The sequence below is a fragment of the Pseudoalteromonas sp. MM1 genome, from assembly GCF_030296835.1.
GTDB lineage: Bacteria > Pseudomonadota > Gammaproteobacteria > Enterobacterales > Alteromonadaceae > Pseudoalteromonas.
Genome location: NZ_AP027923.1, coordinates 173,014 through 230,684 on the forward strand (window position 1 = coordinate 173,014; position 57,671 = coordinate 230,684).

General features: G+C 40.8%; 54 protein-coding genes and 1 pseudogene (1 of these 55 running past the window's edge). 31 read left to right on the forward strand and 24 right to left on the reverse strand.

The window, feature by feature from the left end:
- The first annotated feature begins 46 nt into the window (after positions 1 to 46).
- The 3 genes from QUE46_RS17425 (at position 47) to QUE46_RS17435 (ending at position 2,830) form a co-directional block, all read left to right on the forward strand.
- A complete protein-coding gene (locus QUE46_RS17425; RefSeq protein ID WP_286248896.1) occupies positions 47 to 1,471 on the forward strand; it encodes a uracil-xanthine permease family protein in 1,425 nt (474 codons plus the stop codon).
- A 29-nt stretch (positions 1,472 to 1,500) separates the two neighbouring features.
- Positions 1,501 to 2,235, forward strand: coding sequence for a DUF5020 family protein (locus tag QUE46_RS17430; protein WP_286248899.1), 735 nt, complete (start codon positions 1,501 to 1,503; stop codon positions 2,233 to 2,235).
- Positions 2,236 to 2,434: 199 nt separating this feature from the next.
- Positions 2,435 to 2,830, forward strand: a complete 396-nt coding sequence (locus QUE46_RS17435; protein ID WP_286248901.1) for a DUF4019 domain-containing protein — start codon at positions 2,435 to 2,437, stop codon at positions 2,828 to 2,830.
- Here QUE46_RS17435 and QUE46_RS17440 read toward each other — a convergent pair whose 3' ends face one another.
- Positions 2,831 to 3,730, reverse strand: coding sequence for a LysR family transcriptional regulator (locus tag QUE46_RS17440; protein ID WP_286248903.1), 900 nt, complete (start codon positions 3,728 to 3,730; stop codon positions 2,831 to 2,833). It abuts the gene before it with no gap.
- 217 nt (positions 3,731 to 3,947) lie between these two features.
- On the opposite strand from QUE46_RS17440, the gene QUE46_RS17445 reads away from it, so the two are divergent.
- From QUE46_RS17445 to QUE46_RS17520, 17 genes are all read left to right on the forward strand, one after another.
- On the forward strand, positions 3,948 to 5,102 hold the full coding sequence (locus tag QUE46_RS17445; protein WP_286248905.1) for an iron-containing alcohol dehydrogenase: 1,155 nt from the start codon (positions 3,948 to 3,950) through the stop codon (positions 5,100 to 5,102).
- A 388-nt stretch (positions 5,103 to 5,490) separates the two neighbouring features.
- Complete coding sequence (locus QUE46_RS17450; protein WP_286248908.1) at positions 5,491 to 6,084, forward strand: RDD family protein; 594 nt, start codon at positions 5,491 to 5,493, stop codon at positions 6,082 to 6,084.
- A gap of 202 nt (positions 6,085 to 6,286) precedes the next feature.
- Positions 6,287 to 6,592, forward strand: a complete 306-nt coding sequence (locus QUE46_RS17455) for a hypothetical protein (RefSeq protein ID WP_286248911.1) — start codon at positions 6,287 to 6,289, stop codon at positions 6,590 to 6,592.
- 110 nt (positions 6,593 to 6,702) lie between these two features.
- Positions 6,703 to 7,107, forward strand: coding sequence for a hypothetical protein (locus tag QUE46_RS17460; RefSeq protein ID WP_286248913.1), 405 nt, complete (start codon positions 6,703 to 6,705; stop codon positions 7,105 to 7,107).
- Between the two features lie 46 nt (positions 7,108 to 7,153).
- Positions 7,154 to 7,477, forward strand: a complete 324-nt coding sequence (locus tag QUE46_RS17465; protein WP_055016914.1) for a hypothetical protein — start codon at positions 7,154 to 7,156, stop codon at positions 7,475 to 7,477.
- A 2-nt stretch (positions 7,478 to 7,479) separates the two neighbouring features.
- Entirely contained in the window at positions 7,480 to 7,875 is a 396-nt protein-coding gene (locus QUE46_RS17470) for a hypothetical protein (RefSeq protein ID WP_286248916.1), read from the forward strand.
- Positions 7,876 to 8,071: 196 nt separating this feature from the next.
- Positions 8,072 to 8,704 (forward strand): trimeric intracellular cation channel family protein, encoded by a 633-nt coding sequence (locus QUE46_RS17475; RefSeq protein ID WP_286248917.1) that lies wholly within the window; start codon positions 8,072 to 8,074, stop codon positions 8,702 to 8,704.
- A 123-nt stretch (positions 8,705 to 8,827) separates the two neighbouring features.
- The gene (locus QUE46_RS17480; protein WP_286248920.1) at positions 8,828 to 9,667 is read left to right on the forward strand and encodes a DUF417 family protein; all 840 of its coding nucleotides are present in this window, start codon (positions 8,828 to 8,830) and stop codon (positions 9,665 to 9,667) included.
- Positions 9,668 to 9,682: 15 nt separating this feature from the next.
- Complete coding sequence (locus tag QUE46_RS17485; protein ID WP_286248921.1) at positions 9,683 to 9,934, forward strand: Rho-binding antiterminator; 252 nt, start codon at positions 9,683 to 9,685, stop codon at positions 9,932 to 9,934.
- Between the two features lie 243 nt (positions 9,935 to 10,177).
- Entirely contained in the window at positions 10,178 to 10,495 is a 318-nt protein-coding gene (locus tag QUE46_RS17490; RefSeq protein WP_286248923.1) for a pesticin C-terminus-like muramidase, read from the forward strand.
- A gap of 65 nt (positions 10,496 to 10,560) precedes the next feature.
- Positions 10,561 to 10,731 (forward strand): hypothetical protein, encoded by a 171-nt coding sequence (locus tag QUE46_RS20305; protein WP_374761411.1) that lies wholly within the window; start codon positions 10,561 to 10,563, stop codon positions 10,729 to 10,731.
- Positions 10,731 to 11,387 (forward strand): hypothetical protein, encoded by a 657-nt coding sequence (locus QUE46_RS17495; RefSeq protein WP_286248925.1) that lies wholly within the window; start codon positions 10,731 to 10,733, stop codon positions 11,385 to 11,387. Before QUE46_RS20305 ends, QUE46_RS17495 begins: the two co-directional genes overlap by 1 nt.
- Before the next feature lie 91 nt (positions 11,388 to 11,478).
- Positions 11,479 to 11,778 (forward strand): hypothetical protein, encoded by a 300-nt coding sequence (locus QUE46_RS17500; RefSeq protein WP_286248926.1) that lies wholly within the window; start codon positions 11,479 to 11,481, stop codon positions 11,776 to 11,778.
- A gap of 105 nt (positions 11,779 to 11,883) precedes the next feature.
- Positions 11,884 to 12,252 carry a hypothetical protein gene (locus QUE46_RS17505; RefSeq protein WP_286248928.1) on the forward strand — a complete coding sequence of 123 codons (369 nt, stop codon included), beginning with the start codon at positions 11,884 to 11,886 and terminating at the stop codon, positions 12,250 to 12,252.
- A gap of 333 nt (positions 12,253 to 12,585) precedes the next feature.
- The gene (locus QUE46_RS17510; RefSeq protein ID WP_286248929.1) at positions 12,586 to 14,124 is read left to right on the forward strand and encodes a glucan biosynthesis protein; all 1,539 of its coding nucleotides are present in this window, start codon (positions 12,586 to 12,588) and stop codon (positions 14,122 to 14,124) included.
- A gap of 266 nt (positions 14,125 to 14,390) precedes the next feature.
- Positions 14,391 to 14,702: a hypothetical protein gene (locus tag QUE46_RS17515; RefSeq protein ID WP_286248931.1), complete on the forward strand. Its 312-nt coding sequence runs from the start codon at positions 14,391 to 14,393 to the stop codon at positions 14,700 to 14,702.
- Positions 14,703 to 15,116: 414 nt separating this feature from the next.
- Entirely contained in the window at positions 15,117 to 15,677 is a 561-nt protein-coding gene (locus QUE46_RS17520; RefSeq protein ID WP_286248933.1) for a YrbL family protein, read from the forward strand.
- A gap of 66 nt (positions 15,678 to 15,743) precedes the next feature.
- Here the strand turns inward: QUE46_RS17520 and QUE46_RS17525 are convergent, their stop codons facing one another.
- From QUE46_RS17525 to QUE46_RS17555, 7 genes are all read right to left on the reverse strand, one after another.
- On the reverse strand, positions 15,744 to 17,030 hold the full coding sequence (locus tag QUE46_RS17525) for an allantoate amidohydrolase (protein ID WP_286248935.1): 1,287 nt from the start codon (positions 17,028 to 17,030) through the stop codon (positions 15,744 to 15,746).
- A gap of 13 nt (positions 17,031 to 17,043) precedes the next feature.
- Entirely contained in the window at positions 17,044 to 18,273 is a 1,230-nt protein-coding gene (locus tag QUE46_RS17530; protein WP_286248937.1) for an alanine--glyoxylate aminotransferase family protein, read from the reverse strand.
- Between the two features lie 3 nt (positions 18,274 to 18,276).
- Complete coding sequence (locus QUE46_RS17535; protein ID WP_055014525.1) at positions 18,277 to 19,101, reverse strand: sulfite exporter TauE/SafE family protein; 825 nt, start codon at positions 19,099 to 19,101, stop codon at positions 18,277 to 18,279.
- Entirely contained in the window at positions 19,098 to 20,672 is a 1,575-nt protein-coding gene (locus tag QUE46_RS17540) for a gamma-glutamyltransferase family protein (protein WP_286248945.1), read from the reverse strand. Before QUE46_RS17540 ends, QUE46_RS17535 begins: the two co-directional genes overlap by 4 nt.
- Entirely contained in the window at positions 20,669 to 21,877 is a 1,209-nt protein-coding gene (locus tag QUE46_RS17545) for an amidase family protein (protein WP_286248947.1), read from the reverse strand. The genes QUE46_RS17540 and QUE46_RS17545 overlap by 4 nt, the downstream gene beginning before the upstream one ends.
- A gap of 336 nt (positions 21,878 to 22,213) precedes the next feature.
- Positions 22,214 to 22,696 (reverse strand): putative 4-hydroxy-4-methyl-2-oxoglutarate aldolase, encoded by a 483-nt coding sequence (locus tag QUE46_RS17550; RefSeq protein ID WP_286248949.1) that lies wholly within the window; start codon positions 22,694 to 22,696, stop codon positions 22,214 to 22,216.
- Between the two features lie 3 nt (positions 22,697 to 22,699).
- Positions 22,700 to 23,353 (reverse strand): TetR/AcrR family transcriptional regulator, encoded by a 654-nt coding sequence (locus QUE46_RS17555; protein ID WP_286248951.1) that lies wholly within the window; start codon positions 23,351 to 23,353, stop codon positions 22,700 to 22,702.
- A 175-nt stretch (positions 23,354 to 23,528) separates the two neighbouring features.
- Between QUE46_RS17555 and yddG the strand changes: the two genes are divergently transcribed.
- On the forward strand, positions 23,529 to 24,449 hold the full coding sequence (gene yddG / locus QUE46_RS17560; RefSeq protein ID WP_286248953.1) for an aromatic amino acid DMT transporter YddG: 921 nt from the start codon (positions 23,529 to 23,531) through the stop codon (positions 24,447 to 24,449).
- 20 nt (positions 24,450 to 24,469) lie between these two features.
- Here the strand turns inward: yddG and QUE46_RS17565 are convergent, their stop codons facing one another.
- The 3 genes from QUE46_RS17565 to QUE46_RS17575 all read right to left on the reverse strand — a co-directional run bounded on the left by QUE46_RS17565 (position 24,470) and on the right by QUE46_RS17575 (position 27,635).
- On the reverse strand, positions 24,470 to 25,336 hold the full coding sequence (locus QUE46_RS17565) for an alpha/beta fold hydrolase (RefSeq protein WP_286248954.1): 867 nt from the start codon (positions 25,334 to 25,336) through the stop codon (positions 24,470 to 24,472).
- Positions 25,337 to 25,535: 199 nt separating this feature from the next.
- A complete protein-coding gene (locus QUE46_RS17570) occupies positions 25,536 to 25,997 on the reverse strand; it encodes an ankyrin repeat domain-containing protein (protein WP_374761412.1) in 462 nt (153 codons plus the stop codon).
- Positions 25,998 to 26,096: 99 nt separating this feature from the next.
- Positions 26,097 to 27,635 (reverse strand): catalase, encoded by a 1,539-nt coding sequence (locus QUE46_RS17575; RefSeq protein WP_286248956.1) that lies wholly within the window; start codon positions 27,633 to 27,635, stop codon positions 26,097 to 26,099.
- Positions 27,636 to 28,008: 373 nt separating this feature from the next.
- Between QUE46_RS17575 and QUE46_RS17580 the strand changes: the two genes are divergently transcribed.
- The 7 genes from QUE46_RS17580 (at position 28,009) to QUE46_RS17610 (ending at position 36,180) form a co-directional block, all read left to right on the forward strand.
- Positions 28,009 to 28,680, forward strand: a complete 672-nt coding sequence (locus QUE46_RS17580) for an HAD family phosphatase (RefSeq protein ID WP_286248957.1) — start codon at positions 28,009 to 28,011, stop codon at positions 28,678 to 28,680.
- A 182-nt stretch (positions 28,681 to 28,862) separates the two neighbouring features.
- Positions 28,863 to 30,584 carry a cytosine permease gene (locus tag QUE46_RS17585; protein ID WP_286248958.1) on the forward strand — a complete coding sequence of 574 codons (1,722 nt, stop codon included), beginning with the start codon at positions 28,863 to 28,865 and terminating at the stop codon, positions 30,582 to 30,584.
- Between the two features lie 36 nt (positions 30,585 to 30,620).
- Positions 30,621 to 32,144, forward strand: coding sequence for a mannitol dehydrogenase family protein (locus QUE46_RS17590; protein WP_286248959.1), 1,524 nt, complete (start codon positions 30,621 to 30,623; stop codon positions 32,142 to 32,144).
- A 2-nt stretch (positions 32,145 to 32,146) separates the two neighbouring features.
- Positions 32,147 to 33,064: a carbohydrate kinase gene (locus tag QUE46_RS17595; protein WP_286249257.1), complete on the forward strand. Its 918-nt coding sequence runs from the start codon at positions 32,147 to 32,149 to the stop codon at positions 33,062 to 33,064.
- Positions 33,065 to 33,335: 271 nt separating this feature from the next.
- Positions 33,336 to 34,802, forward strand: coding sequence for a carbon starvation protein A (locus QUE46_RS17600; RefSeq protein WP_286248960.1), 1,467 nt, complete (start codon positions 33,336 to 33,338; stop codon positions 34,800 to 34,802).
- Positions 34,803 to 34,881: 79 nt separating this feature from the next.
- Entirely contained in the window at positions 34,882 to 35,574 is a 693-nt protein-coding gene (locus QUE46_RS17605; RefSeq protein WP_286248961.1) for a cupin domain-containing protein, read from the forward strand.
- A 225-nt stretch (positions 35,575 to 35,799) separates the two neighbouring features.
- Positions 35,800 to 36,180, forward strand: coding sequence for an STAS/SEC14 domain-containing protein (locus tag QUE46_RS17610; RefSeq protein WP_286248962.1), 381 nt, complete (start codon positions 35,800 to 35,802; stop codon positions 36,178 to 36,180).
- Between the two features lie 68 nt (positions 36,181 to 36,248).
- On the opposite strand, the gene QUE46_RS17615 is transcribed toward QUE46_RS17610, so the two are convergent.
- The 3 genes from QUE46_RS17615 to QUE46_RS17625 all read right to left on the reverse strand — a co-directional run bounded on the left by QUE46_RS17615 (position 36,249) and on the right by QUE46_RS17625 (position 41,080).
- Positions 36,249 to 37,196, reverse strand: a complete 948-nt coding sequence (locus QUE46_RS17615; protein WP_286248963.1) for a carbohydrate kinase — start codon at positions 37,194 to 37,196, stop codon at positions 36,249 to 36,251.
- A 111-nt stretch (positions 37,197 to 37,307) separates the two neighbouring features.
- A complete protein-coding gene (locus QUE46_RS17620) occupies positions 37,308 to 39,698 on the reverse strand; it encodes a TonB-dependent receptor (protein ID WP_286248964.1) in 2,391 nt (796 codons plus the stop codon).
- 164 nt (positions 39,699 to 39,862) lie between these two features.
- Positions 39,863 to 41,080: a sugar MFS transporter gene (locus QUE46_RS17625; protein ID WP_286248965.1), complete on the reverse strand. Its 1,218-nt coding sequence runs from the start codon at positions 41,078 to 41,080 to the stop codon at positions 39,863 to 39,865.
- A gap of 173 nt (positions 41,081 to 41,253) precedes the next feature.
- Here QUE46_RS17625 and gtfA point away from each other — a divergent pair, with 173 nt between their 5' ends.
- A complete protein-coding gene (gtfA, locus tag QUE46_RS17630) occupies positions 41,254 to 42,726 on the forward strand; it encodes a sucrose phosphorylase (RefSeq protein ID WP_286248966.1) in 1,473 nt (490 codons plus the stop codon).
- A gap of 73 nt (positions 42,727 to 42,799) precedes the next feature.
- Here the strand turns inward: gtfA and QUE46_RS17635 are convergent, their stop codons facing one another.
- A complete protein-coding gene (locus QUE46_RS17635; protein WP_054981726.1) occupies positions 42,800 to 43,831 on the reverse strand; it encodes a LacI family DNA-binding transcriptional regulator in 1,032 nt (343 codons plus the stop codon).
- Positions 43,832 to 43,910: 79 nt separating this feature from the next.
- Positions 43,911 to 44,051, reverse strand: a pseudogene (locus QUE46_RS17640) (helix-turn-helix domain-containing protein); the annotation flags it as partial.
- 363 nt (positions 44,052 to 44,414) lie between these two features.
- On the opposite strand from QUE46_RS17640, the gene QUE46_RS17645 reads away from it, so the two are divergent.
- Positions 44,415 to 45,521 (forward strand): PIN domain-containing protein, encoded by a 1,107-nt coding sequence (locus QUE46_RS17645; RefSeq protein WP_286248967.1) that lies wholly within the window; start codon positions 44,415 to 44,417, stop codon positions 45,519 to 45,521.
- A 483-nt stretch (positions 45,522 to 46,004) separates the two neighbouring features.
- Positions 46,005 to 46,304, forward strand: a complete 300-nt coding sequence (locus QUE46_RS17650; protein WP_286248968.1) for a hypothetical protein — start codon at positions 46,005 to 46,007, stop codon at positions 46,302 to 46,304.
- Between the two features lie 359 nt (positions 46,305 to 46,663).
- Here the strand turns inward: QUE46_RS17650 and QUE46_RS17655 are convergent, their stop codons facing one another.
- The 8 genes from QUE46_RS17655 to QUE46_RS17690 all read right to left on the reverse strand — a co-directional run.
- Positions 46,664 to 49,597 carry a TonB-dependent receptor gene (locus QUE46_RS17655; RefSeq protein ID WP_286248969.1) on the reverse strand — a complete coding sequence of 978 codons (2,934 nt, stop codon included), beginning with the start codon at positions 49,595 to 49,597 and terminating at the stop codon, positions 46,664 to 46,666.
- 68 nt (positions 49,598 to 49,665) lie between these two features.
- Complete coding sequence (locus QUE46_RS17660) at positions 49,666 to 51,792, reverse strand: glycoside hydrolase family 16 protein (RefSeq protein ID WP_286248971.1); 2,127 nt, start codon at positions 51,790 to 51,792, stop codon at positions 49,666 to 49,668.
- A gap of 404 nt (positions 51,793 to 52,196) precedes the next feature.
- Positions 52,197 to 52,988: a sterol desaturase family protein gene (locus QUE46_RS17665; RefSeq protein ID WP_286248974.1), complete on the reverse strand. Its 792-nt coding sequence runs from the start codon at positions 52,986 to 52,988 to the stop codon at positions 52,197 to 52,199.
- Positions 52,981 to 53,625, reverse strand: a complete 645-nt coding sequence (locus QUE46_RS17670; RefSeq protein WP_286248976.1) for a CDP-alcohol phosphatidyltransferase family protein — start codon at positions 53,623 to 53,625, stop codon at positions 52,981 to 52,983. The genes QUE46_RS17665 and QUE46_RS17670 overlap by 8 nt, the downstream gene beginning before the upstream one ends.
- A gap of 27 nt (positions 53,626 to 53,652) precedes the next feature.
- The gene (locus tag QUE46_RS17675) at positions 53,653 to 54,291 is read right to left on the reverse strand and encodes an ATP-binding cassette domain-containing protein (protein ID WP_286248978.1); all 639 of its coding nucleotides are present in this window, start codon (positions 54,289 to 54,291) and stop codon (positions 53,653 to 53,655) included.
- A gap of 22 nt (positions 54,292 to 54,313) precedes the next feature.
- Positions 54,314 to 56,068: an ABC transporter permease gene (locus tag QUE46_RS17680; RefSeq protein ID WP_286248980.1), complete on the reverse strand. Its 1,755-nt coding sequence runs from the start codon at positions 56,066 to 56,068 to the stop codon at positions 54,314 to 54,316.
- On the reverse strand, positions 56,065 to 57,342 hold the full coding sequence (locus QUE46_RS17685) for an ABC transporter substrate-binding protein (protein WP_286248982.1): 1,278 nt from the start codon (positions 57,340 to 57,342) through the stop codon (positions 56,065 to 56,067). Before QUE46_RS17685 ends, QUE46_RS17680 begins: the two co-directional genes overlap by 4 nt.
- A protein-coding gene (locus QUE46_RS17690) for a DUF547 domain-containing protein (RefSeq protein WP_286248984.1) crosses the window boundary here: on the reverse strand, positions 57,329 to 57,671 show its final stretch. It continues 464 nt past the right edge of the window; 343 of the gene's 807 nt are visible here — the last part of the coding sequence; its start codon lies off the right edge, out of view; it ends in the stop codon at positions 57,329 to 57,331. The genes QUE46_RS17685 and QUE46_RS17690 overlap by 14 nt, the downstream gene beginning before the upstream one ends.

The following is a 57,671-nucleotide window of genomic DNA, read 5'->3' on the forward strand; positions in this document are numbered from 1 at the left end:
TTTTTGGTTGCAGCAATATTAACTATACAAACTAAAGGAGAGCACTATGTTAGAGCCGATAAAGCAATCAAACGATGCAATGTGTGAGGCAAGGACAGAAAAAGCGGTTAATACGTGCGAAGATATTTTATACACAGTAGATGATAAGCCAGGCCTAGTAGAATCATTTTTTGCTGCATTGCAGCATGTACTAGCAAGCTTTGTAAGCATTATTACGCCTACGCTTATTATTGGTGGTGTACTGGGGCTTGCAAGCGAAATACCGTATTTGATTAGTATGGCGTTGTTTGTATCGGGTGTTGGCACGTTTATACAAGCGCGCCGTGTTGGGCCTGTAGGTTGTGGACTTATATGCGTACAAGGCACCAGTTTTGCTTTTTTAGGCACTATTTTAGCCACTGGCTTTTCTGTAAAAGCCAGTGGAGGCAGTAACGATGATGTACTCGCTACTATATTTGCGGTGTGCTTTTTAGCGGCCTTTGTAGAAATATTTATTAGTTTTTTTATAGAAAAACTAGGCAAAGTCATTAAACCTGTTGTTACCGGTGTGGTGATCACCACCATTGGGGTTTACCTCATTAAAGTAGGTATGACCGACATAGGCGGTGGCCAGTGGTTATTGACTAATATGCCTGAAAAGTTTGCATCGCCAAGTAACTTAATTGTTGGATTTTCGGTGGTGGCATTAGTGGTGTTACTTAACGCCAGCAAAAACCAGTGGGTAAGGCTTACCGCTGTGGTTGTAGCCATGATAGTAGGCTGGATACTTGCGGTTATTTTAGGCATTGCCAAGTTTGAGGTGGGTGAGTTTGATTTAATTGCCATGCCAATACCATTCAAATACGGCTTTAATATTGATTTTGGTGCCATGATTGCCTTTGGCTTTTTATACCTTATTACAGCCATAGAATCGACCGGCGATATTACCGCTAATTGTGCGGTGTCTAAATTACCCGTTAAGGGGGCAAACTATTTAGCCCGAATACGCGCAGGTGTATTAGGTGATGGCGTTAACTCAATGATTGCAGCCGCATTTAATACCTTTCCTAATACTACTTTTAGTCAAAATAACGGGGTTATTCAGTTAACAGGTGTGGCAAGTAGGTACATTGGCCTATGGATTGGCGCAATACTGATTGTTTTAGGGTTGTTTCCGGTGGTGGGGGCGGTGCTACAAAACATACCCAAACCCGTACTTGGCGGTGCAACACTTGTAATGTTTGGCACCGTGGCAGCCGCAGGGGTAAAAATTCTTGCAAGTGAAAAAATAAACCGCCGTAGCTTACTTATTATTGCCGTGAGTTTAGGTATGGGGCTAGGCGTTAGTTTTGTGCCAGAGCTATTTATAAATGCACCTAAATTAGTAACCGCTATATTTGGTAGTGCTGTGACTGTGTCGGGTTTAACTGCAATTGTTATGACCCTGATATTACCTGAAAATTATTCAGCAAGTACGGAACATGTTAACTAAACTAATAAAATAATTATCAAGGAATCAACATGAAAATCAAAAAAATCAAAAAGTTAGTTTTAGTAACCGCAATTGCTGTTTGTTCAACTGGGGTGTCGGCAAAAGAGCTTTGGTCAGATTTTAGTATCACTGCTATGACCGGAGATGACTATTTAAATCCGTTCACCGAGGAAAAAGATAACAGAAGTGTAGTAACCATTGAGCATGCATCGGGCCATACCTGGGGAAGCACGTTCTTTTTTATGGATAGATTAAGTAACCCCGATGAAGTGTACGGAGAGCTAAACATAAACCCAACGCTTTACAAACCACAAGACGGCTTTGTTAAAGCGGTGTTTTTAGGGCTGCAAACAGAATACGGCTCAGGTGATACCGATCAAAATAACTATTTATTAGGTGGTGGCGTATCGTTAGATGTACCTGGTTTTCAATACTTTAACGTGGCTTATTACCGCCGTTTTCAGGATGATATTGGTATAGAGCGTGAAGATAACAACCAAATAACCGTAACGTGGGGCTATAACAACGGCAACTTTAGATATGATGGCTTTTTAGACATTACAGACAGCACCAATACGATGTTTGGTAAAAGTGAAAGCGGCTTTAACTTTACCTCGCAGCTAAAATACAACGTTGCCCCAATGCTTGGCTTAGACACAGGGCGCTTAGATGTAGGCATTGAGTACGTATATTGGAAAAATAAGTTTGGTGTAGATGGTCAAACAGAGCACAACCCAAACCTAATGGTTAAATGGCACTTTTAACCTATTAAGTGTTAAGAATACAAAAGCATAAGCTGCAGTTAACCGCAGCTTTTAAGTTACTGACATTAATATAGGGCCTATTAGCGTTTAATTTTGTTTTACAGTACAAATGTTTTTTACTTTAGGGGTTAACCATTTTACTAATGTGTTGTAATTTAAAGTTGCAATATTTACTTTTAATGCCAGATTAAAAGGATAAATGATGAAACCCCTCATTTTAATTTTATGCTTGTTTATAAGCGGCTCTGTGTGGGCCAAAACCACTAAAAATATGCCCGTAGCAATAAACTGGTTACAGTTAATTGATGCGGGTAAATATACAAAAAGTTGGCAACAAGCCGATGCGCTATTTAAATCGCAACTAAGTAAAGCTAACTGGAAAAGTGCATTAAGCACAGTGCGTGCACCGCTAGGTAAAGTGGCTACAAGAGAACAAATAAGCGCTAATGAATACACATCTTTACCTGGTGCCCCGCAAGGAAAATACCTTATTGTGCAATTTAAAACGCAATTTTCAGCAAGGCTTGCGGTCGAAACCCTTACATTAAGTAAAAGCAGTGGCCAATGGCGTGCGGTTGGCTATTTTATTAAATAGCTATTTTGCGTATTTATTTATATTAGAAAAAGCCATAAGCACATCACGTGCATAGTTAAGCCTAGGGTGAGCTAAAGCGCCTTTACGCCACGCCAAATATAAATTGTTTTCAGGGCCTTGAGGGCCAAGCTTAATTAACCTTCCTGATTGAATATCGTCGTGACATAAATAATCTGGCAGCACGGTATAACCAACGCCTGTTCTAACAATACCAGCTAAGGCGCGTATATCGGGGCAGCGTGCAATTATTTTTGACGTACAGCTTTGCTTAAATACGGTATCAAAATACTGGCGTATAAGCGGTAATTGACTGTCGTAACTGACCACTGGCAGCGTATTTAACAGTGCTGGCGTAATGGTTTGCCCCTTTAAGCTTTGTGCTAATAAACGGTGTGCTACTAGTACTAGCTCTTCGCTGTCGAGCACTTCAAAGTCGTAAATTTTGTTATCGGGCAAGGAGGCCGTAATAGCCATATCGGCAACACCGGTGTCGAGCGCTGAATAAATTTGCTCACGATTGCCAGGCAGTACTACTACATCAACATTACCTGCTTGTAATAAGTTAGCCAATTGTGCAGAAGCCACATAGCTTATGTATTCAGCAGGCCCTGCTAGTGTAATTGTACCGCTCACATCGCTTGAACGGGTGCGTACAGAGGCGACCTTTTGCTCTATAGCATCAAGATGATTTGCCACTTGGCCTGCTAAATCGTGGGCGGCATTACTTGGTTCTACGCCTCGGTGACGCCGCTCAAACAAAGACTTACCTACCACCGACTCCATAGTTTGTATATGTGCGGTGGCTGCAGGTTGTGATAACCCTAAGTTTTTAGCTGCTCGAGAAATATTTCTACAACGGTAAACTTCAACAAAGGTGCGTAGTTGAACAAAGTAAGACATAAATGTTTGGTATCAGAAATCCGATAGGTAAAGCAAGATTAACTGAATTCTACTTATTGTAAAGAGCGCGTACACTTGCCGCTCATTCAAAGATTAAACGTTATCGTATTTATTTTATAAATTTGGCAATTAATAACTTGTAAGTTAAAGATTGACTCCCATTTTATAAAGCAATGAGCACAAGGGGCTAAGCCCCGTAACCAAGTAGAGTACAAATATGTTAAATTTTGCATTTAAAAACCGCACCGAGATTTTATTCGGCAAAGATCAAATTAACGAGATCGCAAGCCGCGTACCTAGCGAAGGCAAGGTCATGTTTTTATACGGTGGTGGTTCTATCAAAAAGAACGGCGTATATGACGATGTAGTAAATGCACTTAAAGGTGTAGATTTTGTTGAGTTTTCGGGAGTTGAGCCAAACCCAACATACGAAACACTTTCTAAGGCAGTTGAACTTGTAAAAGAGCAAAACGTTAGCTTTATATTAGCTGTTGGCGGCGGTAGTGTTATCGACGGCGCTAAATACGTAGCGGCAGCAGCAAAATACGAAGGCGATGGCTGGGACATTTTAGTAAATGGCGCAGAAGTAAAAAGCGCACTGCCTATTGGTGCGGTATTAACGCTACCGGCAACAGGCTCGGAAAGTAACGGTAACTCTGTTGTTACCCGTAAAGAAACCCAGCAAAAACGTGCCTTTGGTACACCAATAGTGCAACCTCAGTTTGCAGTGTTAGACCCACAGTACACATTCTCGCTTCCTACTCGCCAAATTTCTAATGGTGTAGTTGATGCGTTTGTACACGTTATTGAGCAATACCTAACGTACCCAGTAAATGCCCCACTGCAAGACCGTTTTGCAGAAGGCATTTTATCAACGCTAATTGAGCAAGGCCCTAAAGCCCTAGAAAACCCAGAAGATTACGATGTTCGTGCAAACGTAATGTGGTCGGCAACGATGGCGTTAAATGGTTTAATTGGCCAAGGTGTTCCACAAGATTGGTCTACGCATATGATAGGCCATGAGCTAACAGCGCTTTATAACCTAGACCACGCTGTAACGCTTGCTATTGTATTACCGCCATTGATGTTTGTTCAGCAAGAGCAAAAACGCGCTAAAATTATTCAGTTAGGTGAGCGTGTATTTGGCCTAAATATGGAAGATAAAAACGAGCTTGTTGATGCAACCATTAAACATACTCAAGACTTTTTTGAGCAAATGGGCATTAAAACAAAACTTGGCGATTACGACCTAGGTGAAGAAGCCGTTGAAGCAGTTGGCAATAACCTTGAGCGTAACGGCATGACAGCCCTTGGCGAACATGGCGATATTGACGTTGCTAAAGCGAAGAAAATTTTAAGCCTAGCGCTTTAATTTAATACTAAAACAAAAAATGGCGCTTTTTAGCGTCATTTTTTTTGCTTAAAAAGTTAAAAGTTAAAAGTTAAAAGTTAAAAGCTAAAAGCTAAAAGTTAAAAGCTAAAAGTTAAAAGCTAAAAGTTAAAAGCTAAAAGTTAAAAGTTAAAAGTTAAAAGCTAAAAGCTAAAAGTTAAAAGCTAAAAGTTAAAAGCTAAAAGCTAAAAGTTAAAAGCTAAAAGCTAAAAGTTAAAAGCTAAAAGCTAAAAGTTAAAAGCTAAAAGCTAAAAGTTAAAAGCTAAAAGCTAAAAGTTAAAAGCTACGCCAGTCTTTAATTTAAGATATTGAATAAATTACTAAAGCTATGCTACTTTGAGATAAATTACGTAAAGGAATCCCCCCAAGCATGGACACCCCAATAGACTTTTCTACCTACACATTAGATGAACTTTATTCTAGCGCAAAAGTCATTGACCGAGAACGTTTTCCTGAGCGCGCAAAAGAAATAGACGAGCTTATAAAAACCCGAGAAGCGCAAGAGCCCGCACAAAATAGTGACCTAAAAATAGCGGGGGAAAAAGCATCACGCGGGGACAGGCTTGTTGCTGCTATTATTGACGGCCTAATAGGTATAGCGGTTTTTATACCTGTAATAATGTATATCGGTTTTGAAAGTTTAAGCCAACCAAATCTGAGTTTAACGGCATTTTTATGGGGCTTCGGTGTGTTTTCTATATTAGTACTTCATGGTTACCTTATGTATCACCGCGGACAAACTATTGGTAAATACTGTATGTCTATTCGTATAGAAAACCTAGACGGCACACAAGCAAGTTTTACAACTATTTACTTTAAACGCATGTTACCTATGCAGCTGCTATCACTAGTCCCTTCGGTAGGTCAGTTTATTGCTGGATTTGTAAACCCTGCATTTATATTAGGAAAAGATAAACGCTGTTTACACGATCATATAGCGGGAACAAAAGTGAGTAATATTTAGTAGTAGCAATATTTATGTAGGGATAACGTTAAAAAAGGGATTTATGAAAAAACTTACAAGGTACAAAAAAACACCCAGCGCAAAACTACTTTGGACGCTTGGTTTCAACACATTTATCGCAGTTATAGTTTTATTTTGGGTAGAGGTATTTATTGAACAGCCTTTGCTGCATTAATTTTTATACCTCTTTGCGTTTGTATTATTGAGGTTTTTTTCACAGTGGTATTGTGCAAACACAGAACAGGCTCATGCAATTGAAATTGTAAATGGCGAGCTTGAACTACTCGGCATAAATATAAAGGTGTCTGAGCTAGAAGAAATGCTTTATTGCCAAACTAAGCGTTTTGAGCATATTTTACGATTTAAGTTTAAAAACGCGACATACCAAGATATTGAAATAACCGCTCCAGATTTAATTGACGACCTGCGTTTTTATTATTTTATGGTTGATAACCGCCTACCTGTAAAAATGACAGATGATAGTGGCCGTTTTTTTGACGAAGATTAACAGCGCAGCAAGGAGCAGTGGTGAGCAAACTGGTTTTAATATTTTTGATGCTAGTAAGTGTCATCTTTAGTGGGTATTTATATGCAAGCTCATTTGAAGGATGTTATTCAATGACGGATAAAATAACGAGCGCGACCCCTATGCTCAACGACGATGGAAGCGAAAGTAATGAGCGTTTTAAATTAAAAACGAGCTATGTAAATGTATTTAAAAAAGAAAATAAATACTTTGCAGAAGGCCTTATCTGGGGCTACAACTTTCATATTTGCACTATCACAGCGCCGCTTGAAGGAACTACAGAACCATTACCTTTAGTACTTAAGGATAAAAAACTGGTGTTTGAAGAACAAGAGCCCGAATACGACATTAACTGTAAGTTTGAGCTAGAATTTGATGAAAATGGCTTGAATCTTAAAGATGAAAACCATCACTGCTCTAACTACATGTTTTACTGTGGTGCACATGCAAGTGTGCATGACGTTCAGCTAGCCAAAACCAACAAAGGCTGCAACTAAGCGAGTATATTTTTTAACTTAACGATACAACAGACAGGGACTTACTATGCGCGGCTTTTTATTATTTATTGGTTACTCATCTTATATTGGCAGTGTGGGCGATGGTTTGCTTGGTTTGTATGCACTATGGGTTTTAATCAGTAATAATTTAGCACCTCTGAGCTTATCGCTTAATGACTTTTTAGCGCAGTATGTTGAGTTTATATATTGGGTGAAGCAGGTTGCGTTTTATGTAATGCCACAAGGCTTTGCCAATTGGTTATTTGGTATTCCTGCTGCTATTTACTTTCCCGTACGGATATTAATGAGCCTAGTAATTGGCTGGTGGGCGGTTAAAAAGGCAAAACAGTTAAAAGTTGAAAGATACTAAAAGTGGTTACACATAAAAAATTCGACATACTCTTTCTCGACGGTGCAGCAGGGCTACTTGCAGGTTTAACGTTGTTTAGTTTTCAAGGATGGTTTCACGAAGTTTATTCTTTACCTCTATATGTCATTCAATTTATTACAGCAGCTAATATGCTTTATGGTGCGCTGGCATTATTGTTGGCTGATAAAAGAAAAAGAAGCTTTTTGATCATTAAAATATTAGCTTTAGCTAACACATTTTGGGCATTGATTTGCATTTTTTTCATTTTTATATACCTAGATTCTGCAAGTTGGAAGGGTATAAGCCTATTAATTTTAGAGGCTCTTTTTGTCGGTTATTTAGCTTATTATGAATGGGTTAATCGCAATAGCTTAATTTACAGCCCTACTTATAAATAATATGTAAAAACTACTCACTTTTAAAATAATTACTTTTATGAATATTTTATTTCATTCAATCTCAGTCACAGCTGCATTAAGTGATTTCTAGCATACTGTTTTTAAATAGTATTTTTTAATCCTCTTTTTGCTCTTACTAATTATTTTTGGCATATAAGTTGATGCACTCATTTATAAATTTTAAAAAGGACTGCACATGACCGCTGAATATTTTATGGTGTTGGGGCTGCTTGGGGTGGCATTTTTTTCGGTTGCCGGAGCATTGCTCGGCTACGAAAAAAGCATAAGTGGCTTTGGTGTAGTGGTGGTAGCAACTGTTACCGCTTTAGGTGGCGGCACGCTAAGAGACATACTTTTAGATAAACCTATATTTTGGATAGCTACGCCCGAGTATTTATACTCAACATACGCCGCTATTATTGCCACAATATTATTTGTTCGTTACTTACCTCATGTAAATAATTATTACTTTTTATTAGTAGATGTCATAGGTATGGCGTTATTTAATATTATTGGGATAGAAAAAGCCTTAATAAACGGCACCGGTATGGTAATAGCCATAACAATGGGGATCACCACAGGGATTTTTGGCGGCCTAATACGAGACGTAATTTGCCGCGAAGTACCCTCAGTTATGCGAAACGAACCTTATGCCTCAGCCTGTTTAGCTGGTGGCTTAGTTTATGCTGCGCTATTTACTATAGAGGTAGATTATATATGGTGTATTTTAGGCTCACTTTTTACCACTGTATTTTTAAGATTAGGATCGCTTCATTGGGGTTGGCACATAACTATTTTCAGGAAAAAAGATTTTAAAAATCAAAAATAACTAACCATAAAGCTGCGAATACTATTAATGGCTTCGCGAACAATGGGTATTAGTTAACTTGAGTGAATTGTTTTTTCGGCTTGTAAGGTCTTTATTAGCCATCACAGATTTAATGAGCACACAATGAACTTAACACACACAAATAACGCACTCACCTTTATACTAACACTTAGCTTTGCATTACTTGGTGTATCGTTTGCTTTAGGTGCAAACCCAAATACACTCATAACTACCTTTAGCTTTTATGAACTTGATACCTTACTAAGTAACAATACATTAGGTTTACTCACAGGCAGCGCTATGATTGCGTTGGCAGCCACCACCTTTGCTGCGCACTTAAAATTAATAAAGCCGATGCCTGCACTTATACTCGCGTTAGTTGTTAGCATAGTGCCTTTACTTACCTTATTTGCCAGTAACCGCTGGATGGCACAGTTAGGCGGCTTTCCAATAATTGGCAGTGGGCAAGGCATTATTAAATACTTTGCTATCATCCCTTTGTATTTATTTTTGTTTTATAAAAATAAGCTAACAGACAAACAACACGTACTTTTAAACTTTATACCGGTTGCTATGGTGTTACTGTGGATTGGCGGCATGAAATTTTATGAGTTTGAAGCCAAAGCCATTGTAGGCCTAGTAGAAACCTCACCGTTTATGTCGTGGTTATACACGGTATTTAGCGTACAAGGCGCATCAAACGTAATAGGTGGGTTTGATGTATTATTTGCAGTGCTTCTTGGCACAGGCATTTTACTTAACAATAAAAAGCTTATTATTGTGAGTGGTTTAGCGTGTTTAAGCGTATTTTTAATGACCCAGACATTTTTAATAACCGCAAACGGCGCGTTTAGCGCAAGCACTTTATTAGAGCGTTTAGGGCAATTTGTAATTAAAGATTTATGGTATGTAGGCAACTTAATTGTTATTGCCACTTTAATGCTACTTAAGCCAGCTAAATAATATAAAGAGAATGTTATGATCAGTTGCCACCAATATGATTACATCGAAATTGCCTGTATGCACCATTTAAGCGTTGAGCTTGTATTAAAAAATGGTGATAGTGTATGCGGCGTAGCAACTGATACAAAACGCAATGCTAATAGAGACGAATGCATAGTTGTTAACGTAAATGGCGAGCTAAAGCTTATAGAACTTACCAGCATTAGTGTAATTAAAGCCCTCAAACAAAACCCGTATTTTAATAAAGTAAACTTTGAGGCTAATTAAACAATCTAGATAATGATGCAAAGGCAGCGCTGTAAACCTATGTTAAAACGAACTATGTATATATCCCGCAACCTTTACTCTAATTAGCAACACCAACCTAATAACTTATTAAACACGGTTTTTTACCTTTTTAAAAAGTCACTTTTATAACAGCTCTAATTACTTGTTTACACTAGATTTATTTAGTACGCTTATTAAGCGAATTGATTGAATTCGATATTATAAATAAGATAAGGAGGTTTTATGCCAGAAAATATAGACTATAAATTTTTAAGTGATCTTGAAGGTGGCTGCAATACAAAAGGCTATGTGCCTGCTCCCGAAGTTAGTAAAAGCGGAGTTACGATAGCTACAGGTTTCGACCTTGGTCAACGAAATGAGGCCGAGCTCAGGGCTTTGAGAATAAACCCGCTTTTGATAAATAAGTTAAAACCCTATTTAGGAGCTAAAGGCAAAAGTGCTGAAGCCATACTTAAAAAATCTCCTCTTATGATTAGCCTAATTCAAGCTAAAGAAATAGATAAGGCAGTAAAATCATCTCATATTAATCAATTGAAATAAAAGTATAATAGCGCTCTGGGGAATAAAAAAAATTCATTGATATACCTCACCAAGCTCAAACAGTTATTACTTCTGTTTCGTTTCAATATGGCATCGGTTTAAGTTCAACTACCCCCAAATTTTGGAAAGCGGTAACATCACAGGATTGGAAGGAAGCTATCAAAATATTAAAGTCATTTGGTGATGCATACCCTACAAGAAGAAGAAAAGAAGCTGCTTTACTGGAAAAAATATAATGAAAATTGAAGCCTATTTAAGCATTTTATTTTTAGTTGGCTGTACAAATGCTGACCTGCGTCAAGATAAAGACATATTAAATAACACTCTAAAGGTATCTTATAAAAATCTGGATAACTCCTTAGAAATAAATCGCACTGGTTTAATGTTTAGTAACGGTGAAAAAGCTAAAAACTGCAACTCATATTTTTTATTGAACTCAAAGTATAGCATTGAAGAGTCAGTCCATAATCAACTTGTTAAAAGTGAGTATTTGATTTGCGAAGCTTTAGATATTCTCATTAAATCAACTTCAATAGAGCCAAAAGAAGGTACTGATTTAAATTTTGGTAGAAGATTGAAAGATCAATTAGATCTTCGAACTTTTCCTTCATCTTTGTATAGAGTAAGCAGTAAAGAGTCGCATACACTTGGATCACTTTTTCCGAAAAATAGCCATGCTGGGCATAACATTGCAGAGTTACAGACTGATGAATGGACTTTCATTCTTGAAGTAGTTGGACTAGCAGATGTAAATGATAATTCTTTTTCAGATTGGATTGTATGGGTTACAGATGAATCTAAAGTGGGTAATTATAAGAGTTATTCAACTATCATAATCGTTGATCCAGATAAGCAGCGTAAACTTGAAGCTATGAAATATCCAGTGAATTAAACTTAATATCCATTAAAAGCTTGAAGAGGTTTTTTTCCTTCATAGTATTTCGTCTATTAAAGAGCCCAAAAAGTCAGATATTGGTTTAGATGTGGTTATAGTTACTTTGCATGGTGGCGATGCATTCACTGTGGATTTTGATACTGCTGTTATTCCGCTTTTTTGGCGACCAAAAGTTAAATTAGTGTCGCGCTTGTATAACATTGAGCACAATAAGACGATTAAAACGTTTAGTGTTTCCAAGTCTATTACATGGCGCGAATTTATTGCTAAAAAATTTAGCTTAAGAGGATTCTTTCATTGGGGCCCTTTGTATCATGCAAAAGACATGGAAATACTGTTGTATAAAGCATGCTACGAGTTGTTAAATAAAATGCGAAAAGCTATTTAACCTGTAGCAATAACAAGCATACTTAAATAGCTCAGCACAGAAAATAGTTCACTTTGTTATTAATGGCAGGTTTTATTTTTAAACTTTACAAGGCGTTAGTGGCTTATGGATAATCCACGATTAGATTCAGAAGATAGAAAACCTATTTGGGATGCGTTGCAAATGTTTTGGATGGATATTGAACCATCTGATGAGCTAGAAAACGCTATAGCTACGTGTGCTAAATCTAAGTATTCAATTTTAGAATTAGAGTATATCTACTGGAATGAAGTTTACCCAGCTGTTAATCAGAATTTTGCACAGCCAATACCTGAGTGGACTGGCTATGATATTGAGCAATTAACAGAGTTAATAATTGCAAATGCAGACAGAATTAAACCAATTAAGTGTAAGTTTTTGCACTTTAGGGCTAACAACTGGTGGAAAGAAATAGCCAGCGGTATAACAAAATATCGAAAAGACATTAGTAAATAACTGGCTGAACACCATACTAATTAGCTAATTTTATGAGGCTTTTACTAGTCAGATATTTATACTAAGCGTAGCAGCGACGCACAGGTCAGTATTTCGATTTTAAAGCACTAACTGGCTTTAACTAAGTAAAAGCTATATCAGCCGCATTTATTAAATACAACTATTCAAATACAATCTCCCCTAAACACAGCTAAGCATAAAAGCTTCGCCAAATAACGTTATTTTAGTAAACGCGAGTTCATATTACGGTGTGTAATATCTTTACACGCATTTTAAGTTAAGCGCTTGAACCGAGCACTTATTTTTAGACTCATTTTACTAGAGATACTTTTTATGAAGTTAAAGTTATTTATTGCCGCTATTATAGCCTCCTCTGTGTCGTTACACGCGGCGCAAGCACAAGCAAGTGCTAAGTTTACTTTTGAAGACTTAAAAGCGTTGGCAAAAGCCTCAGCTGAAAAGCCTTATTCGCCAACTGCAGTTCCTGCCCCTGAGCTTATTGATAAAATTACCTATGACGAACATTGGAAAATACGTTTTAAAGAAGATGAAACCTTATATCCAAATGGTAAAAAGGCTCCTGTGCAATTATTTTACCCTGGCCGATACTTTCCTGAGCCGGTAAGTATTTTCATCAGAGATGATAAAAACAACGTTAAAGAACTGCCTTTTAGTAATACGTTTTTTGATATGCCTGACGACAGCCCTGCCCACGACCTGCCAGAAGGGTTTGGGTTTGCAGGCTTTAGAATTATGCGCCCAGATATAAAACCAGATTGGATATCGTTTTTGGGGGCGTCTTATTTTAGAACTGATGGTCCACAAGGGCAATATGGTTTGTCGGCTCGCGGTATTGCAATTAATACCGGTATGAATCAACCTGAAGAATTTCCTCGCTTTTCGGCATTTTGGTTAGGCCCCGCAGAAAAAAAAGGTGAGAGCATGTCTGTGTGGGCATTGCTTGAGGGGCCCTCTATCACCGGTGCTTATCGGTTTGGTTTAAGTAAAGATAACAAAGAAGCTAAAGGGCATATTACCTCTGTGAGTGCTAATTTGTATATGCGCGCCGATGTAGAGCGCTTAGGCATAGCACCACTAACAAGTATGTATTGGTACTCACAAAAAGATAAAACAGAAGCTAAAGACTGGCGCCCAGAAATTCACGATAGTGATGGCTTAGCGATTCATACTGGGTCGGGCCAGTATATTTGGCGACCGTTAAATAATCCGCAATCGGTGTCGACCAATAGTTTTATTGATGAAAACCCTAAAGGCTTTGGCTTAATACAAAGAGATCGTGACTTTAATAACTACCAAGACGACGGTGTATTTTACAATAAGCGCTCATCAGCATGGATAAAACCTCAGGGTGATTGGGGTAAAGGTGCTGTACAGCTAATCGAAATTCCTACAAAAGATGAAACGTTTGACAATATTGTTGCCTATTGGGTGCCTGAAAAAGAGGTACGTAAAGGCGATGAGTTTACCTTTTCTTATGATATTGAATGGCGTCCACTCGACCCAAAATCAAAAAAACTGGCAAGTGTTGTGAATACACGCCAGGGGCAGGGCGGAATTCCTGGTCAACCTATTCCTGAGGGCGTGAACAAAATGGTGATTGACTTTGAAGGGCCTGTACTTAAAGGGCACGATAGAGAAAGCGGCATAAAGCCTATTGTTGAAGCCAGTAACGGCGAAATACTAGAGCCAATTGGCGCTTACCCAATAGTGGGAACTAACCAATGGCGATTAGCGTTTGATTACAAGCAATCTAACAATAACCCAACGCACATTCGCGCGTATTTAGTGGATAAAAACGGTAAAGCAATAACCGAAACGTGGGTGAGTGATGCAAAGGTAACGATTGAGTAACTATAAAAATTAAAGCGGGTGGCCCTATAATTAGCTTTATGTAGCCACCCGAATAACTGCAAAATAAATATTTTTAGCGAAGGTTGGCTAAAGCAATTCTCTTATTTCAATATACATCTGATGCTTAGTTATAAATTTAATAGGCGCGGCTAGCTACTTGGTGAATTGGCTATTTTAAGTTGCTCCTACTTGTTTTTATGTTTGCTTGTGTGAATAATAAGCATTCGCTCAAAAAAATAATAAAAGTAATTAAATTAAGGATATATATGAAACTTTACCCATACTCAACAATTAAAACAGAAAACCTTAAGGGCCTGCTTCTCGCTTCTAGAATGCTTGGGTTTATGAGTTTTATACTGTTTTTTATAGCTATTTGCATTGGTTTATTTGGTATTTTTTCTAACCTTGGCGCACCTAAAGATTTGGGGAATGGAATAGTTATGTCTACGCCAAATGCCGGTTTACCTGTGATGATAATGTCAATTTGGGGTGCCGTTTCTGCAGTTTGTATTTTAGCTTTTAGTGGCTTATGTGCAGCTGTTGTATCATGTGAATACAAATATACAAAGTCAGTTTAGCTATATACCAACGTATTTAGATAGTAAAAACGGGGCTTCTACTATCTAAATATTTATTTGTAAGACTTGGTTAACTACTGCACACAAATCTAAATTTTTTGTTCTTCTTCCTTATCTCAATAGTCTGATATTCGATTTAATAATACAAAAGCAAATCTACCTTAGCCCTTAATACATCCAAATTGTAGCTAAATTACCTTGATATACCCTAATTTATAGCTAAAATGGCCGGCTTATTTAACGAATGTACCTACTTTATTACTTACATAGTAATGAAAACTGCATTAATAGATGTAAATATTAAGCGTGCAATTTTAAGGCGTGTTATTTACCTCGTTTTATACCAATCCTCAAAATAGATTACTTAATTAAGTGAATTGGTATTTGTAAATTTACGCTAGGATAAAAACGGTTTTGATAATATTAAATGACGATTTACTAATAGGTAAAGGCACTCACAGAGCTTGTTACAGGCACCCAGGTATAGATAATTTATGTATTAAAGTAAGTCATGAAGGGTTTTCTCACGAACAAGAGGAAGAGCTTGCATATTATCAGCGTCTTAATAACAAAAAAATTCAGTGGGATTTATTAACGCGCTATCATGGTGCGGTAGAAACCAATATAGGTAAAGGCTATGTGTTTGACTTGGTAGTCGATTCTAATAATCAATCTTCTAAAACGCTAGAGCATTATTTAAATGAGCCAAATAATGAAGCGTTAGCGGCTCCGCTATTAAAGTTAAAAGATTATTTAATACAAAATTTAGTTATTACCAAAGAAATAAAGCCCAGAAACATTGCCTGTATTAATAATAACGGCACCATTGAACACTGTGTCATTGTGGATGATATTGGTAATACCGAGTTTTTTCCTATTAGTAATTACGTGAGCACAATGGCCAAGTGTAAAATAGATAGAAGATGGCAGCGCTTTGAGGCGAGTTTAAATGAGCTCGGCTTAAGCCTTAATTAGGCTTTAAAAAACAACCATGTAGTTTACTCGCCCTAGTTGCTGTACCATCCGCTGCACTGACGATAACTACTTCTCAAGCTCTTTAATGTAAAGCACAAGTGCGCTGTACATTACGCTAAGGGCTTTTGTTACATCCTCATCAATGACAGCTTCTGCGGGGTGATGGCTTATCCCGCCTGGGCTGCGTATAAATAGCATGCCAACAGGGCAAATAGGGGCAATAGCCATGGCGTCGTGCCCAGCGCCAGAGGCAAGTGAAGGTGAGGCTTGGTTGTTAAGTTTACATGCGCTAGAAAACAATTGCTGAATTTGAGTATCACACGCTACGGCGTCGGCCGCATGTGTCCATTGCCAATCGAGCGTTAAATTACGCGATGTTGCAATGTGATCGGCGCGGGTATGTATTGCATTAAGTAATATGGCTAGGTCGTCATCGTTTTGTGCGCGTGCATCTAGGCTTATAGTTGTTTTACCGGCAATGACATTTGTAGCGCCTGGGCGTGCTTGAATTTGCCCTACGGTGGCTACTTCGCCATTACTCGCATTTTTTGCTAGTTGCTCTATAGCAAGTGTCAGTTCGGCGCAGCCTGCTAACGAATCTTGGCGTAAGTTCATTGGTGTAGTGCCTGCATGGCCGCTTTGACCTGTTAGGGTGATCATGGCGCGTTTGGCGCCAGCAATAGCGGTTACTGCGCCTAACGCCTGATTTACCGATTCAAGCACGGGGCCTTGCTCTATGTGGGTTTCCCAGTAACCGAGTAATTCGTTTTTGTTAAGGGCGGCTTTAGCGTAATCATCAGGGTTTAGGCCAAAATCAAGCATGGCTTGGCGCATACTAATGCCATTTGTATCTTGTATATTTAACCACTGCGGGTCAAACTCGTTTGCCAGTGCTTTTGAGCCAATTAATGTGGTGGCAAAGCGGGTGCCTTCTTCATCACAAAAACCCACAACATCTAAATGAAACGGTAAATCAAGCTTAAGCGTATGCGCAAGGGCGGCTATTTCAATACCCAGTAATACCCCTAAAATACCATCAAATGCGCCGGCGTTTGGTACTGTGTCGAGGTGTGAGCCAATAATTAAACGTTTAGCATTTGGGTTAGATGACGCTAAGCGCCCCCATAAATTGCCGACTTCGTCCTGCCACGATTGCATGCCCGCCTCAGCCATCCACGTGGCAGTTATACGGTTACACTCTTTGTGCTCTTTAGATAAATACACACGGTGAATGCCACCTTGCATTTGCGATAGGCCACTGAGCGTTTTACAGCGCAATAACGCACGCGCGGCAAATTTATTAGCCAGCTCAGTGTTTAATAATGGCTCATGGAGGGGGCTTGCGATCGTCATGCTAAATCCTTTTTTATTTATAATGGGCTAGGGCGGCAATAGCGGCTTCGCCTTTAGGGCCTTTATAGCCGTTGGCATGTAAGCAGGCATCTAGGCTTGCCAATGTTTGTAATACGGCATCTTTACGGGCGTTGTAACCCATGGTGCCAATACGCCAAATTTTGCCATGCAGCGGGCCAAACGAGGTGCCAATTTCAATACCAAAGTCAGTTAGCATTTGAGCGCGGACGTGGTCAGCATTAATGCCCTCGGGGATATACACACCCACTACGTTGTTCATTTTATGGTTTAAATCGCCAAATACATTTAAGCCTAGAGCTTGAATACCCGTTAGCATGGCATCGCCGTGTAACTTGTGGCGGGCAACGCAGTTATCTACGCCTTCTTCAATAACAATGCGCGCACATTCTGATGCGCAATACAGCATGCTGGTGGCTTCGGTGTGGTGGTTAAGGCGCTCCTCGCCCCAGTAATTCATGATCATGCCTAAATCAAAGTAGTTTGAGCGTACAAATGGCTCGGTGCCGTCGGTATGCTCTGCGGTACGAATACCCGCTTCTACTTTTTTACGTTTTTGGATCCAATCAGCGCATTTATCGCTCAGTGTTAAAGGCGCAGAGCCAGAAGGACCGCCTAAACATTTTTGCAAACCAGCCGAAAGCGCATCGAGTTTCCACTCATCAGCAGGTAAATCGTTACCTACAATTGAGGCGGTGGCATCGCAGTAAAATAATACGTCGTGCTTTTGGCAAATATCGCCAATGTGTTCAAGCGGTTGGTTCATGGTTGTTGAAGTATCGCCTTGTACCATGGCAAGTACATGGGGTTTTACATCAACAATGGCCTTTTCTATTTGTTCGGGGGTAAATACCTCGCCCCACGGGACTTCTATGGTGTGTACTTTTGCACCTACACGCTCGGCTATTTCAGCAAGCAAGTGGCCAAAGCGCCCCATAATAGGCACCAGCACTTTATCGCCGGGGCGTAAAATAGAGCATAAAACGGCTTCTATGCCTGCGCGCGATGTACCGTCAACTAACATGGTCCATTCGTTTTTGGTTTTAAATATTTCGCGATAGCGAGCCATGGTTTCGTTCATAAAACCGGTCATTACTGGGTCGTATTGGCCAATTAGCTGCGCCGACATAGCACGTAGCACGCGTGGATCTGCGTTTATTGGGCCTGGGCCCATGAGTAAACGCTGCGGCGGATTTAAAGTTTGAATTTGCGTGTTGCTAAACATGTTTTAGGCTCCCAGAGTCTGAATAAGCATACGAATGCCCGTTATCATTAATACAACGGCAAAGGCGCGTTTTAATTGTTTTTGATCTAGCTTGCTACCAATTTTTACGCCAATAGGGGCAAACAAAATAGTAAGCGGAATAATAAGTATAAAAGCAGGTAGGTTTACAAGGCCCCACGTGCCAAGCGGCGCATCGGTGGGTGTAGTACCAATACTTAATAAAGTAATAACGCCCGGTAGCGCAATTAGTAAGCCAAATACAGCAGCGGTGCCAACGGCAACATGAGCACGTACATTAAACGCGTTTAGCATGGGTACGCCAATAGTGCCGCCACCTATGCCAATCATTACCGATAAGCCACCGACAATACTTGCCATAATGCCTTGGCCAAATTTACCTGGTAATTTACTAACAAGCGCAGGTGCGCCAGCTCTAAATAACATGTTTAAGCTAACTAAAATGGCAATACAGGCAAACATAAGTACCAATGCATTACCACGTATTGAGTGCGCTAAGTAGCTACATACAACGGCCATTACTAAAATAAACGGCGCCCAGTATTTAATTAAAGCAAGGTCAATGTTGCCCTTTGCATGGTGCGAGCGAATAGACGAAATAGAAGTAGGCACTATGGTGGCAAGCGATGTGGCAGTGGCTATCATCATGGCCGACTCAGGGCTTACGCCAAAGCCTTGCAGTAAAAAGTACAGCACAGGCACAATTACTATGCCGCCGCCTACACCAAATAGGCCTGCTAAAATACCTGCAAAAATACCGGTTGCTATTAAGGCCGCTATAATCGGCCATTGATTTATTATTTCTGTCATTGTGTTCCTGCTGTAGTTACTGTTGCGCGACCATCTGAACGAGGATCGGTGGCTGCTTCAAGGCTGGTAGGCGTATCTAAAATGGCACCTGCATGACCCATCATTTCATTGTTATTATCAACGCTTACCCAGTCGTGGTCACGTTGATTTAATTCATGTTTAACTTGAATTACTAAGCTTTGCTCTACCTTTAAATTTGTGCTTGTATCGCCCCAGGTGCGCCCTAATAACCAACGCGGGTCGCTTACCGCTTGGGTAATTGATTTATTACGCCATGCGTACCCACTAAATACAGCAGCTTGTGTTTGTGGTTGGCCTTCGCCACCCATGGTGCCGTAGGCAAGGCGCCTGCCATCGTCAAATTTTGCTAAAGCAGGGTTGAGTGTATGAGCCGGTTTTTTATGCGCTTTTAAGGCATTGGCATCGTTGCTATTTAAACTAAAACTTAAACCGCGGTTATTCCACACAAAGCCGCCTTCGCTCATGAGTATTCCGCTGCCAAATTCCCAGTAAACACTTTGAATAAAGCTTACGAGTTGGCCATTTTTATCGCGTGCTGCCATCCAAACGGTATCGCCTGGCTCTGCACTAAATGGCCATTGCTTGGCTTGGTTCATATCTATATTGTTGGCAAGCTGATTTAGACGCTCATCGGTTAGTGCATTTTTATAATCATCGCCAAGCGCATCAGGGTCAGCCCAAAGTGTAGGGCGGTGCGTAAAGCTTTGTTTGGTTGCCTCAACAATTAAGTGCATCCAATCGGCCTCTGTTTTGGCTAAGTGTTTTAGTTTATTAACCGCGCCAATTATTTGCAGCGAATGCACCCCTTGTGTAGGTGCGGGTAAGTTAAAACAATGAATACCCGATAAATTAGCACTAAGTGGTATCACTACATCTGCTTTTGTATTGGCAATGTCGGCTGGGGTAATAATGCTGCCCGCGGCTGCTAAATCGCTTGCAAATGAGTCGGCAAGTTCTCCTTCATAAAAAGCGTTTAAGCCGTGTTTTGCCAAGTGTTCAAAGGTATTGGCAAGTTTTGGGTTTTTAAAATGTTGCCCTGCTTGTAAAGGTTTACCATTGGGGATGTATAGTGCTTTAAAGGCGTCGTTAGTATTGGCAACACTTGCTAGTTTTTCGCAGCCAGCTTGCAGGCTTTTTGATACTGTGAATCCTTCGCGAGCAAGCTTAATAGCGGGCGCTAAAATAGTACTTAGTGGTAGGGCTGCGTGCTCATCTACCTCAAGGGCTTTTTGCCAGCCACGAAGCGTAGCCGCTTGAGTCAATGCGCTTAAACCGCCACGCTCTGGTATCTGTTGCTCATTACTGTAGGCGCTTATATCGTTTGGTGCGCGCCCGCAGGCATCAATGGCAGTGGGTATACTTTGGTTTGGGTTATCAATAAGCCAAAAACTGTCGCCGCCAATCGAGTTCATATGTGGGTAAACCACGCTAATAGCAGCCGCTGCCGCTACCATGGCTTCAACGGCTGTACCGCCTTGTTTTAGTATTTGGGTGCCTGCCTCAGTTGCTGCAAAATGCGGGGCAGTAAAGGCAATGTTGTGTGTGCTCATGCAAGTGTGTCCTGTTTAAAGTGTGCAGCTAATTGTTGTACGCAGGCAAGTAGGCTTTTATCGTTGCCGTGGCTCATCATTAATGAAAACCCATACGGGTGCCCATTTTCTAAATTAGCCAATGGTAAGTGCACTTGCACCGAGCGGCTCAAGCCCGCAATGGCCGATAAGGTAATAATTTGCATACGTAGGGCGCTTGTGTCGGCGCCCAATTTAGGTGCAGTTGTGGGTGTGGTTGGCAAAAATAAACAACTGTTTGTGTTTAGGTTTTTAGTTATTAGTGTTTGCCATTGGGTTTGTACTTTTAGTGCTTCTTGTTCTTCTTGGGCGGTTAGTGCTAATGCCATTTTAAAACGTGCCGCAATTGCCGGAGCAAACTGGGGAAGTTGCCCTGGCAATTGAAGCCAATCTTTATGCGTTTTTGCGATTGCTCGCCCTTGCAGTATTCTAAAACTATCAGCGAGCTCGCTTAACAAGTTGCTATTAGGCAGTTCAAATTTTTTATGGTGTTTAAAATAAGGCTTGGTTTTTTCAAGTAGTTGTTTAATAGGTGTTTGTAAAGCAGGGCTTACTAGCTCAAATAATGGCTCGCAAATAACTAAAGTATCAACGTTATTAATAGCTTGATTTGGTAACAATACATTGCCTACATCGCTTAGTAGCTTTGCACTTTGCGTAAGCCAGCCAATGGTATCAAATGGGGGCGCGAGCGGAATTAGGCCGTCTTTTTCAATGACGTTATGGCTTGGCCTTATACCAAATAAGCCGCAGTAACTTGCGGGTATTCTAATCGAGCCGCCCGTATCGGTACCTAAGCCAATATCGGCTAAGTTAGCCGCAACGGCGGCCGCCGAACCCATACTCGAACCGCCACTTGCATGACCGCTAAGTTTTGGGTTTTGTGCCGCCCCATAGTGAATGTTATTTCCCTCTAAGCTGTAAGCAAGCTCATCGGTGTGGGTAAAGCCTGTAAAGCTACAACCCTCATTCATTAACTTATTTACCGCACTTGCTGTTTGCTGAGCAGGTTTTGCTGCTTTAAACCAGCTAGGGTTACCTGCGCTGTTGCGATCGCCTTTAACAGCAAATACATCTTTTACCGCAAGGCGCTTATTTACTAATGTGCCGTGAGTTTGTGTTTGCCATGCTTTTGGACCATGGTCACAAAAAATACCGGTTAAATTATTATGTGTTTTGGTACTCATATCACCACTCGTTATAAAGTAAATCTGACCAACTGGTTATAATCAGATTTAGGGTGATTAAAAAGACGAATTAGTTATTATTATTTTTCAGCCCACTGCGTAACATCTTATTTTTATTTTACAGAGCCTGATCCGCTTTTTAATCGGTTAGCCTATTATATTGCCTAAAAGCTAAGCAAAAGCAATGCCAAATACAATAAAGTTGTCCGCTCGGTCAGGTTTTTATGGGTTTGTATGGTATTTATAAAAATTTAAGTAATAAATAGGGTGTAATTTAGGGGTAAAAACACACCAAGTTGGTGCGTGTCTGCACCATCTTGGTTGTAAGTTGGGGGTTTACAATAGTGTAATTGGGCTAATTATTAAGCCGTTTACATCGGCGTATAACCAATCATTTGGCTTAATTGTGGTGCTAAGCATGGTCACTTTTTGGTTTTTATCGCCAAAGCCACGTTTTAGAGTACTGCGCGGGGTTGAGCCCAGCGCCATAACCGGTAAATCCATAGTGGCAAGTATTTCTATATCGCGGCAACAGCCGTTAATAACAACGCCTTCCCAGCCATTCTTTAACGCGCGCTCTGCCATTATATCGCCTATAAATGCATAGCGCTTGCTAGCAAAGCCATCAATAACTAATATTTTTCCCTTACCGTTTTCATGCAGTATATCGGCGGCGAATGAATTGTCTTCTGGGCAGGTAACAGTGACTGCTTGACCACTAAAGGTGGTTTTTTTACCAAAGTGGCGCAGGCCGCTGTCGGCTACTTGTACGCTTTCGCGGTGATCGTCAAATAAATCGGGGGTTGTAAAGTTATCCATAGGTTAAGCCTCACTTTGCTCGGGTATTTTTAAGCCAATACCTTTTAAAATTATGTGGGCAGTTGATTGCGTTATTTGTGCCACATCGGTTTCGTCGTATTCTAATTTGTTCATTACGAGTAGCACTTCAGCCTGAAAATCGGCGTAGTACTGTGTAGTTGACCAAATGGTAAATAATAAATGGTAAGGGTCAACATTATCCATTTTGTTTGCATCTATCCAGGTCTGAAACACGTCTACTTTTTGTTTTACCCACGGGCGCGTGTTGGTTCTAAAATAGTTTTGCAAATACGGAGCACCGCGTAGTATTTCACTGGCAAATAAACGTGATTGCAGCGGCTGATTTACGGCAAGTATTACCTTGCTCTTAATATAGTGATAAAGCACACGTGCAGGGTCGTCCTCAGGAGTTACGTTATCTAAGCCTAAGTTCCAGTGGGCAATAATGCGGTCTATTACGTTTTCGTATAGGCCGTCTTTGCTTTTAAAATAATATAAAATATTGGCCTTAGGAACGCCTGCTTCTTTGGCAACCATGCTCATACTGGTGCCATCGTAACCAAGCTGAGAAAATAATTGCTCGGCGGCATCGAGTATCAATGTTTGGTTTTTTACTCGGGTGAGTTCTTTTTTATTTGGCTTTGTTTGTGTGCTCATTATGGCGATGCTGTTTTTAAGGTGTTGAATGATTGTAACTTTACTGACCAAAAGGTCAAACACTTAAGTGCAGGCTAAAAACGCCTTTATAACAATAAATGATGGGCAACAATTGTTTAAACCAGTAATTACTGTTAGCGTTACGTCAAACATAAGTAGTACTTTTAGGTAGTTAATGGACTTTTTTTCTAATCATAAATACACGCTTTATGGCATTGCCGCTATTTTATTATGGAGCTGTTTAGTGGCTCTGCTTAGGGATGTTTCGGAGTTATTTGGCCCCATAGGCGGGGCGGCACTAATGTACAGTGTAAGCGCGCTGTTTTTAATGTTGGTAATGGGGCGGCCTAAGTTTGCTGGATTTAATAAGCGTTATATTATTTGGGGGACTGCCTTATTTGCACTTTACGAGGTGTGTTTAGCGTTGTTTGTGGGGCTGGCTAATAATCGCCACCAAGCGGTAGAAATGGCCGTTATAAATTACTTATGGCCAACGCTTACTATTTTTCTCAGTATTATCGTTAACCGTAGTAAAGTAAGTGTATGGATTTACCCAGGTATGCTGCTTGCCTTTTTTGGTGTTGCGTGGTGCGTTGGTGGTGACAGTGGTTTATCTGTTAATAGTATTATGGGCAATTTTGCAAGTAATCCCATCGCTTACTTGTTGGCGTTTGTAGCCCCTTTTATATGGTCTGTTTACTGCGTAATTACTCAAAAAAATAGCAATGGGCAAAATGCCATTGTGCTGTTTTTTGTTGCCACAGCGCTAAGCTTATGGGTGTTGTATGGTTTAAGTGACGAGCCAAAAATGACCTTTACACTACACGCTACCGTGACGCTTATTTTAGCTGGTGTGGTTGTTGGCAGCGGGTATGCCCTTTGGAACCAAGCAATTATTGGCGGTAACTTAATGTTGCTTGGTACGCTTTCGTATTTTACGCCGGTTTTCTCGGCGATTATTTCAGCCCTTTATTTGTCTATTACGCTTAGTGCCTCGTTTTGGCAAGGGGTAATAATGGTCACTGGCGGCTCACTCGTGTGTTATTTTGTAACCCGTGAAAAACCAATTAAAAACCAAGTTAATGTTGTAAATTAACGGTGTAAACGCATCCTTTTTTAGCTGTGTTTGTTTAGCCAATTAAGTGCCAGTGGCCATAGTCCATCTGATTTTTTACTAAAAAACTTCATATGGCCAATTTCTTTTAAGCCATAGTCGTGTGGGTTTAAGGTTAACTTACTCGCTTTTAATTTAGGGAATACCGAGAGCATATCGACGACATTCGCGTTATTTGCAATGTCGTCGTCGGTAGCATTAACCCAAAGCGAGGGCATAGCAAGCGTGTTGTAACAGTGTTGAAATACGGTATCGCCAAATGCCGATTGCACATAACCTTGCGCGTTACACCATTTTTGCCACTGCTTAGCAACGCCTTTAGGTAGGGGCTCGCCCATCCCAAACCATTGTGATTTAGTATGGCCAAATAGTGCGTTACTGAGAGGAATAACCCCATTCATAAAAAAGTGCGCTTTAACTTGATACGCCAAGCGCATATTGGTTAATTTTCCTGACGAGCAAGCAAAGTTAAACGCTGAGCTTAACTGTTCTGCATTATGCATAAGCCCCACTAATTGCCCGCCGGCGCTGTGGCCAACTAAATGATAGGAAATATCAGGAAAGGTTTTTTGCAAATACTCAAGCACGGCTGGCATGTCTTGCTCGCCCCAAGTTTGTAAGTTGGCCTTACTTTTTTTAATACTGTGGTTAAGCGATTGGCCAATACCTCGGTTATCAAAGGTAATTACGCCAAAGCCATGCTGCTGTAAGTAAGTAGCAAAGTTTGCATAAAACTGTTGTTTTATACCGGTAGCAGGGGCAATCATCACCGCACCTTTAACAGGGCTGGTGGGTGTAAATATACGGGCGCTTAGGGTTTGCCTGTCGTTACAGGTTATAGTGGTGTGCTCAAAGTGTGGTGCGGTCATTAGAATTATTATTTCCCATATAAAGTACATAGGTAAAAATAGTAACTGGTTAGACCAGTTTTATCAAGAGGGGTAGGCATTGTATAAACCACGCCCCAAATGAAGTGGGGCGAGAGGAAGGTTTAAATATTTAAATAACTATGGGAGTGAACTTGTTTTCTAAATCTTGCTATTTGCATAAGCACAGCATAGCTGATCTTTAATTAGATTTACTGTTTACCTGTGCGAGTAAGTCGAGTACTTTTTGTTGACCAAAAGTTTGTGCAAATTGTTCAGCGGTTTGGCCTGCTTTGTTTTGATGTGCGTTATCGCAATCAAGGCTAACAAGTGTTTTAGCTATGCTAAATTCGCCTCTAAATATGGCGGCCATTAGGGCTGTGTTACCGCGGTTGTCTTCAAGGCAGGCATTAGCACCTAGTTGCAATAAAGTGTTTACCGTATTTTTATTGCCGTGGTAGGTGGCAATCATTAGCGCGGTGTAACCTTTGTTGTTGTAACTATTAATAGGAATGCCAGCATCAACAAATTGCGTTATTACGGCGGTGTCGTCGGTGCGTGCGGCAGCAAAGTAATAAGCAAGTAGGCTTTCGTACTGTGCTTGGGCGGTTGTTGGCTCATTTACAGGGCTTTGTGGCTCATTACTAAAGCTTGAAAAGCTCATCACTAAAGTAAATATAATAAGTAATTTACGCATACTGTTTACCTTTTTAAAAAGAGGAAAGCTAGGCTTCCCTCAATAACTTACAGGTTGGGTAAAATATTAAAGCTTAGCGGCTAGTTGCTTAACTTGTTTCATGTCGCCGTTTACAGCGTTAGTTAAGCGTGTACCGTATTCGCTATCTGCTTTGTAGAAGTGGCTAAGCATTTTGTGCATAACTTTGCTGTCTTTCACTTTGCCTAAATCGCCGGCTAAGTTGTTAACTAAGTTAGTACGCTCTTGCTTACTAAAGCTGCGGTAAAGTACGCCAGCTTGAGCAAAGTTTTGCTGCTTTTTAATCGCTGCTTGTTGTACGTAACCTTTAAGCTCTGTGTTACTTCTACGTGCAATTGGGTTTTCTGCAACATTTTCGTGGCTAGGTTGGTAGTTCACGTTGCTTGTTGTATTACCGTAGTTCATTGCGCCGTCTTGGTTGTAGTTAACCACTTCAACTTTTGCACGGTTAATTGGCAATTGTTGGTGGTTAGCACCTAAGCGGTACATTTGCGTATCAGCGTAAGAGAAAACACGCCCTTGTAATAGTCTGTCTTCAGATGGTTCAATACCAGGAATTACATTTGCCGGTGCCATTGCAACTTGTTCTGTAGATTGGAAGAAGTTAGTTGGCATACGGTTTAAGGTCATTGTGCCTACTTTAACTTCTTTTACATCTAACCACATTTTTGTTGCATCTAATGGGTTGTAGTCAAAGTCATCTAACTGCGACGGATCAAGTGTTTTAATGTATAGGTCCCACTTAGGGAAGTTGCCTTTACCAATCTCACTGTATAGGTCACGTGTTAAGTGTTGGAAATCTTGGCTTTGCACTTCAGCTACTTCTTTTGAGTCAAGGTTATCTATACCTTGTTGGCTTACCCAGTGGAATTTAACGTATTTAACATCGCCTGATTTATTGATCATTTTGTATGCGTGTACGCCCCAGCCGTCCATTTTACGTAGGCTTGCTGGTGTACCGTAGTCACTGTAAACCCACGTTAGCATGTGAGTTGAGCCCGGCTCGTAAGAGAAAAAGTCAAAAAAGCGGTTAGGATCTTGAATGTTATCTACCGGAGATGGCTTTAACGAGTGAACCATATCTGGGAATTTAATCGCATCACGAATAAAGAACACTGGTAAGTTGTTACCTACTAAATCCCAGTTACCTTGGTCTGTGTAAAACTTAGTAGCAAAACCACGTGGGTCACGCAGTGTTTCTGGGCTACCTTTTGAATGAATTACTGATGAAAAACGTACAAACACATCAGTTTCTTTGCCTGCTTCTGCAAATGGTGCAGCAATTGTTAAGTCATCTAATTCTTTAGATGCTACAAACACACCGTGAGCACCAGTACCACGTGCATGTACTACACGCTCAGGAATACGTTCACGAGCAAAACGTTGTAGCTTTTGAATTAGTTGTACGTCTTCAAGTAATACACTGCCGCGCTCGCCAGCAGTAATTGAATTTTGGTTATCGCCAACAGCTGCGCCGTTGTCTTTGGTAAGTGTAGTGGCTGCACTTGCAGGTAATGCCATTGCTAAAGCTAATGCGCTTAGCGTTAACGTAGATTTATTATTAATAGTATTTTTTTGAGTATTCATTGTCGACCTCATCTGTATAAAAGTGCCGGCAGTGTTGCTGGCTGTTTAACTGTTAACGAGTGTATTAACAAAAGTGAGTTCGGTAAAATTGATTGTTTAGATTGGAGTAATCATAAATTTGGATTGTTGTTTGTTAGCTGCCTTCTATTTTCTAAATAGCGATTTTGCAATGTTCGACCTTAGTCGTAATTGCAATTTTGAAATCAATGAAAATACAGACAATTTCATATTTAATGAATAAATATTCACCACTGTGGTGCGTTTTTCACTAACAAGATGTTGACTTATTATAACAATAAAGAGAATATGCTCACTTGCTGGGCTTATGCTCAAGGTGGGGTTGCACCAAACTAGGTGCATAAAAAGGGGCAATATGAATACTAAAATAGAATTAGTTATTTTTGATTGTGATGGCGTTGTTATAGATAGCGAAATATTAAGCGCGCAAGTGTTAATAAACATGCTTGCAGAGATTGGCGTTAATATTGACCGAGCCTATGTACAGCAATATTTTTTGGGCTGTAATTTTAAAACAGTGACCCAAAACTTATTCGATACCTTTAACGTGTCCTTAGCTGAGAGCTTTGAAGCCGATTACCGAGAAGCATTATTAAACGAGTTCGAAACTGCATTAATGCCAACAAATAGCATTAAAGAAGTTTTACAACACCTAGCGGTACCTTGTTGTATTGCTACAAGCAGTAGCCCTAAGCGCACAGCTAAAGCACTGAATGTTGTAAATCTTGAGCAGCACTTTAATAAGGTATTTACCTCAAGTGAGGTAAAAAATGGTAAGCCCGCACCCGATTTATTTTTACATGCCGCTGAGCAAATGGGCGTGAAGCCTCAAAATTGTTTAGTGATTGAAGATTCAAAAGCCGGCGTGAGCGCCGCACTTGCCGCCAATATGCAAGTTTTGCATTACAGTGGTGGCGGGCATATGCAAGATGCAGTGAACTTTGTTCACCAAGCTTACCCAGAGGTAGCGCATTTAACACATTGGGATGACTTTTATAAGCAGTACCCAGCATTACAAACACAGTAATAGAATATCAACGTTGAGCTTTATTACACTGACCAAGCTTAACGTAACAATGCATTAATTATTAAGTAGTTATAGTAGTAGCATTATAAAAAGGCACGGTGTTTTACTCATTGTTAATCTAAATAAAAAACACTTATTTAAATTAACAGTTAGGGCTGTGCTTAAAACAATAGGAAAATACCATGGCATCAAGTCCACACACACAAACATTTAACGATGTTAACGAAGAGCAATTGCCTGTTGCTAATCATAAGCTTCATGGTTGGAAGCACTTTGCCGGTTTATACGCTGGTGAACATGTAGCTGCAACCGAGTTTGTTATTGGTGCAACTTTTGTTGCATTAGGCGCATCAACCATCGACATTCTATTAGGTCTATTAATTGGTAACCTATTAGCAATGTGTTCGTGGTGGCTAATTACCTCGCCAATTGCGGTAGAAACACGTTTAAGTTTATACAACTACCTAAATAAAATTGCCGGTAACTCAATGACCAAGCTCTATAACTGGGCAAACGTGGTCATATTTAGTGTTATATCCGCCGCCATGATCACGGTATCGGCAACCGCAGTACGGTTTTTGTTTGATATTCCCGCGCAACTCGATTGGTATCCTAACAGCTTAGCATTTGTGGCCATTGTATTATCGGTTGGCTCTATAGTTGTATTTGTGGCTATGTATGGTTTTTCAACCGTTGCTGATTTTTCTAAAATTTGTGCTCCATGGCTATTTGTTATTTTTATAGCAGGCTCGTTTGCATTGTTCCCAGAGCTTTCTAATCATGTATTAGGAGCAACCACGCTAACAGGGGTTGATGACTTTATGGCAATAGGGGATTCATCAATCTGGACCGGCACAAACGCTGATGGCGAAAAAGGTATTGGCTTATTAGAAGTGATTGGTTTTGCATGGGCTGCAAACTCTATTACTCACTTTGGCTTGATTGACATGGCAATTTTTAGATTTGCTAAACGTAAAAGTTACGGTTTGTTTTCAGGCGTAGGTATGTTTTTTGGTCATTACATTGCATGGATCTCGGCCGGTATTATGGGCGCAGGTGTTGCGGTATTACTTAAAACAACTATTTCATCACTTGATCCGGGTGATGTTGCTTACCACGCATTAGGCTGGACGGGTTTTGTAATTGTAATTATTGCAGGCTGGACAACAGCTAACGCCAACCTTTACCGTGCAGGCCTTGCTGCGCAATCTATTTTTGTTGACCAATCACGTGAGCGTACAACCGCTATTGTAGGTGTTGTAACTGTTATAATTGCGTGTTTCCCGTTTGTATTTTCGCAAATGTTACCGCTTTTAACTTACGCAGGCTTATTAGTAGTGCCGGTGGGCGGCATTGTATTTGCTGAGCATGTTTTATTTCCTAAAATTGGTTTAACTCGTTACTGGGCTAAATACAAAAACATTACACGCAGCGTACCGGCCATTGCCTCTTGGGCATTAGCACTTGTGTTTGGCTTTGGTTTAAATGCAATTGATGTAATGTCGTTTTATTACCTATTCATCCCTACGTGGTTCTTCACTATTGTTGTTTACACGCTACTGGCTAAAAAATACGGCGCAGATGAAGACTACAGCAAAGAAATTGCAGCAGAAGAGCAAGAGCAAAAAGACATTAAAGAGTACCAGGCAGGCTTGGCTGAAGATGTTCAAGCCCCTGTTGTGGATAACTCTATGCTAACTAAAGTATTGAATGCTGTTTCTACCGTTTCGTTACTTATTATTTTTGGCTTTGCCAGCCAAGTTATGTTTTTTAGTGACAGCATGAGCATTTACGCAGGAAATAAAACGCAGTTTGAAATTGCCTGTTTTATTTGCACCATTATTTATTTTGCAACCGCTTACTGGTCGCTATTGCGCCATAAAGCACTTAATACTGCATCTTAATTTTAAATTTTAATATTGTTTTAGTAAGGCCGCACCATGACGCAACACCAGCACACTGACGCTCTTGTTAAAGGGCTAAACCAACAGAGCTTGGCAGATATGCCAAGCCATGTAGATACACCAAGCTACGACCGCAGTAAGCTAAAAGCGGGTATAGTTCATATTGGTGTGGGCGGTTTTCACCGTGCTCACCAAGCTGTGTACGTTAACGAGCTTTTAAAAACGCCTGGTGCTGAGCAGTGGGGTATTTGTGGTGTAGGCTTATTAGAGGGTAACCGTGGTCTGCGCGATATTTTAAAACAGCAAGACTACCTTTACACGCTTACGGTAAGGCACCCAAATGGGCAAATAGATAACAAAGTTATTGGCTCTATGATTGACTTTTTGTTTGCCCCAGAGGACAAGCAAGCGGTTATTAATAAGCTAGCGCACAGCGATACACACATTGTGTCGTTAACCATTACCGAAGGCGGCTATAACTTTAACCCAGTAACGGGTGAGTTTGACTACTCAAACCCAGACATTATTAACGACATTAATAACCCTAACGACCCAATCACGGCGTTTGGTTACATTACTGCTGCGCTAAAGTTGCGTAAAGAACAAGGCCTTGATGCGTTTACAGTACAGTCGTGCGATAACATTCAGCACAACGGTAATGTAACGCGCAAAATGTTACTTGCCTTTGTAGCCGAGCAAGACAAAGAGTTAAGCGAGTGGATTGCCACTAACGTTACGTTCCCAAATGCAATGGTTGACCGTATTACGCCAGTATCTAAGAAGAGCGATATTGATTACGTTGTTGATGCTTACGGTGTTAGCGATGAGTGGCCAATTACGTGTGAATCGTTTACTCAATGGGTGATTGAAGACTCATTTTGCTGCGGACGCCCAGCTTGGGATAACGTTGGTGCACAATTTGTAAGTGACGTAACACCTTTTGAGACGATGAAAATTCGCTTATTGAATGCAGGTCATTCAGTATTGGGTTTACTAGGCTCTGTTCATGGCTATGGCACAATTGACGAAACAGTATCCGATCCTTTATTTGCAAAGTACCTACGTGCGTTTATGGATAAAGAGGTAACGCCTAACCTAGCGCAACTAGAAGGCATTGACCTGGAAGTATACAAAGACACACTTATAGAACGCTTTGCTAATCCTAACATTAAAGATAGCTTATCGCGTATTTGTTCAGAAAGTGCAGCTAAACTACCTAAATTTTTAATTGCCACTATTAACGAAAACTTAGCGCAAGGCCGTGATGTGTCACTTGCTACACTGGTTATTGCTGCATGGTGTTTTTACAGTGACAAAGAAACAGATGAGCAAGGCAATACCCTTGAAGTAATTGATGCAATGCAAAGCGAGCTACATGAAGCCGCTGCTAAAACGGCCACCGATGACCTTGCATTTTTATCGCTAACAAGCCTATTTGGCGATTTAAACACGCAAAGCGCATTTACGTCTCACTACAAAAATAATGTAGAAGCGTTATACGCACCGGCAAGCAAAATAAAAGCAATTATGAATAACGTCCTTGAGCCTAAAGGTAATTAATGATGAGCATTTTAATTGATTCTAAACAAGGTAAAGACGTAAGCGTAAGTTGCTTTGGCGAAGTGTTATGGGATTGTTTTGCAAACGATAAACGCTTAGGCGGCGCGCCGCTTAACATGTGTGTGCGTATTAACTCACTGGGCATTAAAGCCGACATGATAAGCGCGGTAGGTAACGATGAACTTGGTACTGAGTTACTCAGTGAAATTAAAAACAAAGGCGTAAGCTGCGAATACATTGGCGTTAATAACAACAAAAAAACCAGCACCGTACAAGTTACCTTAGATAAAAGCGGCTCAGCCAGCTACGAAATAGTTGCCGATACTGCGTGGGATAACATTGAGCTTACTAACTCACTTATTGAAAAAGTAAAAGCCAGTGATGTATTTGTATTTGGTAGCCTAATTGGCCGCAGCGAAGCCTCACTTGCTACATTAAACCAGTTGGTTGATGTGGCTAACTTTAAAGTGTTTGATGTAAATTTACGTGCACCGCATTACACGCTAAAAACATTAGTTGAGCTAATGAACAAAGCCGACTTCATCAAGTTAAACGATGAAGAGCTTTACGAAATTGCTAAAGCAATGGGCTGTAAGTTCCATTCACTTGAGCAAAACTTAGCGTTTATTGCAGAGCAAACTAACACCGAATACCTTTGTGTAACCAAAGGCAGCCACGGTGCGCTACTCACTATTAAAGGTGAGAATTACTATAACTCAGGTTATTTAATTAGCGTTGTAGATACAGTTGGCGCAGGGGATTCGTTTTTAGGTTCGTTAATTTATCAGCTTTGTAGTAGCGATTGTGCTCAGCACGCTGTTGATTTTGCTTGTGCCGTAGGCGCTATGGTTGCACAAAGCGCCGGTGCGACACCTACATTAACGCATGAACAAATTAATGAGTTTATGAGCCCAGCTTAATGTAACAAATCACAGTTACACCCAATCATTGTGTGTGTAAGCGGTTTTACTTTTATAGTAAAGCCGCTTTTTTTTGCTTTAATTTTTATTTATTAAGCCATTTAGATTAAGTGTTGAGCAAGGTGCATAAAAAGTGGCTGGTGTATTAGCTATTCGTCTTATAGCGGGGGAATTAATACTTTGTTAATGTTCGTCGATTATTCACGGATTGAAAAGGCGGAGCGGAAATTACACGCTCTATACTCCAAATACAAAAAGAGAAACGTGCTTTATGATCATCTTTTTTATCTGCATCACAATTTTAATACTGGGATATAAGTTTTATAGCCCATTTGTTGAAAAACAAGCAGGTATGGATACAACAGTTGATACACCGCAAAAACGCTTTAGCGAAGGTGTTGACTATGTAGCCATTCACCCTGTGCGTGCATTTTTAATTCAGTTTTTAAATATTGCCGGCGTAGGCCCAATATTTGGCCCAATTTTAGGTGCGCTTTACGGCCCAGTTGCCTTAGTTTGGATTGTGCTAGGTAACGTATTAGGCGGTGCAGTACACGACTTCTTCTCGGGTGTGATGAGCATTAAAGAAGATGGTAAAAGCTTACCAGAAATAGCAGGGCACTATTACAACGTTGTATTTAAAGGCTTTATGCTAATATTTACAGCCATGCTGTTATTTTTTGTAGGCGTTGTATTTATTATGAGCCCAGCGGGCTTATTAAGTAACCTAGATGTGTTTGAAGGCACTTTTTTAGCTAACAATACATTTTGGGTTTTGGCTATTTTAGCGTACTACTTTTTAGCAACGTTACTGCCAATTGATAAAATTATTACTAAATTTTACCCATTGTTTGGCTTATTAATGATAGTAATGACCACGCTAATAGCCGGTGCGTTATTACTCGATGCGCCACACTTGCCGGTAGCAGGCGACTTTTTAGCGTACTTTGAAGCAGACCACGCGCACGACTTTTTAGAGCCAAACCCAGATGGCCTACCAACATGGCCGTTACTATTTATTACCATTACTTGTGGTGCCATTAGTGGTTTCCACTCTACCCAAGCGCCTATTATTGCCCGCTGTTTAACAAACGAAAAATACGTACGCCCAGTCTATTATGGCGCAATGATGTGTGAAGGCATTGTAGGTTGTGTATGGGCACTTGCGGGTATTGCTGCATTCCCAGAAGGTTACGCTGGCTTAAAAGCATTGCTTGACCAAGGTGGCCCAGGTTTAGTGGTTAACCATGTAGCAAATAGTTACTTAGGCGTAATGGGTGGTATTATGGCCATTATTGCTGTTGCGGTGTTCCCTATTACCTCTGGCGATACGGCGTTCCGTTCACTGCGTTTAACCGTGGTTGATGCGTTTAATATTCCGCAAAGCTTACGTAATCGCTTATTACTGGCAGTGCCAATTTTAACGATTGCCTTTTTTATGACTAAATTAGATTTCTCAGTTATTTGGCGCTACTTTGCATTTTCAAACATGCTGCTTTCAACCAGTGTACTATGGCTTGCTACTAAGTACTTGTTTGATAGACGTGCCTTTCATTGGATCACCAGCGTACCTGCTGTAATTGCAACCGGTGTTACTATCTCGTATATAATGACCGCCGCAATTGGCTTTAACTTATCTGCTGATTTAGGTAAACCAATTGGTGCTGCTGTAGTTATTATTGGCTTAATTGCATTAGTGTTTGTACACTCTAAACATAAAAAGTTAGATGTAGCATAACAGCTTAAAAATTTAAGAAAGCGAGCTTACTAAGCTCGCTTTTTTTATGCGTAAAAAAGCAAAACTAAAGGGTGTAAAGATGAAAATATCCGCCGATTTTACCCAGAGAGTCGTTGTTCATAGTGAGCAACTTAATTGGACCCCTTCGCCAATGACGGGCGTTGATAGGCGCCCACTTGATAGAGTAGGCGCAGAGGTTGCACGCGCTACAAGTATTGTGCGCTATGCACCAGGGAGCGAATTTTCGCCGCATGTACATAACGGTGGTGAAGAGTTTTTTGTGTTAGAAGGGGTATTTCAAGACGAACATGGGGATTTCCCCCAAGGGTCGTATATTCGTAACCCACCGCAATCAAAGCACAAACCAGGCTCCGATGAAGGCTGCATAATATTTGTAAAGCTTTGGCAATTTCAGCCACAAGATAGAACCCACGTACGCCTTCAAACACAGCATATGGGCAGCGTGCAACACACCACATTTAAAGGGCTTGCCATTACACCGCTTTATAAAGATGAGGTTGAAGACGTGAGCCTATTGCATTTTGAAGCAGGTGCTAACATGCAAATTAGCGCAATGGGTGGTGCTGAGCTACTTGTGCTTGAAGGCGAGGTAACTGAGCAATCAGACGTATTAGTAAAACACAGCTGGTTAAGGCTGCCTGTGAATAGTGAGCTTAATATAACCGCTGGTAAGCAAGGTGCAAAAGTGTGGCTAAAATTAGGCCATTTAACCGATGTAGATAAGCAAATAGCGCGTGTGCAAAGTGCTTAACAATTACCATTATTTAGCAGTTTTGTTTGATTTAGTTCAGGATTAATTAACTTAATAGGGTGTAGTTTTATAGTTTAACTCAGTAAGTGATGGGTATTTTTGGGGTTTTTATTTTTTAAAGGGAATAATTTCACTTTATAGGCTTTAATTAACTCCAACTTTCGTTATTAAACCCACTCACACAGGCTGTAAATAACATAAGCGCACCCAGTTAAGGAGAGCAGCATGGTACACACAACACATGGTTTATCTATTGGTATTGAACGCGCAGGCCGAGAATTCTTTTTAAAATTTAAAGCCGTGGGCACACTTACCCACGACGACTATAAAGTGATAACCCCCATGATCGACTCAGCGCTTGGCGAGGTTAAACACCCGATAGCAAATGTACTTATTGATGCCAGCGAACTAGATGGCTGGGAGCTTCGCGCCGCGTGGGATGATTTAAAGCTTGGCGTAAGGCACTCAAAAGAATTTAATAAAATTGCTATTTATGGCAATCAAGAATGGCAAGCCCGCATGGCTAAAATAGGCAACTGGTTTATTTCAGGCGAGGTGCAATACTACGAAAACGCCACCGCCGCCATAGATTGGCTAGATGAATAATTAAATAATAAAAAACGCTCACAAGAGCGTTTTTTATTATTTAAAGCAACTTACACTCTACTCAAGAGTTATATTACATCAGCTAGCACTGGTAATGCCGGAAATGCCCCCTTAGCTAAACAGGCTTTAGAGCCACATTGAAGGGCAAATTGGAGGGCGTTTTTTATGCTGGTTTCATCATTTAACTTATCTGCTAGTGATAAATCACTCCCTAAGTTATTTAAATAGTATAAAGCCCCCGCTATAAAGGCATCGCCCGCGCTTGTTGTATCTACTGCGTTTATTTTTGGTGCCGATTCGTTAAGTATAAATGCGCTGTGGTAAACCGTAGCAGGCTCAGGCCCGTCGGTTAAAAATACCAGTTTTACTCCGGTATTTAATAATGTTTGAATGTAATCTTCGCCCGTTGTTTCGCTATGCAGCGCTAAAAAATTAAGTTCATCGCGCGAAAGCTTAACTATGTCGCAATAGGTATAACAGGCTTGTACATTGCTTGCTATATCATGGGTGTTTTCCCACAAGCTATAGCGTAAATTTACGTCAAAGCTGACGAGCTTGTTATGTGTTTTAGCAAGTTCTAGCGCTTTAAGTGTTGTATTGGCAATTACTGGGTCGGTTAGGGTGTTTGAGCAAAAGTGCAGGGTACTTATGTTTTGCCAATTTATTTGCGCTAAATGCGCTTGGGTTAAAAGTACATCGGCTGTGTTGTGGCGGTAAAAGCCAAAACTGCGCTCGCCTGTTTCATCAAGGCTTACTATTACCATGGCGGTTTGTGAGCCAGTAATGGTAAATAAATAGTCTGTATTTACATTGTATTGAGCCAATGCATTACTTAATTGATTGGCAAAATGATCGTCACCTTTACCACCACAAAATGCAGCCTCACCGCCAAGTTTTGCATAGCCAACAGCAACATTAGCAGGTGCACCACCAGGGATGGGTAAGTACGCTGAGTTATGAGCATCTTGAGGCAGCATATCAATTAATAGCTCGCCTAAGCACAGGAGTTTGGTCATTTGGAATATCCTAAAAAACCCAGCAAAGCTGGGCTAAAACATGAAGGGGGTTATTTATTCGTACTTTAAAAGGCGCTACAGCGATGACTCACTGCAGCGCAATACACACAATTAGTTAAAAGCGTATTTTAAAGTAACCGACGTAGTACGTCCGTTAATTGTACGGGCACGAATAATGTCGTTTTCAGGTACTGATCCTTCTTCGGCTTCTGTAATACCAACTGTATCGAATAAGTTATTTACATTAAGCGCAAGGTTTAAGTTTTCTGATAAGTCGTAACTCACAAACGCATTCACTTGCGTGTAGCCGTCAAACTTAAGGTCGTTGTTATCTTGAGCGTAAGCATCGGTTGTACCAATAAAGCTTACACCTGCCGCGCCTTTATCGTAGCTGTAACGCGCCATTAGTGAGTAAATTAAATCCGCTTGGCGACGTGGTGTGTTACCTACAACTTCAGGAGTTAGCGCATCTTTTGCAATTTCAGCATCGGTCCAAGTAAAGCTACCTCTAAAGTCCCATGCATCCATAAAGTAAGTTGATTCAACCTCAATCCCTTTTGCTTCGTATTCACGGTCGAAAAAGGTTTGCGATGTTGCTTCAAAGTTTTGCTCTTCTGTTTCTGCGTAAAAGGCTGTTGCAAATACCGAGAACGAATCAAAGCGTTTTTTCACACCAATCTCAAATTGGTTTACTTCATCTACTGCATCTTCATCGGCTACGCTTCCGTCGCTGCGTACTTTACCAAATAATAAACGGTCTGCATTGGCACGTCCGCCCTTACTAATACGTGCAAACGTAGCAAGGCTTGGGTCAATTTGGTAGTTAGCACCTACAGAATAAGATGAGTAGCTCCAATCGTAATTTACTGGGCTTGCGTTAGCTGTATCAATACCTGCTACGTTTTGCTCAGGAATAGAAATAGTGCCATCGCGATTCATATCTACTGTTGAGGTTATGGCACCTGCGTAATTACCGCGTGCTTCACCGCTGTCGTAGCGGGCGCTGGCATCAATGCTTACGTCGCCAAGCTTTGTTGAAAACGCAACATAAGGGGCACGAGTATCGTACTCTGTGTCGTAATCGCGCTGACAACAGTTACCCCAGTAAGGTGTGCCATAAGCATATAAACCATTTTCTGAATATTCAGTGCCATCGGCAGCGGTTACATTTAAAAGCGCTGCGTTGTCGCCTTTAAGCTCCATTAAGTACGAGTTCCATAACCACGACATTGCAATATTTTGCGTAGAGGCAAAGTAACCAAAGGTTAGGCTAGTGTCATCACTAAACGATTTAGTTAGTTTGAAGTCGTTAACAATTGAGCCAAAGTCGTTAAGCGTTACATCAAAGGTGTGAATACGCATGGCAAGGTCATCGTTAAAGGCTGCACCGGTATTTGCGTTGCTAAGTGTTGCGCCAACACCGCCAATACTTTGTGCAATAGATGAGGCACTGCCTACCTCTGCAGGGATTAGCGAGTTGAAGTTGCCACTAATTGATGATTTACGAAAACGGTTTTCGATACGCCAATCGTTATCTAAATCAAATACGGCTTCAAAGCCTACCGCATCTACTTTAGGGTTCATGCCATCGCGTAAGTCGCCACTGCTAATTTGGTTTTCGCCATTTAGGCGCACTGTTTTAGTGAACAAGGCTGAATGCGGTGTATCTGATTGTGCATCAAACCCAGCAATAGAATCACCGTTTGAGTACATAGGCATAGGTAAATAGCCTACGCTTTTGTCGTCTAGGTGCTTGTAGTAAAGGCGTACGTAGCCGTTTTCAAAATCTTTAGTCAGGTTAGCTTTAATTTGGCCACCTTTGTTTGACGTGTAGCCAGTTTCGCGTGGGCCTTCGCCTTGACGCACAAAACCACCTACATGAAAACGTACGCTGTCGGTTAAATAGGTGCCGTATTCAAAATCGGTGCGAACACTGTCGTAATCAAGGCCAGCAGTAGTAGATACGCTGCCCGATTCGTTTTCGCCATTTTTAGAAATAAAGTTAATAATGCCGCCAGGCGCATTACTTGCCGAGGTAGAGGCAGAGCCACCACGAATTGATTCGATTGTTTGTACTGTGTTATCAAGGCGCATAAAAATATCGGCGTTACCAAAGGCAACATCACCAAACTGCATTACAGGCAGACCATCTTCTTGCAGTTGTAAAAACTTAGCCCCACCCGATGCTACAGGTAAACCACGAACAGCAATGTTAGCGTTACCTTCACCACCTGTTGATTCGGCGCGAACACCCGGAATAATTCTAAATGCTTCAGCCGTTGAGCGAGGTGTAGACACCTCTACTTGTTCAAGCGATAAACTACTTACTGATGAGCTCGACGCCATAATGGTTGTGCGGCGAGGAACGCCGGTAACAACAATTGTTTCAAGCCCTTGGTTAGCTTGCACTTTGGTTTCTTGCTCGTCTTGTGCATGAACGCCTTGGCTTACTGCAAGTGCTAAGGCACTGATTAAATATAAAGGTGTGTGGTGTGTTGTCATGTTAACGCCTCATTGTGTTGTGTGAGTTTGTTATTTTTACTTAATCGATTAAGTAAAAATAACAAAGTTTTTACAATAAGCAAATTATTTTTGTGTGTAATTTGCTCTTATTTTATTTTTGTATTGATTTTAATGGTGTTTTTTATACTGGCTTGAGCAGCCATTTATGCATTTTTAGTTAATGCTTTTGCCGCAGGGTCGCGGTAAAAGTTATAAAGCATGGCTAAAAACAATATCACAGCAAAGCCTGTTGCTAAGTAAAAACCGTAGCGTACATGGCCAAAGTAATCACTTATTACGCCCATAAATAAAGGTGCCAGCGCGGCCGAAAGCGCAGTAAAAAATAAAATTACACCCGCTACTGCACCATGTTGCGCAACAGGAAAGCACGATATACCTTTAGAGTTTAAAGTAGGGTAAACCATCGACATAAACAAACCTGAAAGCGGAAGCAAGCCTACCGCCCAATCAACACCGCCTACCAAAGTGCCCACATAACATAGCGCTATGCCTAAACTTAAATAAGCCATAACTCCTTGCCAGCTAAAGTGATTTAAAAGCCATACAGCAAAAAAACGTCCAGCAGCACGCAACACAAAAAATATAGTAAGTGCGTAGGTAGCAAGTAACGGCCAAGAGCCTGTGTAATCTTTTAAAAGTGTTGGCATCCACACGTAAATGGCAACTTCGGTGGCCACATACAAGGCAATTGCTAGTGAAAAACCAAGAGCATAAGGGTTTTTAATCATTTTCATGGTGGTGGCGAGCGAGGCTGGCTTTTCTGTGCTTTTAACAACGCTAGGGTAGTCGGCGCGCCAAGCCATTAACGCTAAAATTAAGCACATAACACCGGCAATAATATAAAGGTAAGTCCAACTTACGTTTTGAGTAAGCAGTACGCCTACCAGCGCAGGGCCAACTATAGCGCCAATTCCAAAAAAACCTTCTACTTTATTCATGGTTTTGGTGTGCTCTGCGTTACTCGCTGATATATCGCCAAGTAGCGCTAATGCGCCCGTTTTAAATAAACCTATGGCTAAACCTATACAGCAAAGCAAAATTAAAAATACCGAAAAGCTATTGCTTAAAGCGAATAAAAAACAGCTGCCCGAAAAAATAAGTAAGCCCAGCATTATGGTTTGTTTGCGACCTAGGCTGTCGGCTAAAAAACCTAAAAATAAGCCGCTAAAGGCAATCAGTGCCATAGGTGCGTAATGAAAAGCACTGGCTTGGGTCATGCTTAAACCAAAATCTGTGATTAACTCGGGGATGATCATACCTACCGCATCAGAGGTCATCGCAAACATAAAAAACATCATGTAAGTGAGTATTCGTATTCGCTGCATTGGGTCGCTTTGCGTGTGTGTGTTTAAATTTGTCATGTGATTTTTCCTCGTTATGGCTCAAGTTATAGTAATAACTCAATCACTTACTATGGTTAGTATTACGTGAGCCACAACTTTTGTATGTAAAATATTTAAAAATTACTTGTAAAATTGTACGTGCTAGTTAAAGATATATCTTAATCGATTAAGTTTCAATACGGTAATCACACATGATGAAGAATAAAGTTCAATTGATCACATACGCTGATCGAATCACAGGGCAAGATATAAACGCACTTACTACGCTTTTAAATGGCCAACTTAAGGGCCTTTTTGGTGGTGTACACCTTTTGCCGTTTTATAATCCTATTGACGGAAGCGATGCGGGTTTTGACCCGATTGATCACAGCGAAGTAGATTCTCGCATTGGTACATGGAGCGATATTCAAGCACTGGGTGAAAACCACGACTTAATGGCTGATTTAATCGTTAACCATGTATCGGCGCAGTCTTATCAGTTTCAAGATGTGCTAGCAAAAGGTAAGCAATCAGAGTTTTGGGATTTGTTTTTAACAAAAGACGATGTATTCCCAAATGGAATGAGCGAGCAAGAGCAGCAAGCTATTTATCGCCCGCGCCCAGGGAGCTGTTTTACACCAATGCAGTGTGGCGACGGTCAAACGTATGACTTTTGGACCACGTTTACCGATAACCAAATTGATATAAACGTAAAAGTTGAAGCGGGTATAGCGTATTTAAATAACGTATTAACTAAGTTTTCTGAAAATAACGTAAATATTATTCGTTTAGATGCAGCGGGTTACGCAATTAAACAAGCCGGTACAAATTGTTTTATGCTAGACGAAACCTTTGGCTACCTAGATAACTTGTCAAAGCAAGCAAACGAGCTTGGCATGGAAACCATTGCTGAAATTCATAGCCACTACCAAACACAAGTAGAAGTAGCAAAGCGTGTAAACATGGTTTACGACTTTGCATTACCGCCACTTATTTTACATAGCTTATTTAATAACGATGTAGAAGCATTACTTAAATGGTTAGCTATTTCACCACGCAATTGTTTAACCGTTCTAGATACGCACGACGGCATAGGCATTATTGATGCAGGCCCAATGGGCGACAAGCCAGGTCTTTTAAATGCACAGCAAATAGATACCCTTGTAGAAACCATGCATGCCAACAGTAACAACCAAAGCCGCCAAGCTACGGGTGCTGCTGCCAGTAACGTTGATTTATACCAAGTAAACTGTACGTATTACAATGCATTAGGTGCTAACGACTTAGATTATTTGATTTCGCGTGCCATACAGTTTTTTGCACCCGGTGTGCCGCAAGTGTACTACGGTGGTTTATTTGCCTGCGAAAACGATATGGATTTGCTTGCACGTACCAATGTGGGCCGTGATATTAACCGCCCGTATTTAAATACTGAAACAATTGAGCACGCGCTTAATAAACCTGTAGTAAAAGGTTTAATAGAGCTCATTAAATTACGTAATGAACACCCCGCTTTTGAAGGAGAGTTTAGTGCTCACGGTACACAGGGAATATGTTGTTTAACGTGGCAACTAGAAGATAAGTCTATTGCATTAAGTGTTAATTTTAAAACGCGAGACGCGCTTATTACTCAAGTAAACGGTGATGAAGAAACAACGATAAGATTAAACGCATTGTTAGTCTAAAAGGCCATTAAAACATAAAAGCCGAGCTCAAAAGCTTGGCTTTTGTTTACCCTGTCCTTTTTAACATAACCTATTAACCGCTTGCGCCAATATCTAGCTCGTAACTTACATCACATATTTTTTCTTCTTTTGATATAAATAGTTCGGCGGCCATTACGCCTTTTTCTTGGCTGTTTTGATGAATAGTGGTTAGGCGCGGCACAAAGCGAGCGGCTTCATCTATTCCGTCAAAGCCGACAATACGCAGTTCTTCACCTATTTTTATACCTTGTTTTATCGCTTCTCGCATGGTGGCAAGGGCTATTAAATCACTCATACAAATTATAACGTTAGGGCGAGGGGAGGCACTTAACACCTCTTTGGCGGCAATGTTAGCAAAACGCTCGCTGCTTTCGGGTATATTCCAAATACGGTCATCAGCTACTGTAATATTTGCCTCACTTAAAGCACGTTGATAACCCCGTAAACGTTGGTGCGAAATAGATTGCCCCGTTTCAAATTCGTGATGCTCGTATACGCGGCATAACACGTTTTCATCAAGTAACCTTAAGCCTAAAATAGCGACTTTATCGCTTTGATTTTTTAAAACATGCTTGGCTATTTCGTAACTTGCTTGCTCGTTATTAATATTTACAGAGGCATTGCGGGCTATATCAAAATCAATAGTGACCACATGTTTAGAGACCGTTTTTAACTGCTCTACTAATGCGTTATTACGAGGGCGGCCATAACAAATAAAGCCATCAACAAAGTCGACCACGCTGTTAAGGTTATCGCTATTTCCTGAAAACAATAAAACATTAATGCCGTTTTTTTCAAGCACCGAGGTTACACCCCGCATAAAGCTACTGGCCACAGGGTCCGACACCATATATTCCACACTATCGGGCAGCACTAACGCTACAATATTAAACGTACCACTGCGAAGCGATTGCGCGGCTTTATTGGGCCCGTAATAGCCCAAGGTTTTGCACGCTGCAAGAATATCGTCTCGGCGTTTAGCCGATAGCTGATCAGGGCGATTAAACGCATTAGAGACTGTTGCGTTAGATACACCTAACTCTTTAGCAATACTTTTTAGGGTCCAGCGGGTTTGCTTACTCATACCAATTCTTTACTCAATACTCATGTTAATAAACTAACATATTCAGGGCGTTAGCAAAGTAAAAAATAAGGTTTTAGCCTTAATGCCGGCACTCTTTAGGCGCAATGCCAAAGGTTTGTTTAAATACACGACTAAAGTGGCTCGCGCTATTAAACCCAACATCAAAGCATACTTGGCTAATTGTATGGCCTTGCAGTAATTGATTGCGGGCTTTTTTACTTAGGGGCTTACAACGCCACTGTAGGCTTGTTGTAATATATAAGCACAATACCAGCCGTATTCAAAACGTTAAACCTAAGCGTTTTAAATAACTCATCATTGCGTTAAAAAAGCGGGTTGTATGATACTAACTTTTTATACAAAGCGGCTCTAAAAATGTGCAGTGATTTATGCATTGTCGGATATTACTGATCTCCCCCATTTGGGTGCATTACAGCATTAACGGAGATTTCTTTGTAGTTAACTAATTGTTTACAGGAGGTTATTTGCTGGCTAAGATAAATGCATTGTAATATAGGGACATTTGTCGGTTTATAAAACGACAAATGTCGTAGACAAAGTTGTTATATCACTAAGGAAGCTCATGAGCACTGAATTAGAAAGTAGATTGGTATTTGTTGATACTTCAGCATATGAAAGTAAAAACTACCAATTTAATGAGCATGCCTTAGGCAAGCTTTGTGACTTTCTTGAATCTGAAAGACTTCACCTCCTTATTACACAAATTACGATCAATGAAATAAAAGCTCATTTATTATCAAAGGCAGAAGAATCGGCAAGGGCTATAAAGAAAATACAAAAAGAAGCTATGTTCTTAAGAAATACACCTGAACTAGCTTGTCACGGAATTTTTGAGAAAGTACAAGCCAAAGATATTTATAAAATTGCTTTAGAAAAATTTGAAGAGTTTCTTGATAAGAGCTCAGCTGAAATTGTAGATATAAAAAATGTAGATGCCTCAATTGTTTTCGATAAATACTTTAAGTCAGAACCTCCATTTGGAGGAGCAAATAAAAAATCTGAATTTCCTGACGCATTTGTGCTCGAAGCTGTAGGCAAAGTAAGCAAGGATCGAGGACATACTCTATATGTCATCAGTGATGACGGCGATATGGAAAAATATGCTGACACTTTAGATAACTTGATTCATTTAAAGAGAGTTGATGACCTTTTAGATTTAGTTGTTAGGAAAGAAGAAGAATTAAAAGAGCCAGTAAAATTTGCAGACAGTATTTTTGAACAGCTAGAAGAAAATTTAATTGAAAGCGCTAGAGAGATAATTAGCTCATCAGAATTTTACTCAGATGAAGCAAATGAGTTCGATGATGAAATTTACCAAATTGATATTGAGTCTGTTTGTATAAACCACAAAAACATAATTTCGGTTTCAGATGAAAATGTTGAGTATGAAATTGATTTTGAAATAGTTTTAAAAGCTCACTATTCAATTGCGGATTACGATCGCTCACCATGGGATCCTGAAGATAAAGTTTACATGTTTGTCCTGCATAACGATATTGTGAAAAAGCACACTGAAGTATTTTCTGCCTATGTAAATATTGATTACATGGACGGTATTAGAGCAAACGCAGAAGTTTCAGAGTTAGACTTTACTGATTCTGCATTTGAACTAAATGAAGAGAATAGTGAAACGATTAGTGTCAAATATTTAGATTTAAGTGGTGAATAAGCTGAAAATTTCAGCTTGGTGCTGCCGTGATATAACAAGTTGCTTAAACGGACAAAAAACAGTTGGCTTTTGCTCGTTCCTCGCTAATTTTAGCCAACAATTTTATTGCCGCTTAGCAAAGCGTTGGTGCTCTAGATAGTATGCAGAATATAAATCCATGGCTTTGGTCAGCTTTTGTTTTATCTCTTTCAGGAATCTTTTTTAGGTGGGTGTTTGATAATACGTTTGTGAGCTTTTTTCTTGCCGTATTGCTAGCTTTAGCGATAGTACCTTTAGTTAAAAAAATTCAGAGAAAGAATTAACAAGACGCCTATCCAAATTTGTATTTTTCGAAGCCTAGATTCTAATAGGTTAAATAAAGTAGGTGTCATCATAATTTGTTTTTTTGGGTACAAACTAATTGCCTTAAAACATAAAACTATATAACTTATTATAGTGGATACGTTTTATAAAAGTCATTTTATTTATTAGCAGGAAAGCCGAATGAACAATAAAATACTCAAATCATCTACCGCTACGTATCAAAGTGGTGTTGCAAAAGCCGATGGTAAATTTTATGTAACGCAAGGTGAGGTACGTTTTGAACCATACAATGAAAGTGCTGGTTTAGGGCCTTATACTTTTACACGGAGCGCAATCGTAAAAATTGAAAAATCAGCAGGGACAGGTGCAGGAATTTTACCACTAACAAGCGATGCAATAACAATCACTTTAGATAATGAAGATACTTATGATTTTATCATAGCAAACCCTGATGAATGGATTGGTATACTCAAGCATTAAACAATCACTAAAGCTGGCATTTAGGCATAATTATTTTAAGTGTGTGCTAAGTTAAACGGCATCAATAGTGTCCAGTTTTAACGATTAAAAAACTACAATATTAAAATTTAATAGACACCCATCCTAAATTTTGCACTTTTCTAAGTTAGCGACTAGCTTTCGTTAAATGCAAAAAATGCTTAGTTGAAACAAAATACAATCACTGTATTTTGCGCTATATGGGCCGGGGATTTTTACAAGCCCGATGTGGCTTATAACGACATTGATTGGACAACCAATGTGTTGCTTGAGCAAATAAAAGCGTTATAAAAAAGCCGCTTGTTTCAACAAGCGGCTTAACTTTCTAACTAGGGTTTAGTTTAAAATGTGTAACGGGCACCCACTGAGTAACGTGGGCCGTACTGATTAGCAAATAAGAATTGCTCTTCGTAGCGTCCGTAGCCTTCTTCGGTGGCATTATTTAAGTTTATGCCGTCAAAAAATACGGTTACGTTTTCGTTTACATCGTAGTTTACGCTCATATCCCATTGGCCGTAGGCTTTTGCATATTGCGGTGGCGCGTCGGCTGAGCCTTGTGCTTGGCCTACTCCAATTAGGTACGAGTCGCGCCATGCGTAAGTAATTTTGATTGATAGGCCGTCTTTTTCGTAAAAGCCTTGAAAGTTAGCAGAGTCACTTAAACCCGTAAGCGGCGCTTGTTGATCAAGGCTTTCGCTATCAAATTCTACATCGCCATCTACAAACGTGGCATTAACACCTACACCAAAGCCGGTTTCGCCAATTAAGTGCTGAACAGCTACTTCAAAACCATCTACCGATTTACTATCGGTGTTTTGTGGCTGGCTTATGTTCCACACCATAAGTGGGTCATCGCTATTTGGCTCAATAACGCCATTCGCATTGCCATAACCATTGCTGATCATTTGTGCAAAAATAGCGTCGGTGGTTGCTTGCTCGCCGCGCGATTCAATATCGCTAACAGCTTGTGAGTAACGTGGGCCATTTAAAATGTCGTATAGGCCATCAATCGTGGTTTGCGTAATAGTGGTTTGAATAAAGTTATCTACGTCTTTTTTAAAGTAACCAATAGAGGCGTAGCTGCCCTCTGCGTAGTAATACTCTAATGATAAATCGAGATTGGTTGATTCAAACGGCAGTAAGTTTGTATTCCCTTGGCTACCGGTACGCGAACCAGGTTTTGGGCTGCCTGTTAAGCTACGGCCACCGGCTAAATCACCCAGAGGTGCACGCGACATAGTTTTACCCCATGAAACACGGGCTACAACGTCTTCGGTTAAATCAACACTTACATCGATTGACGGTAATAATATGTCGTAATCGCCTTGTTGCTCTAAGAAGTTATCATCGCCGCCGGCTGCATATTGCATTATCCACTCTGAGGCGCTTATCCAGTTTACTTGTTCTTCAACACGTTGGCGTACTGTGCTGGTTACATCTGTTTGCTCGTAGCGCAGGCCTGCGTTTACTTTTACGTAGTAATCGCTTACGTCAAACTCCCAGCTTGATTGAATATAAAAGCTGTTTGTGATTTCTTCTACGTAGCTTTCGCTATCAATACCATCCATGTAAGCATTGGCTGCGTATGCATCGCCACCGGTTACATCAGAGGTTAAGTAAGCCATTTGGCGAGCCACTGCTTCGTCAAAATCGTAGGTGTAGTAGTAACCTGGTTGTAAGTTGCTGCCGCCACCATCAAATTGATCTAAAAGGCCCGACGTATCGTGGCGAGTAAACATGCTATCTGGGAATATTTCTGTGTACGATGGGTTAAAACCAGGGCCGCCCACTAAGCCACTCCATGCAGTATAACCGCCGGTGTTTTGCTCAGTGCGTGATGCACCAAATTTTACTTTAACTAGGCCAATATCAAAGTTTTCATTGTACCAAGTGGTATGTAATTGTAATTGCTCAATGTTTGATTCACCCGGCGAGTGCGTAAATTGGCTAAAGTTAGAGTCAATTTCGCCTGGCGTTAATTCGCTTGTGCCGTTTAACCAGTTAACTTGAGCACTTGGGATTTCGCCTGTGCGGTAATCGTAAATTTTGTTTGCTAGCTGATCTGAGCCTAAAATCACTTGGCCGGTACTGCCTAGCCCGTCATCGGCGCCGTTATCGGTTTCATTTTTAGAGTCGTGGTAATCAAGCTCAACGTGCCACGTGTCGTTAATTTCCCATTCTAGGTTTAAACCAATAGAGCGTGCTTTTACTTCTGTAGTGCCTTTGTTGGCTGTAAACGAGGCATCGTTACCGCTAATATCGGCGTAAACGGCTGTGCCATTTTCATCAAGCTCGTAGCCATTAATGTTGCTACCAAAGTCGTTCCAAATCCCCCAGCCAATACTTTCAGAGCCCGTTACAGCTTTACTTGCTGTGTAATCTAAGGTGGCTACAAAGCCATCTACTGGCTCGTACTGAAAAGTAACTTGGCCGTTAGTACGTTCACGCTCTACATCTTCAATAGAGTAGTTCATGTCTTTAGGGAAGTAGTAGTTACCTGATGGGTCTGTACGGTTATCAACAACGTTACTGCTATCTAATTCAGGTAAATCAACATTGGCTTGCCAACCTTGAATATTGGCGCGTTGTTTTTGAAAGTCGCGTTCTTGGTGCGAAAACGAAAAGCCAAAACCAAATCTGTCATCTGCGAATGTGTTGCTATAAACAGCAGAAAGCTCTGGGGTTACATCATCACCGGCTTCGTTTGATGAGTCGTGATTTGCTTTAACTGTGGCTGAAAAATTTTGACCTGGCTTTTGAAAAGGGCGCGCAGTAGAAATGTTTACCGTAGCACCTAAGCCGCCACTTGGTACATCGGCGCGGGCTGTTTTAAATACTTCTAGTGCGCTTACGCCTTCAGAGGCAATGTTTTCAAGGTTGTACGAACGCGTATAACCTGTGCCAGGCATTTGGCGGCCGTTTAACGTAATTAAGTTAAACTCTGGACCAAAACCACGTACGGTAATTTGGCTACCTTCACCGTTTGCTCGGCTCACCGATACACCGGTAATGCGTTGTAATGATTCTGCTAAGTTGGTATCTGGAAATTTACCCATTTCTTCTGCTGAAATGGCATCTACCACGCCAGATGAGTCGCGCTTCATATCCATAGAACGAATAAGTGAACCACGAATACCTTTTACTTCAATAACTTCTACATCAGGAGATGCTGCTGTGTCTGCCTCTGCGGCAATGGCCGTATTTAACGTGCTTGCAGCAATGATAAGAGACACAGAAGCCGCAAGTTGGCTCTTTTTAAAATTGAATGTGTTCATAATAGCTCTGCTTTATAAAATGTTGTTGTGTAGCAATAGGCGCTTAGCGCCTATTGTAGTGTGTGTTTTTATGGGTTTGAAATTGTCACATTATCAACACGATATGTTGCGCCAGCCCCTTGGCCCCAATTAGGAAAAATCATTAATACATCTATTGCACTTACATCTAAACCGGCCGCCGATAAGTCAGAAAGTGTATAAGTATATGTTTGCCATTCGTTTAAAACAGGGGCAATGCCTTCAACACTTTCAGTAAGTGCAATCTCTACGGCAGAGTCACCTTCGTTTGACTCAACTTTAAAAAACCATGGCGCATCGGGTGTGCTTGGCATACTCGTAACTTTCATATCAAACGTAATTTGACCAACCGTTATGATAGCGCTTGCATCAAATGCTTCGCCGCTCCCGCCAACAGATGTACGGCTATTAAAGCCCATTACAGTAGGCGTTTCATTTATTGTAAACTCTGCTGTTATACCATGGTCTTCATCATCCATTACTTCCACTGGTGTAGAGCCGCTACAGCAGTCCCACATTGGCCAATCAAGATTTTGAGTATCAGAGAAAACGTCTAGCATAGGAAAGTCTTGAGTTATTTTTACATCATCAACTCTATAAACAGCGCCATTACCAGTGCCCCAAACTGGAAAGATCATAACTACATCAATAGCGCTAATATCTAGGTTTGCAGCAACGAGATCGGTTAATTTAAATGTATATGTTTGCCATTGGCCCACAACCGGCGCAATACCTTCAACGCTTTGAGTAATTGGCAATTCAGCCGCAGTTGGCGAGTCACCTGCGCTTTCAAGCTTTATAACCCAGGTGGAGTTTGGGTCCGATGGAGCATTCATTACTTTCATCTTAAATTGAAAGTATCCTTCTGCTAGAAGTGGCGTTGCATCAAAGGGAGAGGCAACACCTGACTCAGCAGTAATATTCTCAGCTCTTGAAATAAAGCCGTTTACCGTTGGGTTTTCACCGACAGTAAATTCAACAGTATTACCTTGTTGATCGTCAACAACTATTGCCGGAGTTGAACCTCCGCAACAATCCCATGCGGGCCAATTAATATTAAAAGAATCACCAAAAATGGTTAATGGAGTAACTCCGCCTGCTATTGGAATAGGCGCTTCACCTTCAAGTAGGGCATCGTCTAGGCTGTCGTAACCTGGGCGAATAGTTTCACAGCCTTTGCCGGTATCTGGGTTTGATGCACATTGATAAACGCGCACGTAATCAATTGCAAAAGTTTGACCGTTTTCAAATGCGCTGGCATCGATACCTAACTCATTTACATTTTCTGGCCAGTCGCCGCCTACGGCTAAATTTAACAATAAGTGAAAGTCTTTATCGTAAGGCGCGCTGTCCCAATGGGTTTCAAGCTCGCCAGAACCTTGTTCAAAATACTCGGCAAACCAACCGCGATGTTTCAAACCTGCTGCTTCGCCTTTGGAATTATATAATACTTCTGATTGGCGCTGTGTGGCATATAGGTAGCCATCAACGTACCAGCGAATTTCACCTTCTTGCCATTCTACTGCGTAAGTATGAAAATCATCTGCCGGGTTAGTATCTTCAGGAAATTTGTACTCTTGGCCTGTGTAGCTGTTATCTGGCCATGCGCGGCCATAGTGCAATGTGCCATGAATGCTTGATTCAACACCGCCATCCTCATCAGCGGTTTTTAGGTTTACTGATTCTAAAACATCAATTTCGCCAGAACGTGGCCATGTACCGTATTCTTCATCGGTTGGTAGCATCCAAAACGCAGGCCAGCTGCCTTGACCCGAAGGGAGCTTTGCACGTACTTCAAAGCGGCCATAAGTAAAATCAGCATTGTAACGGGTATTTAAACGCGCAGACGTGTATGGCTTTTCAGCGCCTTCTTCTGCAGGTAGGGCAACAATGTTAAGCACACCGTCTTGTATAAAGGCGTTTTCTTCGCTGTCGGTGTAACATTGCTTTTCGTTGTTACCACCGCCATCGCAGTTTAATTCAAAGTTCCACTTGTTAGTATCAATGGTTGAGTCTTCAAACTCGTCGCTCCATACTAACTGCCAATCTGAAACTGGCTCAGAAGCGTCGATATTTTCAAAATTAGATGTTGTGGCAGAGTCGCCACCACAGCCAGCTAAAGACGCTAACGAAATAGCAGCCAGTAAGCGAGCAATGTGTGTTTTTTCAATGTTCATAGCTGAACCCCGGTTTCACAGATTGTTGTCAGAATGTGTGTTTATACTTATTTAAAAGAACTCTATTTATTCATTGTAAGCGCTTACATTTTATATGTGTTTTTGTAAGCGCTTACAAATAATATTGCGCAGCAAGTAAATGGTCAACATATTTGTTTATTATATTTACATTTAGTTTACGGTAAGACCAGTTTGCTAAATTGAACTTTTGATAGAATAATGTGTAAAATTAGTGGTTTAAAGTTTCTTGGTAGGTTTTTTAATTAGCTAATATGCAACATTTTAAAGCGCGATAAGCTGAGCTAGCATGTCGCTATCTGGGTTTTTAATCGGTACATTTATAAGATTCTAACGTGTTATTTTGCCAGCTTATGGCGTGTAAGCTGGTGCTATATAGCACCAGGCTATTTATTTTTAAAAGGCATGATTAGCAAGCCCCACAGCGAGGCGTTTTGCTGCGGGTTAGGGTATTCTTTTAAGCCTATATTTATATCGTTATCGGCTTTTTGCGCTTCATTTTTGTAACTGCCAAATAGTTTGTCCCACCATATAAGGCTAAATCCGTAGTTTGAATTGGTTTCGCTCACGCGTTGGCTATGATGAATACGATGCAGTATTTGGGTCATTAAAATTAATCGAAGTGGTTTTTCTATTGCTTGTGGCAAGCGTATATTTGCATGATTAAATAATGCTAAACCATTAAGTGCTATTTCAAATATTAATACTGCAATAGCGGGTACACCTAAAGCGGTTACGGCAATCAATTTTATAAGTATGCTGAGTACAATTTCGATAGGGTGAAAACGCAAACCTGTGCTGGTATCTACATGGGCATCGGCGTGGTGTACACGGTGTAAACGCCACAAAATAGGCACCTGATGAAAAAGCCGGTGCTGCCAATAAATAAGTATATCAAGCAGTAACATGCTTAAAATAATAGCAACAATACTTGGTGTGGCTATTTGATTAAATAAACCAATACCGTGCTCTTGGTTATAAAGCGCTACGGCGGTTAAGCCTATGGGCACACTTAAGCGGGCAATTAGTGATGAAGCAAACACGAGTCCAAAATTAGCAAACCATCGGGTGTTGCTTTTTATAGGCGATTTACGTGCGGGCATACGCGATTCTAGCAGCATCATAATTACCAAAATGCTAAAAAAGAACCCTAAACGCCACCAAATTTCATTACTCATTAGCTTGTGTAACCTCATCAGCTTCTTGGCGTTTTAACGTGTTATATCCACCATGTATACGTGTAAAAATAGTAATAGCGCACGCAGTAGCAAAAATACTTGCCATTATGGCAAAGTGCTGCGGCCAAATACAAAAGGCAATAAACAACGCTATGGTTTCTGTGCCTTCGGTTAAGCCATTTAAATAGTAAAAACTTTTGTATTTAAACTGGGGTTTTTCGAGCTTAAATTTTTCGGCGGCTATGGCAAAGGCTAAAAAGCTTGAGCCTGTGCCTATAAAAGTGGCCAGTAATATGCTGCCTGCAATGGCATTTTGCTCAGGGTTTGCCAAAATAAAGCCAAGCGGAATTGCCGCGTAAAATAAAAAGTCGAGGGTAATATCTAAAAAACCGCCAGCGCTTGAACTTAAATTTGCATGGCGTGCCAATGCGCCATCAAGCCCATCTAAAATACGATTTAATGCAATAGCCGTTAACGCTGCGTACCACATTTCAAACGCAATGAATGGTACAGCTAATAGCCCTATTAAAAAGCCTGCCACAGTAAGTTGATCGGGCGTTATACCGCGCTTGTGCATTAATGCTACAACCGGGGTTAATAGTGGCTTTATTACCGGGGTGATGTATTTGTCTAACATGCTTGGTGCCTTGTACTATTTGTGCGTTTATTTGGCTAAATTTAAGGTGAGCAGTTTGCCGTTTGCGGCCTCAGCATCGCTATGATCGTGGGTTACCATAATAGCGGGCAGTTTATGCTCACGTATTTGGCTAAATACCAGCTCGCGGGTATCTACTCTTAATTGGGTATCGAGTTTGCTAAATGGCTCATCAAGCAAAATAGCTTTTGGCTCACTTAATAGCATACGCAGTAAAGCAACGCGTGCTTGTTGCCCACCAGAGAGATTGTCGGGGTGGCGATTAGCCATGCCTTTTAATCCTACTTGTTCAAGGGCGCGCTCTATTTTTTCAAGGCGCTGTTTTTTATTGCCTTTAGGCATAGCAAAAGCAATGTTACCGCTTACCGATAAATGCGAAAATAATAACGCATCTTGATAAAGCACACCTATGTGGCGTAAATGTGCAGGCAAGTTATTAATATTTTCACCGTTAAGCCACACTTCGCCATTTGCCCTAAAACCAGTGGGTAATGTGCCGGTAAGCCAATTTAATAAACTTGATTTACCACTGCCTGATGGCCCCATAATAGTAAGTATTTCGCCGCCTTTTACCAGCTCGTTTAAGCTTAGTAATTGCTGGTTTTGACGATAAAGCTGACAATTTTTAACCTCTAAAGATGACTGCATTAAAAACCTTTTAATTTATGGGTTAGCGATGGGCGCTTTTAAAAAAGTACTTTGGTAACACCCACGCCAGTATAAAGCCTATGAGTGGCAATGCCATTTGCATAATGGCATACACCGCACTGGTACGCCTACTTGCGCCATTAGCAAGGGTAACCGCTTCAGTTGTTATGGTTGCAATGCGCCCGCCACCGGCTAAAAGTGTAGGTAAATATTGGCCAAAGCTAATGGCCAAACCAAGTGCTGCTGCAATTAAAATAGGGGCAAATAACTGGGGTAATTTTACGTGTAAAAACACTTTGCAGGGCGTTGCGCCAAGGCTTGCTGCTACATGAGCAAAGCGAGGGTCTAATCGCCTATAACTGCTCGCAAGCGATAAAAACACATACGGTAGTACAAACAATAAATGGGTAAATACCACATTTAAAAACGCCGCTTGGTTATTTACTAGTTGTTGCAGCCACACTAGGCCAAATAAAAACGCAATACTTGGTACAAGCAGCGGTAAATAAATAATTAAGCTGGTAAAGCGCGACATAGGTTTTGCACTTAACTGCTCTGACTCTAAGCATAAAAGCGTAATAATAATGGCAAATAACGTAGTAACTAGCCCTATAGCAAGGGTATTAAAAAGCGGGTTTTGCATTTGCATTAGCGCACTTTTAAAGTGAAGTAGCGTGAGCTGCTCGGGCAGTGCCGCCGGAAAACGCCAAAATCCGGCAACCGACCACATAATTAAGCCAATTAATGAAAGCAAAATAAAGCCAATTACAAATACTGTTAATACGGTTGTTATTTTTTGCCAATAAACACCGCCATATTCTCGCTCGCCATTGGTGAGTAAATCACTAAATAATGCTTTTATGGTTTTTTCGCCGCCAAGCCAAAGAGCGAGTAAACCACCAGTAAGTACAAACTGTAATAATGCCCCTGCAGAGGCTTTAATGCGCAGGTTTAAATCTACATCGTTAAACCAATGCATAATAGCGACAGCCAAGGTGGGTGGTGTATTTGGCCCCAGAATAAGTGGCATTTCTACACTTGCACTGGCATAAGCCAATACGGCTAAAATGGGAAGGCGCAATAATGGGTAAAGGCTTGGCAGTATCACTTTAAAAAAAGCAGTCATAGGGCAGTAGCCTAAATTAAGCGCTACTTTATGTTGTTGGCGCAGTTTTTTGCCAAGCTCAGGTTGGGCAAGCACACCTAGCGCCATTAACAGTAAAAAAGGCAGCTCTTTAAGGGTTAAGCCTAAAATTATACTAATACCAAACGAGTCATGCGGAAACATGCCGTTAGGGGCAAGTTCCCATCCACTAAACCAAGGCGATACTAACCGCGAGATCATACCCGAAGGGGCTATTAAAAAACCTACGGCTATAGCGGCTGCTGCGTGGGGTATTACCAGTATTGGGCTCAGTAAACGCTGAATACGGTTAAGCCACGGGCTATTAAAAAATGCCGCTAAAATCATTAACGTAATGACAAAGGCAAGTAAGGTGCTTATTAATCCGGTGCCAACACTTAGCATAACCATGTGCGTAAGGCCGGGTGTTTGCATAAGCATAGTAAAGCCATGTAGGCCAAGTGTTGTATGTTCAAGTACCGGCGCATAGCCAAAAGCGGGTAATAGCACGCTAATTAGGCCGCCTATTACCGGTAAAATTAGCAATGCCAGTAAAAAGCGTGGGCTTAATTTAACTAATTTACTAAACATATCGGCGCTTTTATGTGGTTTAAGCGCTGGGCTTGCTGCTAACTTATTTGAAACAACACTCATTGGCTTACTCCATAACGCGCTTGCCAACCTTGCATAATCGCGCTTACCCAGCTTGGGTGTGGCTCACTTAGTGTGCGTTTAATACTATTTAAAGGCAGCGCGCTTGGATGTGGTTGCGTTGTTTTAAATAAGGCTTGTTGCTGTGGTGTTAGCGTTGATTGAATAAGTACACTTTTATCGCCCCATATAGGCGCTTTTTGTTTTTGAGCTTGCGCCTCTGGGCTTAATAAAAAATTAGCCACTAACTGCGCACCTTGCTGGTGGCTTGCATTATAAGGAATAGCCACAAAGTGGGTGTTACTTAAACTGCCATCTTGCATTGCATAACTGCGAATACTTTTTGGTAAATCATAACGTTTAACGGCGGCGGGTACTTCGGGCGCTGAAAACGTAAACGCGATGCTTAGCTCGGTGTCGCCTACTAAACGGCGCATTTGCGCACCACTTTGCATAAAATGACTGCCATCGCGCCAAAGTGTTGGGTGCAGTTTATTTAAAAAATCCCATAATGGGCTTAATACTTGGGCTGTATTTTGTGCTGTAGCAGGCTGATTTAACTGCGCTTTAAGTGTATCATCACTTTGTTGATGTAGCATAACAAGCGCGTATTTTAAAAAGCTCATGCCTAAAAAGTCAGGCGGTTTGGGGTAGCTAAAACGCCCCGGATTTTTTGTGCTCCAGCTAAGCAATTGGTTTAAGGTTGTTGGTAACGTGTTATTTGCAGTGCCGTCAATTGCTAAACTGTCGTAATAAAAGGTGAGCGATGCTTGGCCCCAAGGTGCTTCCATTCCATTAGTGGGTATTCCAAAATCAAAATTAACCGCAGGGTTATTACTAGGGTCGGTGTAGCTAAAATTAGGCAGCTTATTAGCCCATTGTTTAAGTAATAATGAGTGCTCGCTCATGGTGGCAAAGTTAGCACCGTTTATCCAAATTAAATCTACGCTGCCTTTATCGTTATTGTTTGCTGATTTTTCGGCCAGTACCCGGCTTACTGCTTCGCTGGTATCACTTAGCTTTACATGTACTAAATTTATGTTGTATTTGGTTTTTACTTGCTGCGCAGCCCATTGAATATACGCATTTATTTGCGCATCACCACCCCAGGCATAAAAATAGACGCTTTGGTTTTTGCCTAAGCTTTCAATTTGCTGCCAACGGCTTTGTAATTGTGTACTTGCTAGGCTTTTAAAGCTAATAACAAGGCAAATGCAAAACGCGACACAGCACACGCTGTATCGCGATAATGTTTGCCAACATTTATTGGCGAGCATTTAAATCCCAGTTGTAGTCTAAAAATTTCACTTTCATGTCGTTATTTTTAAGCGCTTTTTGCTGAGCGGGTATCAGCTTTAGTGCTTTTGGATATAGCAAAAAAAACTGCTGCAGCGTGTTTGCGCCTTTAAAGCCTTGTTCAAAATCATCGCCGTACCACTTAAATATTGAAGACACACTTAGCGTGTTATCTTGCGCTATGTTACGGGTCATGTCTGATAAAAAACGCACCGTTTGCGCTTGCAATTGGCTTTCTAAATCAGTGGCTGTGTAGGCTTCTTCACGTAGTGCTGGGCAGCCAATACTTGCGCAATTTACAGCAAAGTGA

Excerpts from the sequence above, each read along its gene's own strand:
- QUE46_RS17645 (WP_286248967.1), top strand. The coding sequence starts at position 44,415 with ATGAGCACTGAATTAGAAAGTAGATTGGTATTTGTTGATACTTCAGCA.
- QUE46_RS17600 (WP_286248960.1), top strand. The coding sequence starts at position 33,336 with ATGATCATCTTTTTTATCTGCATCACAATTTTAATACTGGGATATAAG.
- QUE46_RS17655 (WP_286248969.1), bottom strand. The coding sequence starts at position 49,597 with ATGAACACATTCAATTTTAAAAAGAGCCAACTTGCGGCTTCTGTGTCT.
- QUE46_RS17680 (WP_286248980.1), bottom strand. The coding sequence starts at position 56,068 with ATGAGTGTTGTTTCAAATAAGTTAGCAGCAAGCCCAGCGCTTAAACCA.
- QUE46_RS17590 (WP_286248959.1), top strand. The coding sequence starts at position 30,621 with ATGACGCAACACCAGCACACTGACGCTCTTGTTAAAGGGCTAAACCAA.
- QUE46_RS17625 (WP_286248965.1), bottom strand. The coding sequence starts at position 41,080 with ATGACAAATTTAAACACACACACGCAAAGCGACCCAATGCAGCGAATA.
- QUE46_RS17605 (WP_286248961.1), top strand. The coding sequence starts at position 34,882 with ATGAAAATATCCGCCGATTTTACCCAGAGAGTCGTTGTTCATAGTGAG.
- yddG (WP_286248953.1), top strand. The coding sequence starts at position 23,529 with ATGGACTTTTTTTCTAATCATAAATACACGCTTTATGGCATTGCCGCT.
- QUE46_RS17515 (WP_286248931.1), top strand. The coding sequence starts at position 14,391 with ATGAAACTTTACCCATACTCAACAATTAAAACAGAAAACCTTAAGGGC.
- QUE46_RS17495 (WP_286248925.1), top strand. The coding sequence starts at position 10,731 with ATGAAAATTGAAGCCTATTTAAGCATTTTATTTTTAGTTGGCTGTACA.
- QUE46_RS17620 (WP_286248964.1), bottom strand. The coding sequence starts at position 39,698 with ATGACAACACACCACACACCTTTATATTTAATCAGTGCCTTAGCACTT.
- QUE46_RS17505 (WP_286248928.1), top strand. The coding sequence starts at position 11,884 with ATGGATAATCCACGATTAGATTCAGAAGATAGAAAACCTATTTGGGAT.
- QUE46_RS17580 (WP_286248957.1), top strand. The coding sequence starts at position 28,009 with ATGAATACTAAAATAGAATTAGTTATTTTTGATTGTGATGGCGTTGTT.
- QUE46_RS17510 (WP_286248929.1), top strand. The coding sequence starts at position 12,586 with ATGAAGTTAAAGTTATTTATTGCCGCTATTATAGCCTCCTCTGTGTCG.
- QUE46_RS17425 (WP_286248896.1), top strand. The coding sequence starts at position 47 with ATGTTAGAGCCGATAAAGCAATCAAACGATGCAATGTGTGAGGCAAGG.
- gtfA (WP_286248966.1), top strand. The coding sequence starts at position 41,254 with ATGATGAAGAATAAAGTTCAATTGATCACATACGCTGATCGAATCACA.
- QUE46_RS17555 (WP_286248951.1), bottom strand. The coding sequence starts at position 23,353 with ATGAGCACACAAACAAAGCCAAATAAAAAAGAACTCACCCGAGTAAAA.
- QUE46_RS17665 (WP_286248974.1), bottom strand. The coding sequence starts at position 52,988 with ATGAGTAATGAAATTTGGTGGCGTTTAGGGTTCTTTTTTAGCATTTTG.
- QUE46_RS17550 (WP_286248949.1), bottom strand. The coding sequence starts at position 22,696 with ATGGATAACTTTACAACCCCCGATTTATTTGACGATCACCGCGAAAGC.
- QUE46_RS17565 (WP_286248954.1), bottom strand. The coding sequence starts at position 25,336 with ATGACCGCACCACACTTTGAGCACACCACTATAACCTGTAACGACAGG.
- QUE46_RS17540 (WP_286248945.1), bottom strand. The coding sequence starts at position 20,672 with ATGAGCACACACAACATTGCCTTTACTGCCCCGCATTTTGCAGCAACT.
- QUE46_RS17485 (WP_286248921.1), top strand. The coding sequence starts at position 9,683 with ATGATCAGTTGCCACCAATATGATTACATCGAAATTGCCTGTATGCAC.
- QUE46_RS17475 (WP_286248917.1), top strand. The coding sequence starts at position 8,072 with ATGACCGCTGAATATTTTATGGTGTTGGGGCTGCTTGGGGTGGCATTT.
- QUE46_RS17670 (WP_286248976.1), bottom strand. The coding sequence starts at position 53,625 with ATGTTAGACAAATACATCACCCCGGTAATAAAGCCACTATTAACCCCG.
- QUE46_RS17575 (WP_286248956.1), bottom strand. The coding sequence starts at position 27,635 with ATGAATACTCAAAAAAATACTATTAATAATAAATCTACGTTAACGCTA.
- QUE46_RS17480 (WP_286248920.1), top strand. The coding sequence starts at position 8,828 with ATGAACTTAACACACACAAATAACGCACTCACCTTTATACTAACACTT.
- QUE46_RS17570 (WP_374761412.1), bottom strand. The coding sequence starts at position 25,997 with ATGAGCTTTTCAAGCTTTAGTAATGAGCCACAAAGCCCTGTAAATGAG.
- QUE46_RS17460 (WP_286248913.1), top strand. The coding sequence starts at position 6,703 with ATGACGGATAAAATAACGAGCGCGACCCCTATGCTCAACGACGATGGA.
- QUE46_RS17450 (WP_286248908.1), top strand. The coding sequence starts at position 5,491 with ATGGACACCCCAATAGACTTTTCTACCTACACATTAGATGAACTTTAT.
- QUE46_RS17490 (WP_286248923.1), top strand. The coding sequence starts at position 10,178 with ATGCCAGAAAATATAGACTATAAATTTTTAAGTGATCTTGAAGGTGGC.
- QUE46_RS17465 (WP_055016914.1), top strand. The coding sequence starts at position 7,154 with ATGCGCGGCTTTTTATTATTTATTGGTTACTCATCTTATATTGGCAGT.
- QUE46_RS17685 (WP_286248982.1), bottom strand. The coding sequence starts at position 57,342 with ATGCTCGCCAATAAATGTTGGCAAACATTATCGCGATACAGCGTGTGC.
- QUE46_RS17635 (WP_054981726.1), bottom strand. The coding sequence starts at position 43,831 with ATGAGTAAGCAAACCCGCTGGACCCTAAAAAGTATTGCTAAAGAGTTA.
- QUE46_RS17535 (WP_055014525.1), bottom strand. The coding sequence starts at position 19,101 with ATGACAGAAATAATAAATCAATGGCCGATTATAGCGGCCTTAATAGCA.
- QUE46_RS17440 (WP_286248903.1), bottom strand. The coding sequence starts at position 3,730 with ATGTCTTACTTTGTTCAACTACGCACCTTTGTTGAAGTTTACCGTTGT.
- QUE46_RS17675 (WP_286248978.1), bottom strand. The coding sequence starts at position 54,291 with ATGCAGTCATCTTTAGAGGTTAAAAATTGTCAGCTTTATCGTCAAAAC.
- QUE46_RS17430 (WP_286248899.1), top strand. The coding sequence starts at position 1,501 with ATGAAAATCAAAAAAATCAAAAAGTTAGTTTTAGTAACCGCAATTGCT.
- QUE46_RS17525 (WP_286248935.1), bottom strand. The coding sequence starts at position 17,030 with ATGACGATCGCAAGCCCCCTCCATGAGCCATTATTAAACACTGAGCTG.
- QUE46_RS17530 (WP_286248937.1), bottom strand. The coding sequence starts at position 18,273 with ATGTTTAGCAACACGCAAATTCAAACTTTAAATCCGCCGCAGCGTTTA.
- QUE46_RS17615 (WP_286248963.1), bottom strand. The coding sequence starts at position 37,196 with ATGACCAAACTCCTGTGCTTAGGCGAGCTATTAATTGATATGCTGCCT.
- QUE46_RS17585 (WP_286248958.1), top strand. The coding sequence starts at position 28,863 with ATGGCATCAAGTCCACACACACAAACATTTAACGATGTTAACGAAGAG.
- QUE46_RS17545 (WP_286248947.1), bottom strand. The coding sequence starts at position 21,877 with ATGAGTACCAAAACACATAATAATTTAACCGGTATTTTTTGTGACCAT.
- QUE46_RS17595 (WP_286249257.1), top strand. The coding sequence starts at position 32,147 with ATGAGCATTTTAATTGATTCTAAACAAGGTAAAGACGTAAGCGTAAGT.
- QUE46_RS17610 (WP_286248962.1), top strand. The coding sequence starts at position 35,800 with ATGGTACACACAACACATGGTTTATCTATTGGTATTGAACGCGCAGGC.
- QUE46_RS17435 (WP_286248901.1), top strand. The coding sequence starts at position 2,435 with ATGATGAAACCCCTCATTTTAATTTTATGCTTGTTTATAAGCGGCTCT.
- QUE46_RS17650 (WP_286248968.1), top strand. The coding sequence starts at position 46,005 with ATGAACAATAAAATACTCAAATCATCTACCGCTACGTATCAAAGTGGT.
- QUE46_RS17660 (WP_286248971.1), bottom strand. The coding sequence starts at position 51,792 with ATGAACATTGAAAAAACACACATTGCTCGCTTACTGGCTGCTATTTCG.
- QUE46_RS17445 (WP_286248905.1), top strand. The coding sequence starts at position 3,948 with ATGTTAAATTTTGCATTTAAAAACCGCACCGAGATTTTATTCGGCAAA.